Source organism: Mesorhizobium sp. M1403 (assembly GCF_040317695.1).
Classification (GTDB): domain Bacteria; phylum Pseudomonadota; class Alphaproteobacteria; order Rhizobiales; family Rhizobiaceae; genus Mesorhizobium.
In genome coordinates this window covers 1-54,763 of sequence record NZ_JAMYKY010000007.1, presented here as the reverse complement: position 1 = coordinate 54,763, position 54,763 = coordinate 1, and the positions used below count along the sequence as shown (strand labels likewise).

At 62.7% G+C, this 54,763-nt stretch carries 59 protein-coding genes (1 of these 59 cut by a window edge); 29 read left to right on the top strand and 30 right to left on the bottom strand.

Annotated features, from left to right (window positions below):
* From NKH01_RS14440 to NKH01_RS14430, 3 genes are all read right to left on the bottom strand, one after another.
* Positions 1-123, bottom strand: partial view of a hypothetical protein gene (locus tag NKH01_RS14440; RefSeq protein ID WP_023719785.1) — the 5' end (the start) only. It extends 147 nt beyond the left edge of the window; the window shows 123 of its 270 coding nt (coding positions 1-123); its start codon is at positions 121-123; its stop codon lies off the left edge, out of view.
* A gap of 164 nt (positions 124-287) precedes the next feature.
* The gene (locus NKH01_RS14435) at positions 288-542 is read right to left on the bottom strand and encodes an SDR family oxidoreductase (protein WP_353020913.1); all 255 of its coding nucleotides are present in this window, start codon (positions 540-542) and stop codon (positions 288-290) included.
* Positions 529-1,296, bottom strand: a complete 768-nt coding sequence (locus NKH01_RS14430) for a YbaY family lipoprotein (protein ID WP_352911426.1) — start codon at positions 1,294-1,296, stop codon at positions 529-531. The genes NKH01_RS14435 and NKH01_RS14430 overlap by 14 nt, the downstream gene beginning before the upstream one ends.
* Before the next feature lie 295 nt (positions 1,297-1,591).
* Here NKH01_RS14430 and NKH01_RS14425 point away from each other — a divergent pair, with 295 nt between their 5' ends.
* The 4 genes from NKH01_RS14425 to NKH01_RS14410 are packed head-to-tail and all read left to right on the top strand — an operon-like array spanning position 1,592 to position 4,156.
* Positions 1,592-1,915, top strand: coding sequence for a BufA1 family periplasmic bufferin-type metallophore (locus NKH01_RS14425; RefSeq protein ID WP_353020711.1), 324 nt, complete (start codon positions 1,592-1,594; stop codon positions 1,913-1,915).
* 33 nt (positions 1,916-1,948) lie between these two features.
* Positions 1,949-2,869, top strand: coding sequence for an MNIO family bufferin maturase (gene bufB / locus NKH01_RS14420; RefSeq protein WP_502912628.1), 921 nt, complete (start codon positions 1,949-1,951; stop codon positions 2,867-2,869).
* Positions 2,856-3,656 carry an HvfC/BufC family peptide modification chaperone gene (locus NKH01_RS14415; RefSeq protein ID WP_353020707.1) on the top strand — a complete coding sequence of 267 codons (801 nt, stop codon included), beginning with the start codon at positions 2,856-2,858 and terminating at the stop codon, positions 3,654-3,656. Before bufB ends, NKH01_RS14415 begins: the two co-directional genes overlap by 14 nt.
* Before the next feature lie 5 nt (positions 3,657-3,661).
* Positions 3,662-4,156 carry a DoxX family protein gene (locus NKH01_RS14410; protein WP_353020705.1) on the top strand — a complete coding sequence of 165 codons (495 nt, stop codon included), beginning with the start codon at positions 3,662-3,664 and terminating at the stop codon, positions 4,154-4,156.
* Positions 4,157-4,175: 19 nt separating this feature from the next.
* Here NKH01_RS14410 and NKH01_RS14405 read toward each other — a convergent pair whose 3' ends face one another.
* From NKH01_RS14405 to NKH01_RS14385, 5 genes are all read right to left on the bottom strand, one after another.
* A complete protein-coding gene (locus NKH01_RS14405; protein ID WP_353020703.1) occupies positions 4,176-4,646 on the bottom strand; it encodes a molybdenum cofactor biosynthesis protein MoaE in 471 nt (156 codons plus the stop codon).
* A 3-nt stretch (positions 4,647-4,649) separates the two neighbouring features.
* Positions 4,650-4,907 carry a molybdopterin converting factor subunit 1 gene (gene moaD / locus NKH01_RS14400; RefSeq protein WP_292662329.1) on the bottom strand — a complete coding sequence of 86 codons (258 nt, stop codon included), beginning with the start codon at positions 4,905-4,907 and terminating at the stop codon, positions 4,650-4,652.
* Between the two features lies 1 nt (position 4,908).
* Positions 4,909-5,505 (bottom strand): CDP-diacylglycerol--glycerol-3-phosphate 3-phosphatidyltransferase, encoded by a 597-nt coding sequence (gene pgsA / locus NKH01_RS14395; protein WP_352848443.1) that lies wholly within the window; start codon positions 5,503-5,505, stop codon positions 4,909-4,911.
* 100 nt (positions 5,506-5,605) lie between these two features.
* A complete protein-coding gene (gene uvrC, locus NKH01_RS14390) occupies positions 5,606-7,684 on the bottom strand; it encodes an excinuclease ABC subunit UvrC (protein WP_353020701.1) in 2,079 nt (692 codons plus the stop codon).
* Positions 7,681-8,457: an SDR family oxidoreductase gene (locus NKH01_RS14385; protein WP_353020698.1), complete on the bottom strand. Its 777-nt coding sequence runs from the start codon at positions 8,455-8,457 to the stop codon at positions 7,681-7,683. Before NKH01_RS14385 ends, uvrC begins: the two co-directional genes overlap by 4 nt.
* A 422-nt stretch (positions 8,458-8,879) precedes the next feature.
* On the opposite strand from NKH01_RS14385, the gene NKH01_RS14380 reads away from it, so the two are divergent.
* On the top strand, positions 8,880-9,530 hold the full coding sequence (locus tag NKH01_RS14380; protein WP_023719797.1) for an outer membrane protein: 651 nt from the start codon (positions 8,880-8,882) through the stop codon (positions 9,528-9,530).
* A 97-nt stretch (positions 9,531-9,627) separates the two neighbouring features.
* Here NKH01_RS14380 and NKH01_RS14375 read toward each other — a convergent pair whose 3' ends face one another.
* Together NKH01_RS14375 and NKH01_RS14370 are read right to left on the bottom strand one after the other, a co-directional pair.
* Complete coding sequence (locus NKH01_RS14375) at positions 9,628-10,296, bottom strand: Pr6Pr family membrane protein (RefSeq protein ID WP_353020696.1); 669 nt, start codon at positions 10,294-10,296, stop codon at positions 9,628-9,630.
* Between the two features lie 231 nt (positions 10,297-10,527).
* Positions 10,528-11,124 (bottom strand): glutathione S-transferase family protein, encoded by a 597-nt coding sequence (locus tag NKH01_RS14370; protein WP_023719799.1) that lies wholly within the window; start codon positions 11,122-11,124, stop codon positions 10,528-10,530.
* A gap of 346 nt (positions 11,125-11,470) precedes the next feature.
* Between NKH01_RS14370 and NKH01_RS14365 the strand changes: the two genes are divergently transcribed.
* Positions 11,471-12,079, top strand: a complete 609-nt coding sequence (locus tag NKH01_RS14365) for a hypothetical protein (RefSeq protein ID WP_198030507.1) — start codon at positions 11,471-11,473, stop codon at positions 12,077-12,079.
* Between the two features lie 457 nt (positions 12,080-12,536).
* On the opposite strand, the gene NKH01_RS14360 is transcribed toward NKH01_RS14365, so the two are convergent.
* The gene (locus NKH01_RS14360) at positions 12,537-13,067 is read right to left on the bottom strand and encodes a DinB family protein (protein WP_353020694.1); all 531 of its coding nucleotides are present in this window, start codon (positions 13,065-13,067) and stop codon (positions 12,537-12,539) included.
* A 62-nt stretch (positions 13,068-13,129) separates the two neighbouring features.
* On the opposite strand from NKH01_RS14360, the gene NKH01_RS14355 reads away from it, so the two are divergent.
* Entirely contained in the window at positions 13,130-13,765 is a 636-nt protein-coding gene (locus NKH01_RS14355; RefSeq protein ID WP_502895886.1) for a TetR/AcrR family transcriptional regulator, read from the top strand.
* 41 nt (positions 13,766-13,806) lie between these two features.
* On the opposite strand, the gene NKH01_RS14350 is transcribed toward NKH01_RS14355, so the two are convergent.
* Positions 13,807-14,559, bottom strand: coding sequence for a sulfite exporter TauE/SafE family protein (locus NKH01_RS14350; protein WP_353020692.1), 753 nt, complete (start codon positions 14,557-14,559; stop codon positions 13,807-13,809).
* Between the two features lie 126 nt (positions 14,560-14,685).
* On the opposite strand from NKH01_RS14350, the gene NKH01_RS14345 reads away from it, so the two are divergent.
* Complete coding sequence (locus NKH01_RS14345) at positions 14,686-15,048, top strand: VOC family protein (protein ID WP_352481792.1); 363 nt, start codon at positions 14,686-14,688, stop codon at positions 15,046-15,048.
* Positions 15,049-15,086: 38 nt separating this feature from the next.
* On the opposite strand, the gene NKH01_RS14340 is transcribed toward NKH01_RS14345, so the two are convergent.
* The 4 genes from NKH01_RS14340 to NKH01_RS14325 form a co-directional block, all read right to left on the bottom strand.
* A complete protein-coding gene (locus tag NKH01_RS14340) occupies positions 15,087-15,539 on the bottom strand; it encodes a hypothetical protein (RefSeq protein ID WP_352481793.1) in 453 nt (150 codons plus the stop codon).
* 125 nt (positions 15,540-15,664) lie between these two features.
* Positions 15,665-16,513, bottom strand: a complete 849-nt coding sequence (locus tag NKH01_RS14335) for a 23S rRNA (adenine(2030)-N(6))-methyltransferase RlmJ (RefSeq protein ID WP_353020689.1) — start codon at positions 16,511-16,513, stop codon at positions 15,665-15,667.
* Entirely contained in the window at positions 16,510-17,121 is a 612-nt protein-coding gene (locus tag NKH01_RS14330) for a hypothetical protein (RefSeq protein ID WP_353020687.1), read from the bottom strand. Before NKH01_RS14330 ends, NKH01_RS14335 begins: the two co-directional genes overlap by 4 nt.
* Before the next feature lie 24 nt (positions 17,122-17,145).
* The gene (locus NKH01_RS14325; RefSeq protein ID WP_353020685.1) at positions 17,146-17,805 is read right to left on the bottom strand and encodes a TetR/AcrR family transcriptional regulator; all 660 of its coding nucleotides are present in this window, start codon (positions 17,803-17,805) and stop codon (positions 17,146-17,148) included.
* A gap of 140 nt (positions 17,806-17,945) precedes the next feature.
* On the opposite strand from NKH01_RS14325, the gene NKH01_RS14320 reads away from it, so the two are divergent.
* The gene (locus tag NKH01_RS14320; protein WP_352849245.1) at positions 17,946-18,122 is read left to right on the top strand and encodes a hypothetical protein; all 177 of its coding nucleotides are present in this window, start codon (positions 17,946-17,948) and stop codon (positions 18,120-18,122) included.
* A gap of 51 nt (positions 18,123-18,173) precedes the next feature.
* Here NKH01_RS14320 and NKH01_RS14315 read toward each other — a convergent pair whose 3' ends face one another.
* The 5 genes from NKH01_RS14315 to NKH01_RS14295 form a co-directional block, all read right to left on the bottom strand.
* The gene (locus NKH01_RS14315; protein WP_352515674.1) at positions 18,174-19,076 is read right to left on the bottom strand and encodes an aminoglycoside phosphotransferase family protein; all 903 of its coding nucleotides are present in this window, start codon (positions 19,074-19,076) and stop codon (positions 18,174-18,176) included.
* Positions 19,077-19,094: 18 nt separating this feature from the next.
* Positions 19,095-19,544: a DNA polymerase III subunit chi gene (locus NKH01_RS14310; RefSeq protein WP_023719810.1), complete on the bottom strand. Its 450-nt coding sequence runs from the start codon at positions 19,542-19,544 to the stop codon at positions 19,095-19,097.
* 30 nt (positions 19,545-19,574) lie between these two features.
* Entirely contained in the window at positions 19,575-21,071 is a 1,497-nt protein-coding gene (locus NKH01_RS14305; RefSeq protein WP_023719811.1) for a leucyl aminopeptidase, read from the bottom strand.
* An 87-nt stretch (positions 21,072-21,158) separates the two neighbouring features.
* The gene (locus NKH01_RS14300) at positions 21,159-21,542 is read right to left on the bottom strand and encodes a VOC family protein (protein WP_352494878.1); all 384 of its coding nucleotides are present in this window, start codon (positions 21,540-21,542) and stop codon (positions 21,159-21,161) included.
* A gap of 73 nt (positions 21,543-21,615) precedes the next feature.
* Positions 21,616-22,782 (bottom strand): flavin-containing monooxygenase, encoded by a 1,167-nt coding sequence (locus tag NKH01_RS14295; RefSeq protein ID WP_352481799.1) that lies wholly within the window; start codon positions 22,780-22,782, stop codon positions 21,616-21,618.
* A 354-nt stretch (positions 22,783-23,136) separates the two neighbouring features.
* On the opposite strand from NKH01_RS14295, the gene lptF reads away from it, so the two are divergent.
* From lptF to NKH01_RS14260, 7 genes are all read left to right on the top strand, one after another.
* Positions 23,137-24,339, top strand: coding sequence for an LPS export ABC transporter permease LptF (lptF, locus tag NKH01_RS14290; RefSeq protein ID WP_352494877.1), 1,203 nt, complete (start codon positions 23,137-23,139; stop codon positions 24,337-24,339).
* Positions 24,336-25,421: an LPS export ABC transporter permease LptG gene (gene lptG / locus NKH01_RS14285; protein ID WP_023719815.1), complete on the top strand. Its 1,086-nt coding sequence runs from the start codon at positions 24,336-24,338 to the stop codon at positions 25,419-25,421. The genes lptF and lptG overlap by 4 nt, the downstream gene beginning before the upstream one ends.
* Complete coding sequence (locus tag NKH01_RS14280; RefSeq protein ID WP_352494876.1) at positions 25,421-27,838, top strand: LPS-assembly protein LptD; 2,418 nt, start codon at positions 25,421-25,423, stop codon at positions 27,836-27,838. Before lptG ends, NKH01_RS14280 begins: the two co-directional genes overlap by 1 nt.
* Before the next feature lie 119 nt (positions 27,839-27,957).
* Positions 27,958-28,884, top strand: a complete 927-nt coding sequence (locus NKH01_RS14275; protein WP_023719817.1) for a peptidylprolyl isomerase — start codon at positions 27,958-27,960, stop codon at positions 28,882-28,884.
* Between the two features lie 13 nt (positions 28,885-28,897).
* Complete coding sequence (gene pdxA, locus NKH01_RS14270) at positions 28,898-29,926, top strand: 4-hydroxythreonine-4-phosphate dehydrogenase PdxA (protein WP_353020681.1); 1,029 nt, start codon at positions 28,898-28,900, stop codon at positions 29,924-29,926.
* 52 nt (positions 29,927-29,978) lie between these two features.
* Positions 29,979-30,818, top strand: a complete 840-nt coding sequence (gene rsmA, locus NKH01_RS14265; protein ID WP_353020679.1) for a 16S rRNA (adenine(1518)-N(6)/adenine(1519)-N(6))-dimethyltransferase RsmA — start codon at positions 29,979-29,981, stop codon at positions 30,816-30,818.
* 397 nt (positions 30,819-31,215) lie between these two features.
* A complete protein-coding gene (locus tag NKH01_RS14260) occupies positions 31,216-31,713 on the top strand; it encodes a GFA family protein (RefSeq protein ID WP_353020677.1) in 498 nt (165 codons plus the stop codon).
* Here NKH01_RS14260 and NKH01_RS14255 read toward each other — a convergent pair.
* The 8 genes from NKH01_RS14255 to fabD form a co-directional block, all read right to left on the bottom strand.
* Positions 31,683-32,309 (bottom strand): glutathione S-transferase family protein, encoded by a 627-nt coding sequence (locus tag NKH01_RS14255; protein ID WP_353020675.1) that lies wholly within the window; start codon positions 32,307-32,309, stop codon positions 31,683-31,685. The two genes, NKH01_RS14260 and NKH01_RS14255, sit on opposite strands and share 31 nt — an antisense overlap.
* Positions 32,310-32,475: 166 nt before the next feature.
* On the bottom strand, positions 32,476-33,132 hold the full coding sequence (gene gmk / locus NKH01_RS14250) for a guanylate kinase (RefSeq protein WP_353020674.1): 657 nt from the start codon (positions 33,130-33,132) through the stop codon (positions 32,476-32,478).
* 33 nt (positions 33,133-33,165) lie between these two features.
* Positions 33,166-34,056: a YicC/YloC family endoribonuclease gene (locus NKH01_RS14245; RefSeq protein WP_353020671.1), complete on the bottom strand. Its 891-nt coding sequence runs from the start codon at positions 34,054-34,056 to the stop codon at positions 33,166-33,168.
* A 137-nt stretch (positions 34,057-34,193) separates the two neighbouring features.
* A complete protein-coding gene (mltG, locus tag NKH01_RS14240; protein WP_353020668.1) occupies positions 34,194-35,414 on the bottom strand; it encodes an endolytic transglycosylase MltG in 1,221 nt (406 codons plus the stop codon).
* A gap of 93 nt (positions 35,415-35,507) precedes the next feature.
* Complete coding sequence (gene fabF, locus NKH01_RS14235; RefSeq protein ID WP_352494871.1) at positions 35,508-36,770, bottom strand: beta-ketoacyl-ACP synthase II; 1,263 nt, start codon at positions 36,768-36,770, stop codon at positions 35,508-35,510.
* 34 nt (positions 36,771-36,804) lie between these two features.
* On the bottom strand, positions 36,805-37,041 hold the full coding sequence (locus NKH01_RS14230; protein WP_006203723.1) for an acyl carrier protein: 237 nt from the start codon (positions 37,039-37,041) through the stop codon (positions 36,805-36,807).
* Positions 37,042-37,228: 187 nt separating this feature from the next.
* On the bottom strand, positions 37,229-37,966 hold the full coding sequence (fabG, locus tag NKH01_RS14225) for a 3-oxoacyl-[acyl-carrier-protein] reductase (protein WP_023719826.1): 738 nt from the start codon (positions 37,964-37,966) through the stop codon (positions 37,229-37,231).
* A 60-nt stretch (positions 37,967-38,026) separates the two neighbouring features.
* Entirely contained in the window at positions 38,027-38,992 is a 966-nt protein-coding gene (gene fabD / locus NKH01_RS14220) for an ACP S-malonyltransferase (protein ID WP_353020667.1), read from the bottom strand.
* 246 nt (positions 38,993-39,238) lie between these two features.
* Between fabD and NKH01_RS14215 the strand changes: the two genes are divergently transcribed.
* Positions 39,239-41,164: an LTA synthase family protein gene (locus NKH01_RS14215; protein ID WP_353000627.1), complete on the top strand. Its 1,926-nt coding sequence runs from the start codon at positions 39,239-39,241 to the stop codon at positions 41,162-41,164.
* A 39-nt stretch (positions 41,165-41,203) separates the two neighbouring features.
* Here the strand turns inward: NKH01_RS14215 and NKH01_RS14210 are convergent, their stop codons facing one another.
* Positions 41,204-42,748 (bottom strand): pilus assembly protein TadG-related protein, encoded by a 1,545-nt coding sequence (locus NKH01_RS14210; protein WP_353020666.1) that lies wholly within the window; start codon positions 42,746-42,748, stop codon positions 41,204-41,206.
* Positions 42,749-43,211: 463 nt separating this feature from the next.
* On the opposite strand from NKH01_RS14210, the gene rpsF reads away from it, so the two are divergent.
* The 12 genes from rpsF (at position 43,212) to NKH01_RS14150 (ending at position 54,610) form a co-directional block, all read left to right on the top strand.
* Complete coding sequence (gene rpsF, locus NKH01_RS14205) at positions 43,212-43,712, top strand: 30S ribosomal protein S6 (RefSeq protein WP_023719830.1); 501 nt, start codon at positions 43,212-43,214, stop codon at positions 43,710-43,712.
* Positions 43,712-43,960, top strand: coding sequence for a 30S ribosomal protein S18 (rpsR, locus tag NKH01_RS14200; protein ID WP_006203718.1), 249 nt, complete (start codon positions 43,712-43,714; stop codon positions 43,958-43,960). The genes rpsF and rpsR overlap by 1 nt, the downstream gene beginning before the upstream one ends.
* A 275-nt stretch (positions 43,961-44,235) precedes the next feature.
* Positions 44,236-44,820 (top strand): 50S ribosomal protein L9, encoded by a 585-nt coding sequence (gene rplI, locus NKH01_RS14195; protein WP_023719831.1) that lies wholly within the window; start codon positions 44,236-44,238, stop codon positions 44,818-44,820.
* Positions 44,821-44,972: 152 nt separating this feature from the next.
* Positions 44,973-46,262: a cyclopropane fatty acid synthase gene (locus NKH01_RS14190; RefSeq protein ID WP_353020663.1), complete on the top strand. Its 1,290-nt coding sequence runs from the start codon at positions 44,973-44,975 to the stop codon at positions 46,260-46,262.
* 82 nt (positions 46,263-46,344) lie between these two features.
* On the top strand, positions 46,345-46,668 hold the full coding sequence (locus tag NKH01_RS14185) for a YnfA family protein (protein ID WP_352856663.1): 324 nt from the start codon (positions 46,345-46,347) through the stop codon (positions 46,666-46,668).
* A 3-nt stretch (positions 46,669-46,671) separates the two neighbouring features.
* On the top strand, positions 46,672-47,640 hold the full coding sequence (locus NKH01_RS14180) for a small ribosomal subunit Rsm22 family protein (RefSeq protein ID WP_353020660.1): 969 nt from the start codon (positions 46,672-46,674) through the stop codon (positions 47,638-47,640).
* Positions 47,641-47,846: 206 nt separating this feature from the next.
* Complete coding sequence (locus NKH01_RS14175) at positions 47,847-49,337, top strand: replicative DNA helicase (RefSeq protein WP_023677714.1); 1,491 nt, start codon at positions 47,847-47,849, stop codon at positions 49,335-49,337.
* A gap of 231 nt (positions 49,338-49,568) precedes the next feature.
* Positions 49,569-50,987 (top strand): DNA repair protein RadA, encoded by a 1,419-nt coding sequence (radA, locus tag NKH01_RS14170; RefSeq protein ID WP_352895346.1) that lies wholly within the window; start codon positions 49,569-49,571, stop codon positions 50,985-50,987.
* A gap of 47 nt (positions 50,988-51,034) precedes the next feature.
* The gene (locus NKH01_RS14165) at positions 51,035-51,706 is read left to right on the top strand and encodes a CvpA family protein (protein WP_254820238.1); all 672 of its coding nucleotides are present in this window, start codon (positions 51,035-51,037) and stop codon (positions 51,704-51,706) included.
* Between the two features lie 114 nt (positions 51,707-51,820).
* On the top strand, positions 51,821-53,302 hold the full coding sequence (gene purF / locus NKH01_RS14160; protein ID WP_036244955.1) for an amidophosphoribosyltransferase: 1,482 nt from the start codon (positions 51,821-51,823) through the stop codon (positions 53,300-53,302).
* A gap of 220 nt (positions 53,303-53,522) precedes the next feature.
* Positions 53,523-54,263, top strand: coding sequence for an SDR family NAD(P)-dependent oxidoreductase (locus NKH01_RS14155; protein WP_353020658.1), 741 nt, complete (start codon positions 53,523-53,525; stop codon positions 54,261-54,263).
* 125 nt (positions 54,264-54,388) lie between these two features.
* On the top strand, positions 54,389-54,610 hold the full coding sequence (locus NKH01_RS14150; RefSeq protein WP_023719840.1) for a hypothetical protein: 222 nt from the start codon (positions 54,389-54,391) through the stop codon (positions 54,608-54,610).
* The last annotated feature ends 153 nt before the right edge of the window (positions 54,611-54,763 follow it).

The following is a 54,763-nucleotide window of genomic DNA, read 5'->3' as shown; positions in this document are numbered from 1 at the left end:
CTGGCTGTCAGGACTGAGACCATGCTGGAGGGCGTCGAACAGATGGTCGTCTGCCTTGGCAAGGCCGGTGAAGGCAAGGAGCGATGCACCGGTGGCGGCAAGGATAAGCGCGTGCGTTTTCATGTCTGGACTCCTTTGAGTTAGGCCAGAACGAGCCGCAGCCATTCTGGCGGCTTCAACGAAGGGACAAACATCCCTTTTGCCTTACCCGCCATCGTATGAGGACGTAACGCGCGCTCTGCCCAGTTTATTCCCCCTGAAACACAACGTGATCGGCATGCGGCCGATCAGGCGACCGAATAGCCGCCATCGGCGAGCGGGCCGTGGCCTGAGACAAACGAGGCGTCATCGGAAGCAAGGAAGGCCACGACCTTCGCTATCTCTTCCGGCGAGCCAGCCTTTGATGCGCCGCTTCGGCCTGACGCCTGCGCCGCCACCACAGGTGTGATCGTTTCGGAACGGTCCAAGGCCTGTTGAGAATCAGGGCAGGCCGAGCCGGTGCAGGCCTCACCTGAATATCGACAAGTCTCAACTCGCAGCATTGAACCGCAGGATGACGCGGTCATCCTTGTCGGCGATGATGAGCTTGCCGGCGTCGATATGGTACGACGCTGCCTTGGCCAGCGCCTCGAACAGCGCCTTTTCCTCGGCCATGGTCTCGGACGCGCAGGCCTTGAAGGTCGAACCGATGTCACTGATGGTAATCGTCGAACCATCGACTTTGGCGGTGGCGAAGTAGACGTTGCAAGGGCCGCTGCCGCCGGCCTTGCCGGCTTCGCTGATCCGGAACGTCGCCCGCGGCTCGGCAATCACGCCGATGCCGTCGATATATTCGATCAGCCAGCTTTGGCCGAACACGGAGGCTGCCGCCGGCTCATCGCTCGGCGCCGCCATTTTCAGCATGATGGTCAGCGGTGCATCGCTCAGCGGGTCGACCTGATGACGCTCGTCGGAGATGAACAGCAGCCTGTCGTCGGCGGTGATGCGTGCCTGCAGCACGTAAGTCATGTTCGGCCTGATCGCCTGCGGATCGAAGCTGATCTCGAACTTGATCGGCACCTGGCCGGTGGGCACGATCTTGCGTTCGCCGATAATTGCGGCCGGCGCGTCGGCCAGCGATACGTCGGCAAGCTGCACGGAAAGCACGGCGTTGGGCGGCAGCGTGATGCGCTCGCGATACATCACCTCGCCCTTGAGGGTCTTTTCGGCAGCCACGGAATGATCCGGAACGGCTAATATGCCGACGGCCAGCGGCACAAGCCCGAAGATGAAGAATTCGGCGATCCTGTCCAGCATGATCCTGCTCCCCTTCCGGCCAAAGGTCTCGCAGGATTGCGGTCAATGAATGGCTGGCGGGGTATGGGCATGGCTGTCGCAGGGATTTATTTGGACGGCGGGCGCTTCCAGCGGCCCGCCGCCTTGTCGTCGGCCTCCTTGGCCGCTCCGCAAACTCTGTTCAGGCCACCCTCGGCCAAGCCTCAGGCGATCACGAATTCGTGTTCCAAACAGACGTAACACGGCGGGCGTCCGGACCGAACTGACCAATGCGCGCTGAGGAGAGTGCGCTTAAAACCCTATCGGAGGTGAAATCATGTCAACGAGATCAACCGTGAGCGCGGCCTTACTGGCCAGCGCCGTTGCCACGGCTCTTGCTTCTTTTGCGACGGCCGCGCCGCTGACCGAGGCACAGGTCAAGGCAGCGATGGACGCCGGCAAGGAGAAGTGCTTTGGCGTCGCCTTGAAGGGACAGAACGACTGCAAGGCAGGCCCGGGAACCACCTGCCAAGGTACGTCGACCATCGACTACCAAGGCAACGCCTGGAAGTTCGTCGACGGCGGCACCTGCACGACGATGGACCTACCCGGCGGCCGCAAGGGCTCACCCACCGAGCTGACCCGCGACGTCCCATCGTAAGCGATGCAACCTGCCCGGAAAGCGGCGATGACGATGAACGGACCGACTCGTCCAGCATCTCGCATGTCGAAGACCTCGCGCTTTCCGGCGCACCCGGTCGCCGGCCTTGCCGGCACCAGTTTCAAGCATGAGCATCTGCCTGCAATCCTCGCCGACGGCCCCCAAAGCGGCTTCTTCGAGGTTCATGCGGAAAACTACATGGGCGCCGGCGGCCCGCCGCACGACGCGCTCGCCTGCATCCGCCGCAATTATGCCGTCTCGCTGCATGGCGTCTGCATGTCGATCGCCGGCCCGCAGCCGCTCGACAAGGCGCATCTCGGTCGTTTCAAGGCGCTGGTCGATCGCTACGAGCCGGCGCTCGTTTCTGAGCATCTCGCCTGGTCGACCCACGACACCACCTATTACAACGACCTGCTTCCCCTGCCCTACACGCCGGCAACGGTTTCGCGCGTGGCGGATCACATCGACGAGGTGCAGGGCACGATCGGCCGCCCGATCCTGCTCGAGAATCCTTCGACCTATGTGCTTTTTGCGGAATCGACGATGAGCGAGACGGATTTCATCCGCGAGCTGGTTCGGCGTAGCGGCTGCGGCCTGCTGCTCGACGTCAACAACGTCTTCGTCTCGGCCACCAATCACGGCTATTCGGCACGTTCTTATCTCGCGGATTTCCCGCTCGAACATGTCGGCGAAATCCATCTGGCCGGGCACGCCAAGCAGGAGGACGACGAGGGCGGCCTGCTGCTCATCGACAGCCATGACGGCCCGGTTGCCGACGCGGTCTGGAAGCTCTTCGACACCGTCATCGGCCGATGCGGGCCACTGCCGGCGCTGATCGAATGGGACAGCGACATTCCCGAGTGGCCGGTGCTCAAGGCGGAGGCCGCCGCCGCCCAAGCCATCCTCGACCGTCATGCCGACAGCTATTTCGGAAAAGCCCATGCCGCAGGATGAGCTCCAGTCGGGCGATCTCGGCCGCCGGTTTGACTATGCCGCGGCATTCACCGCCGGTTTGCTCGATCCTGACCATGCCCCGCCTGACTCTGTCTCGGGGCCGAATGGGAAGGCTGCGGTCAAGCGATATGCCGTCTACCGCAACAACGTCACGGTCAGCCTGATCGATGCGCTGGCCGCCAGCTTTCCAGCGACGCTGCGCATCACCGGCCCGGATTTCTTTCGCGCGATGGCGCGATTTCACATCCGCGAAACGCCACCCACCTCGCCGCTTCTATTCGAATATGGTCGCGACTTTCCCGATTTCATCGAGCGCTACGAATACGCGCAGTCGATGCCGTGGCTGGCCGACGTGGCGCGCATCGAGCGGGCCTGGCTCGACGCCTATCATGCCGCCGACGCGGAGGCGCTGTCGGCTGAGGCACTGGCGTCGATCCCTTGCGAGAGGCTTGCCGATACCGTGCTGCGGCCGCATCCGGCGACGCGGGTCGCGCGCTCCCGGTTCCCGGCAGTCACGGTCTTCGCGACAAACCGGAACAAGGCTCCTGTTGGGCCGATCCGGGCAACGGGCGCTGAAGATGCGCTGGTCACGCGGCCCGGCCTCGAGGTCTTCGTCCGCCACCTGCCGCCCGGCGGCGCAGTGTTTATCTCGCATCTGATCGCGGGCGAAGCGCTCGGCGCGGCGGCCGCGGCAGCATTTGCGGAGAGTGCCGAATTCGAGCTTTCCGCGAACATTGCCGGCGTGCTGGAAGCGGGAGCCTTCACGACGGCACATCAGGAAAGGTGAGCACGATGAGCGATGGGCAGAGCGCGAGCACCAAACCGCGAGGGGTCGCCGCCTTCGTCGAAAGGCTGAATGCCGCCCTGCGCACGATCGTGACGCCATCGCTGACGCAGCTTGTCCTGCGCTGCGCCCTCGCCGTCCCGTTCTGGCGGTCCGGCGTCAACAAATGGGACGGTTTTCTACAGTTGAACGATGTCGCCGTGCTGCTTTTCAGCTCGGAACTCAAATTGCATCTGCCGGGCGGCCCTTACGATTTTCCGGCACCTGGGCTGGTGGCGTTCGCCTCAGGATCAGCGGAGATCGTGTTGCCAGTTCTCCTTGTTTTCGGCCTGGCGACGCGACTGGCGGCATTCGGGCTGCTGCTGATGACGCTGATCATCGAGCTCACCGTGCCGGACGGCTGGCCGCTGCACATTACGTGGGCGGCGATGGCGCTTGGCATCATGGCCTGGGGACCCGGCCGGATTTCACTCGATCGTCTGATCGGCACTGACAAAGGCTGAGGCCTCGCGGAAAGCCTGGTCAGTCTCGTTTCCAGCGGCTCGCCGCCTTGGCGTCGGCCTCCTTGGCGTCGACCCAGCCGCCCTCCGAACCGTCGCTATGGTGTTCCTTTTTCCAGAACGGCGCCCGTGACTTCAAATAGTCCATCAGGAAATTCGCGGCCTCGAACGCCGCCTGCCGGTGGGCGGAAGCGGCCACCACCAGCACGATGTTTTCGCCGGGCGAGATCTTGCCGTGGCGATGGATGGCGGTGAGCCCCTGCAGCGGCCAGCGCTCGATTGCCTCGCCGGCGATGCGGGAAATCTCGGCTTCGGCCATGCCGGGATAATGTTCGAGCTCGAGTGCGGAGAGCCTGCCTTGCTCGTCGCGGCAAAGGCCCGAGAAGGTCACCACAGCGCCGATATCGTTGCGACCCTGGGTCAGCCTGGCGATCTCGGCGGCGACGTCGAAGTCCTCCGCCTGGATGCGCACGACAGGCACCACCGCGGACATGGTTCAGCCACCGGTCATCGGCGGGAACAGCGCGATCTCGCGCGCGCCGGCGATCTTCTCGCGATGCTCGACATGTTCCTGGTTGATGGCGACGCGGATCACATCAGGATATTGCAGCGCGTTCTCGTATTCCTCGCCGCGCGATTTCAGCCAGCGCAACAGGTCGGCGACCGTTTCGATGCCGGCCGGCAGTTCGACGTCTTCCTCCGGTCTGCCGATCCGCTCGCGCACCCAGGCGAAATAGATGAGCTTCGTTGACATTTTATTCATCCATGATGTGCTTGAGGCCGGCGCGGAAATAGTCGTAGCCGGTGTAGAGCGTGACCAGAGCGGCGATCCACAGCAGCACCAGCCCGGTCTGGGTGGTCAGCGGGAAGACCTTGTCGCCGGCGGGGCCTGCAAGCAGGAAGGCGATGGCGATCATCTGGATGGTGGTCTTCCACTTTGCCAGCTGCGTCACCGGCACCGAGACCTTCAGGGCCGCCAGATATTCGCGCAGGCCCGAGACCAGGATCTCGCGGCACAGGATGATGATCGCCGCCCACAGCGACCAGCCGGCGATGCCGGCATGGCGGTCGGTGTCGGCGGCGAGCAGCAGCAGGCAAGTGGCGACCAGCAGCTTGTCGGCGATCGGGTCGAGCATCTTGCCGATATTGGAGGTCTGCTGCCAGGCGCGCGCCAGATAGCCGTCGAAGTAATCGGTGATCGAGGCGAGCAGGAAAATGATGAGCGCCGACCAGCGGGCGAAGTCGCTCGACTTCAGATGCCCTTCCAGGAAGAAGCACAGCACGACTAACGGCACCGCCAGAATGCGGGCATAAGTGAGCATGTTAGGCAGGTTGAACGCGCGCTGGGCCATGTTTTGGGAACTCTTTTTGCCTGCTTAGTCAAATCAGAAGCGAATGTGGGGGGTCAACAGGCCAGAATCGATTAGCCAGCCGAAATATCGGCAATAGGTCTTAGCTTTCGTGAAAATGATTGTAGACCAATTTCGCCACCTGCTCGGAAATGCCGTCAACCTTGACCAGATCCTCGACGGCGGCGCGGCTGACCGCCTTGGCCGTGCCGAAATGCATCAGCAGCGCGCGCTTGCGGCCGGGGCCGATGCCGCTGATCTCGTCGAGCGGGCTCTTGACCATCTCCTTCTTGCGGCGGGCGCGGTGCGAACCGATGGCGAAGCGATGGACCTCGTCGCGCAGCCGCTGGACGAAATAGAGCACCGGATCGCGTACGGGCAGCGAGAATGAGTCCCTGCCCTTGACGAAGAAGCGTTCGCGGCCGGCGTCACGGTCCTGACCCTTGGCGATGCCGATGGCCACGACGCGGTTCTCGATGCCGAGATCGGACAGGATCTTGCGCACCGCCGTCATCTGGCCTTGGCCGCCGTCGATGAGGATGACGTCGGGCCAGGCCGGAAAGCCGCCGGCGTCCTCGACATCGTCGCCCGGTCCGGTAGGGCTTGCCTCGTCCGCGCTCTCGGTTTGCGGGGCATCGCCATGTTCCTTCAACAGCCGCGAGAAGCGCCGCTGCATCACCTCGCGCATCATGCCAAAATCGTCGCCCGGCGTGATCTCTGTCGAGCGGATGTTGAACTTTCGATACTGGTTCTTCACAAACCCTTCCGGCCCGGCGACGACCATGGCGCCGACCGCGTTCGTGCCCATGATGTGCGAGTTATCATAGACCTCGATGCGCACCGGCGGCTTATCCAGGCCGAAGGTCTCGGCAAAGCCGGTGAGCAGCCGCGCCTGGGTCGAGGTCTCGGCGAGCCGCCGGCCGAGCGCTTCGCGCGCGTTCTGCAGCGCGTTGTCGGTCAGGTCCTTCTTCTCGCCGCGCTGCGGCACCGAGATCGACACCTTGCGGCCGGCGCGGGTGGAGAGGGCCTCCGCCAGCAATTCCTGGTCCTCGACGCCATACGACAACAGGATGGTGCGTGGCGTCGGCTTGTCGTCGTAGAACTGCGCCAGGAACGAACCCAGCACCTCGCCAGCTTCCAGCGCCGGATCGGCCTTGGGAAAATAGGCGCGGTTGCCCCAGTTCTGGCCGGTGCGGAAGAAGAACACCTGGATGCAGACCTGGCCGCCCTCCTGATGGATGGCGAAGACATCGGCCTCGTCGACGGTCTGCGGATTGATGCCTTGATGGCTCTGCACATGCGACAGCGCCGCCAGCCGGTCGCGATAGATGGCGGCGCGTTCGAAATCGAGGTTCTCCGAAGCCTGCTGCATGGCGGCGGAGATCTCCGTCTTAACCTTCTGGCTGCGGCCGGAGAGAAAATCCTTCGCCTCGGCGACAAGCCTTGCATAGTCGCCATGCGAGATCTCGCCGGTGCACGGGCCGGCACAGCGCTTGATCTGGAACAAAAGGCAAGGCCGGGTGCGGTTCTCGTAGAAGGAGTTGGTGCAGCTCCTGAGCAGGAAGGCGCGCTGCAGCGAATTGATGGTGCGGCCGACGGCGCCGGCTGAGGCAAAGGGGCCGAAATAGTCGCCCTTGCGCGAGCGCGCGCCGCGATGCTTGTAGATGCCGGGCGAGACATGGTCGCCGGTCAACAGGATATAGGGAAACGACTTGTCGTCGCGCATCAGCACGTTGAAGCGCGGCCGCAAGCGCTTGATGAGGTTGGCTTCAAGCAGCAGCGCTTCGATCTCGGTGCGGGTGACGACGAACTCCATCGTCGACGTCTCGCGCACCATGCGGCCGATGCGGCTGGTGTGGAACCGACCTTGCGCGTAGTTGGTGACCCGCTTCTTCAGGCTGCGGGCCTTGCCGACATAGAGCACGTCGCCGGCGGCATTCATCATACGGTAGACGCCGGGCGCGTTGGGCAGCCGCTTGACCAGCATCTGGATCACCTCGGCGCCGACCATGCCGTCGGCATCGCCGGCATGCGGCGTCCAGTCGATCGCGGTGAAGGTGACGTCCGGACCAGCGGCTGCAGGCTCGACGACCTCCTCGGCCGCCTCGTCCTCGAGGTCGATTTCGGGCGGCAGGTCGTCCGCGCCGCCGCGCGTTTTTTGTTTCTGGTCCATGGGGCTCATTCCGTCATGCCTGTCACATCGGGCGTCTGCCATGCAAGATGCTGGCCGCCGTCAAGCGCGATCATCTGGCCGGTGACCGAGCGTGCCGCCCAGAGATAACGAATGGTGTCACCGAATTCCGGCAATTCCGGGCCGCGCTTCAGGATCAGGCCGGCAATCTGCGCGTCGAAATCGCTGTCGTGCTGGCGCGTGTTCTTCAAGGTCGGGCCCGGACCGATGGCGTTGACGCGGATGCGGGGACCCAGCGCCTGCGCCATCATCTCGGTCGCTGCCCACAAGGTCGACTTCGACAGCGCATAGGAGAAATAACGCGGCGTCGGCCGCCAGACGCGCTGGTCGATCATGTTGACGATCAACCCCTCACTACTCTGCGGCAAGGCCCGGGCGAAAGTCTGCGCCAACAGAGCCGGCGCCTTGACATGCACGGCGAAATGGCGATCCCAGGCCGGCCAGTCGAAATCGTCAACACTGTCGTGCTCGAACTGCGAGGCGTTGTTGACCAGCAGCGACACCGGCCCGAGCGCCGCCGCCGCGCGGCCGACAAGGTTGCCGACGGCGTCCATGTCGGTCAGGTCGGCAGCAACCACAGCGGCCCGGCCGTCTCGACCAAAATGACCACTGTTGATCTGGGCCGCCAGTGCCTCCGCCTCGGCCAGCGAGCGATTACAGTGAATGGCGACGGCAAAACCGTGCGCAGCAAGATCCTCGACGATCGCCCTGCCGATCCGCTTCGCCCCGCCTGTCACCAGTGCCGTCGCGGCGACCTTGCTCATCTGTCAATCCTCAATCTGATGCCGATTCCGACGTGCCGGGACCGGGCCGGCAAAATATGGCGTGCCAAGTGTTAAATCCCATTTCCACCTGGGGCAGGATTGTGGCAAAGTGGCCCGGTCGGTATTCTGGCTCGACCGGAATCCGGGCCAGCCCGACCGCAATATAGGGCGCGGGAGCCCTTGCACCAAGCCGTGTGCAGTGCAGCACGGCGAACCTGCTGACAGCTCGCTGTTGCGAAGATGCAACGTCAAGGTTCTGCCTCATTCGTGCCAGGGAATGACCCAAGTTCAGGTTCGCTTCAGCCGCATTTCGACACGACATTTGGAACCGTTGAACGCCGGATCCGTTTCACCCCCCGGACGGGTTGAGGGCGCTCATGAAAAAACAAGCCTGTGTCCTGTGGCTTAAGGAGTAAAGAACAATGCAAGCCAATCTTAAATTTGCGCGACCGCTCGCGGTGGCGTTTGGGCTGTTCGCCCTCGGCGGAACCGCCTATGCCGCGGACGTGGTTCAGGAAGAGCCGCCGGCACCTGCCCCCATCGCCGAACTTCCGGTCGCATCCTGGGCCGGCCCCTATGCCGGTGTGAGCGTCGGCTACGGCTTCGCCGGCCATGCCGATGCCAAAACCGTCGGTGTCGACATCGATACCAAGGGCTTCGTCGGCGGCGTCTTCGGCGGCTACAACTGGCAGCAGGAGAACTTCGTCTACGGTGCCGAAGCCGATATCGGCTATAACGGCGTCAAGGGCGACGATGCCGGCATCGAGGCCAAGGGCGGCGTCGAAGGCTCGCTGCGCGCTCGCCTCGGCTACGCTGTTACCCCGGAAATCCTGCTCTACGGCACCGCCGGTGGCGCGCTGAAGAACCAGAAGGTGGAAGCCGCCGGCTTCAGCGACACTAACACTATGCTTGGCTGGACGGCCGGCGTCGGCACCGACATCAAGATCACCGACAATGTGTTCGGCCGTGTCGAGTACCGCTACACCGATTTCGGCGACAAGAACTTCGACGGTATCGGCAAGGTCAAGTCGACCGACAATCGCGTCACTTTCGGCGTCGGTATGAAGTTCTAAGTCGTCCAAGCCACGACACGAAAAAGCCGGGCCTCGCGCCCGGCTTTTTTTGCGCCCGGTGCCCACCCTGTCGGCAAAGGCACGCGTGATCTCGAGGTCAGCGTTGAGCCAGCATCCGGTCGACCAGGACCAGAACTTCAGCTGCTGCGATGAAACCGAGGGCGATAGTGGCGGCATTCGACATGACTCCGACCCAGCCATTGGCGGACACATCTATGAACGGGTAAGCGTATTTCCCTTCAGCGACACCACGAGCCAGGGCATAGGCGAGATAGGCCAGGGGATAGAGCGCCCATAGAAGCGGATCGCGCCACGAGAGCCTCCCCTTTCGCGTGAACAGAAGCCAGAACAATAAGACAAGGACAGGATTGAGTTGGTGGAGCAGAAAGTTTGCTTCGGCGGTCGCGCCAGCCAAAGTGCGCAGCCCTTGGAGCAACACCGCGAAAATCACCGCGACCAGGGCCATCACGGCAGCCGTCCACGCCACCAGCGTTGGATGGTCGAAACGCTCCCCGAGGAGCGCTATGGCTGCGAATACAATGGCGACAAGACCGTTGGTCAGGATCGTGAAATATCCCACCAACACCCACAGCGAGCCAAGCATCGATGCACCGCCCTTGATCAAGGTGCTGAGTTCAAGGCCAATGCCAGTGCACGCGGATAGACAAATGATCAGGGCAAACAAGCGCTGTATCAAATCGCCCTCCCCCACCGGCTTACGTTTGAGAAAGCGACGATAAGACTGGGCGGAACGTCTGTCGACCAAAATGCCCCCAGGACCAACGCTTCCAGCCTCGCCGGCCCGGCTCACTCCCAGCATGTCGAAATTGGCCGTTGCGCCTCCCCCGCCAGGAATCCGCTAAAGCGCGTCGCGTTCGACCGGCGGCATGCGACGCGCTCTAGGTTCCTGTTTTATGCATGTCGTTATCACAAAACCGCTGCACACTTTTGCGCGACATGCATTAGGGGAAAATCGGTAGCTTCGCCATCCCCGCCCTCAAGCCGGAATGCCGGGCTTCAGCTCCGGGAATTTCTCGTCGAAGCGTGCCGCCCAGCGCGTCAGCCGGCCGCGGCCCTTTTCCCATTTTCCGGCGAAGCGCAGCGAGAGATAGCCGAGGCAAGCGCGCAGCGCGATCTGGCCGACAGTGATTTTCTTCGGCAGCTTCGGCGGGTTGGCGTTGAGCAGATCGAGCGCGGCCGAAATCTTGCTCCACTGGCGCTCGAGCCAAGGCTGGTAGACCATCTCTTCGGGCCGCGTGCGCCGTTCATAGACCATCGACAGCGCGCAGTCGCAGATGCCGTCGGCCAACGCCTCCAGCACCTCTGCCTCGAGGCGCTTGTCGGGATTGCGCGGAAACAATGCGTTCTTCGACATCCGGTTGAGATGCTGGGTGATGGCGCGGCTGTCGTGGACCGAGCGGCCGTCGTCGAGCACCAGCACCGGGATCTTGCCGAGCGGATTGGCGCCGATCAGCGCGGCCGGCTTTTCCTCGGTCTTTATCGGCACGAGATCGACCGCAATGCCGGCATGAAGTGCTGCCATGCGCACCTTGGAACTGTAGGGAGAAGTAGACGCGTAGAGCAGTCTGGGCATTGTCGATTCCTGTTTACCGGCTACAGCTCTATATGTCCTGTTGGACGCGCAAGAGGACGCGGTAGCATTGTGACTTCGCGCATGACCCTCACCGAAAATCGATTCCGATTGGGGCTCGTGCGTGGGCACTGTTGACCGATCATGCTGGCTTCATCAACGGCCAGAGGCGGAAAACCGCGCCGCCAGCGCGCAGCCATTGTCTCGACTTCAATCTGGATGCGATGAGCCGGAGGTGCGGCGGCAGAAGCGAGCAGGTCGGACAATCCAAATCCGATCAGCTACCAACTCGGCCTTGCACCGAAGGTTGGTCTTTGGCAGCCACGAAAATCCCACCGGACTTCGCCGCGTGGCGAAGTCCTGGGAGCTGCGAAAAGACATCTTCCTCCCGCCTCTTTCTCGTCCTGCCCGACCGTCAGCTAGCAAGCGAGGCGCCTGTCCGGCATCCCGCCCTGGCTGTCTTGAGTACTGTCCCCGGCGATCGGAGAGCGGCGACTACTTCTTGGCCTTCGCCTTTGCGGGCGCTGCCTTCGGCTTGGCCGCGGGCGCTGCTTTCTTCACTGCTGCGGAAGATTTTGCAGCGGCGGCCTTTGCCGGTGCTGCCTTCTTCGCAGCGGGTTTCGCAGCGGCCTTTGCAGCCGGCTTCTTGGCCGGTGCCGCCTTCTTTGCCGGTGCAGCCTTGGCCTTGGCCGGTGCTGCTTTTGCCTTGGCAGGTGCTGCTTTCTTCACGGCTGGTTTTGCCGCCGCCTTGGCGGCCGGCTTTTTCGCCGGCGCTGCTTTTGCCTTAGGCGCGGCGGCCTTCGCTTTGGCAGCGGGTGCTGCTTTCTTCACAGCAGTTGCGGCCTTTGCCGCCGCTGCTTTTACTGGTGCTTTCTTTGCCGGTGCCTTGGATGCCGGCGCTTTGGATGACTGCTTAGCCATATCATGCCCCTTCCGTTGTGCCGACGGCCGTTATTGACCCGGCGCGCAATGCATATCTGACTCGCGGCTTGCTAGCCAGCGAAGCATTAGAATGATTTCTGCAGCTTAAGTTTCGGTTACGGCGAGCGCGCGACCATTTTACCGGTGCAAAAATCGGCTGCGAATCTTTGTGTCGCGCAGCGAAGTTCTGCGACAGAAATTCTGCTCGCTCTATCTCGACCGGTCTTCGCGTCAAGCTCAGGACCTTTTCGACCAGCTCTGCGCTTCAACGTCCGACGCTCAGCGCGAACATTGTCAAGAGCGAAGGCGGTCGCCCGCCTCGTCTTGTCCGAAACGATAAACTACAGGTAAGTACGAAGCAACGCGACGAGCACGCCGCTGCACTATCTTGCACGACGCGATGAAAGTAAGCAGATAGCTCGCATTTCTGAAAGACAGGATATCGCTCGATAGATCCGGTCGAGCCGATCTCGTAATCGAAAACGCTCGGCCGTTCAGGCGCCGAGCGGCTCGCGCTGCTTCTGCAGCCGGCGGGAAGGCTCGGCCCTGTGGAGATGGACGGCGAAGGTATCCCATGGCGGCGTGACGGAAATCTGCGCCAGGATGCGCCCCGCTTCACCGCGATGATAGACGCCGTGCAGTACGACGTGGGTCAGCATTTCCTGTCGCGACATCAATGCCTTATCCCCGTCGGTGAACACGAATGCGACGGGCTCGGAGAGCTGTTGCGACGAAACGGTTTCGAGATAATCGAGATACCGCCGATCGGTCGCCGCGACTGCGGCACGAAGTTCGTCGAGGGCCGGCGTGTCCTCGCTGGCGTCGGCGGAGTAGCCACGGCTTGCACCAACCAGGTGGGCTGAGAATATCCGCGACACCACATGGCTGTGATCGATGAGCCGTATCACGGCCTGCCGTTCCTTGCCGTGAACGGGCGGGTCGAGACTGACGAGCCTTTCCAGCAGTTCGTCATTTGCCCAGGCCTGATAGGCAAACAGGCTGCGAAGCAGGGCGTGCGCACTCATGGTCGGTGTCCTTTTCTGGAAATGCGAGTATGTTGTTCATATTTTCAGGAGAATGGGCGGGCGTGTCTACTCGCATTGCAAAACCGTATCCGCGCATGCGCAAGCAGCCGCGCCAGGCGCGTTCCAGGGCGACCGTAGAGGCGATCGTCGAGGCAGGGGCTCATGTTCTGAGCGGGCTGGGCTGGGCCGGCTTCACCACCAACAAGGTGGCCGAGACTGCGGGCGTGAGCATCGGCACGCTCTACCAGTATTTTCCCGACAAGCTTTCCCTGCTCGAAGCCGTCCGGCGCCGTCATTTCGATCATGTGCTGTCGGTCATTCGCGATTCGGCGGAAGGCCAAAAGCCGCTCAGGAAATTCGCGCAGGAGCTGGTGCGCGGCATGATCGCGGCGCACAGCATTCACCCGACACTGCATCAGGTGCTGCTCGACGAGGCGCCGGGCGATCGCGGCTCCAGGGCCGCCCACGCTTCGTTCCAGACACAATATCTCAACCACTACGCGACCGCCGTCGCCGCCTATCGCAAGCCAAGGAAAGGCGCCGACATGGAGACCGTCGCGCGCGTGCTGTCGTCGGCGATCGAAGGTGTGATCCATAACGCGGCACGCCGGAACATGCTCGCCGCGCCGGAGCTGCAAAAGCAACTCGTCGAACTGATCTGCGCCTACCTATCGGGCGCGGGCCGCATCGGTCGATAGCGCAGGGCACGGCGGAAGTCGGGGATTTCTGTACGTCGGATTCAAACCCGGCTCATGAGATGCGGCAAGGCCGATGCCAGCAATGCCGCACCTGATGCGGCCAAGAGCGTGAGGACGATCTTTCGAAACGTTGCTTCGCTGATGCCGATGTAGAGTCTCGCGCCAAGGAGTGTCGGTATCAACATCGCCGGCGCGACGATGGCAAACATCGGCAGCATTTCGAGCTTGATCTTTCCGGTCGCAAGATAGGCGGCCATCGTCATGGAGAGGGTCACAAGGTTGAAATTCTGGATGACAATGCGCTGCCTGTCCTTTTCCCATTGCCGCAGCACGCACCACAACGTTGGAACCGGGCCGGTGAAGCCGCCAAGCCCGCCCATGATGCCGCCAACCAGACCTATTGCACCGTCTGCAACAGGACCCCCGAGCGTGATGGGAGGGAGGCGACGGGCAAAAAGCATCAAGGGACACCAAACGACCAGCAGCGCGCCGAAGATCAACTTGAACAAGTGCACATCCAGCAGGGGCAGGATGGCGACACCGACCGGAATTCCTGTGGTCCCGCCGATCAGGAATGGCAGCAGAAGCTTGAGGTCGAAACCCCGGCGGACGGTGACGGCGGCGATGATTTGGCCGGTGAGCGCCCCAAAGACCGCCATGGCAGCAGCAAGCTGGGGCTCCACGGTCCAAACCCAAAAAGACATGGCAACCAGGCTGAAAGCGAACCCGGACAGCCCCTGGACGAAACCTGCAACGACCGCCCCAATTGCAACAATATAAACAAGCGAATCCATGTAGTGCTGTTTCCCCGCAAAGTGATCGATGTGGCCGGTTGGCGTTGACCTGCATGGAAATCTACGATTTTCGCAACCTCCGTCCGACCTTGAGCGCCGGACAGTCCACACACCAGAGAGGTATGAATGCCCCCCTTGCCGAGCTTGGCATTTGTCACATGGTTTTCGGCTGACCCCAGATCAGCCGCGGCTTTCTATGCGAATTTCGGAATTGTCTTCAGGCAAGAGCAGCACGGCTCCGGTCCGATACATTTCGCGTTCCAAGGTCAAGGGCTCGCGATCGAACTCTATCCGGCAAACGAAGGAACGACGGCGGAAGGAGCGGGAACGATGATCGGCTTCGAGGTCACCGACGCGGACGAAGCGGCTTCTGCCGCGAAGGCCAATGGTTTTGGAATCATTGCGGATGTCAAGGCGACGGCTATGGGCAGGCGTGTGATCGTCCGCGATCCTGACGGCCGTCAGGTGTTTCTTTTCTCGACCACCTAAGTGACGCAACAATCCAACGGGAATCGGAAGGCACTGGTTCAGCGCAGGACGCGGCAGCGGCCGTTGTAGACCATCCAGCGGTCGAAGCCCGACACGCAGAATTCGACATTGTCGCCTATCGAGGCAAAGCCTTGGCCTTCCTCGATCAGATACCAGATGGTGCGGGCGTGGCCGTCGGAGAGGCTGACGGTGGCGCCGCAATAATGGCGGCCGATTGGCCAGGTGTCGTCGGCCGGCAGATAGCGATGCTGGTGGATGCGCTGGAAGTCGACGATCTGCACATCCGGCAGATGCGGCACGTGATGCACCTGATACGAGAAGCGGTCGGTGATTTTGTTCAGCACCCAGGCCTCGCCGCAGACGCCGCTGTCCTCATCGGTATAGATTGCAAGGTCGGCGGCCTGCACCGCCTGAGTAACGCCGAGAGGCGCAGCCAGCGGCGTGCAAACGGCGAGCAGTGCGGCAAGGGCGGATTGGGCGAAGCGAGTCATGGCAGCCTCTCAAGGTCGACTGCGCGCACTGTGCGGATTCGCTGACGCGCGGTCAAGCGGTTGTAGTGACGATGGTTACGGTGACGATGGTTGCGCTGAGGGAACGGCAAGGACCGCACCTCAAACTACTCTCCCGCCAGCCAGTCCAGCGTCCAATGCGATGGCTGCTCGACAGCAAGCAGCCGGTGCAGCGCCGGCAGCAGCGTCCGCAACTCGCCCTCCAGGGTGAAGGGCGGATTGACCATCACCATGCCGCAGCCGTCGAGGCTCGGCTCGACCGAGGCCGGCCTGATCTCAAAGCCGACGTCGAGCAGCCTGGGAATGCCCGTTTGCTTCAGCGCCTTTCGGAAGGCGGCGACCGCCTTGCGGTCCTTGAGCGGATACCACAGCGCGTAAATGCCGCCTGGCCAGCGCCGATGGGCTCTTTGCAGCCCGTCGACCAAGCGACCGAACTCGCCCTCTTCCTCGAAAGGCGGATCGATGAGCACGAGGCCGCGCTTCTCCTTTGGCGGCAGATGCGCGCCGAGCGCCAGCCAGCCGTCGAGCTCGATCACCCGGGTCTGGAAGTCGCCGTCGAACAGCGCCTTCAGCCTGGCAGCATCCTTAGGGTGCAGTTCGACTGCCGAAAGCCGGTCCTGTTTGCGCATCAGGTGCCGAGCGATCAGCGGCGAACCCGGGTATTTTTTCACGCCGCCGTCCGGATTGAGCGAACCGACGGCTTCAAGATACGGCGCCAGCAATGCCGCCGCCGGGGCGTCGAGGGCGGCATCGGCCAGCCGGCCGATGCCGCCTTGCCATTCGCCCGTCTTTTGCGCTTCGGTTGAGGACAGATCGTAGCGGCCGATGCCGGCATGGGTGTCGATGACCCGAAAAGCCTTGTCCTTCTGCTTCAGATATTCGATCAGCCGGCTGAGCACGGCATGCTTGACGACGTCGGCGAAGTTCCCGGCATGGTAGGCGTGGCGATAGTTCAATTGGAGCCCCTGCCCCAGCGCGGCGGTGGCGGCTGCGAGTTCGGATTTTCCGGCCGGCGGCCGCCGAAACGGAATGCCAGCACCAGCCCGGCCAGGCCGGCCGCCATCAGGGAAAAACCGACCGGCCGCGCCCGGCGGTCGACCTCGCCGGCAGCCGAGCGCAGGACGAGGTCGACGGCCCGCATCGGAATGCCCTCGGCGTCGCCCGGACCGACGGTGAAGATGTAGGAACCGGGGGTAACGCTCGGGATCAGGCCGGCCTCGTCGCGAAAGATCCTGTCCGGCAGCTGTGGGCTGACCTGGCGCGGATTGTCGGAGTGATTGAACTGCAGCGTCGAGGCGAGCACCGTCCTGCCGCCGGTGGCGGCGGACAGGGTCAGCACGGTGCGCTGCTGCGAGACGATGCGCTCGGCTCTTGCAGTAAGATCGACCAGCACGCGTAGCGGCCCGTCGCGTGCGCTCAGGGCCACCGTCACCGGCTTGAACCGGCCCTGGTCGTAAACCCGCCAGGTGCCGATCTCACGGCCGGAGAAATTGGTCATCGCCCAGGGATAGACGACGCCGATGCCGGTACCGATGAGCAGGATCAGAAGAAACAAAAAGCGCATGCGGACAATGCCCCGTTGATGCAACTACCTCGCATTGGCACCGTCGCGGATACGCTCCATCTCGTCCAGCAACATGTCGAGGCCTATATCGAAGGTCTTGTCAAAACCGGCTGTGCCGAAATATGCCCCGGCAGCCATGACGCTGGGGAAATCCCGCGCTAGCGCTTCATCGCTCACCGTGGTGACCGCCGAAGGCCCCTTGGCGTAGCCGGCCGTCTCGTCAAGGATCGCGCCCATCAGATAGTAGCTCGTGGCTCGGAACAACCGGGCGCTGAGTTCCAAACCGAAACCGCCGGCTTCGAACAGGCCGATCACGTCGTTCAGCTTGGCGAGACATGCCGGCGAATTCATGCGGTAGACCACAATGAACGGCGCAAAGGCCGGATGTTCGGTGGCGACCCGGCGGTATTCGTTCACGGCGACGTGGATCCGCTGGCGCCAAGGCATGCCGTCGTCAGGAATCTTGATCGAGCTGATCTGTCGATCGACCAGTGCCTCGTAAAGATGCGCCTGGGAGGGGAAATGATGGTAGATGCTCATCGCTTCGCAGCCGAGTTCTGCCGCCAGCTTGCGCATCGAAAAGCCGGAAAGCCCCTCCCTCTCGATTACCTCGAAAGCCGCATCCTCGATCATCTCGCGAGACAGCCGGCCGCGCGTTCGCTTTTTTTTGACTGATATGTCCATGGTGCCGCTTGACAACTTACGCTGTAAGGTTAATTTTCGACATTACCTTACATCGTAAGGCCAACAAAAACCAGAGGAGAACGCCATGAACAGCTTCCATATCGTTTTCATCCACGCCCTCTTCGCTTCATCATGCATCCTTGCTCGCCTCCACGGTCCACGCGCTGACCCTGACGCTGGCCTCCGCACCGGCCCGTGCCGACGACTATGACGCAACCATCAACGACATCCAGTCGACCATGGGCGCTTGGAGCTCTATCTTCAACGGCATGCAGGTCGATTTCGATACGTTCAGGAGGGAGACGGGCGGGCAGTAATGCTTTCGTTTTTGGAGCGGGATGCGTTCAAACTGAATTCTCCATCCCGCTCTAACTGTTTGTGTGATCCGCCAGCACCTCATTGATAACCCGCCACGATTTTTCCGCCTCGCGCTGGTTGCCGTCATGTCCCGAAGCGACGATCAGCGCCTTCCAGAGCGCCCAGCCCCGAGCGCGCGCCCAGCTGTGCTCGTCAAGGGAAATGGCGTCGCGGAACGCCTGGCGGCTCTCGCCGTAAAATTCCGTCCATGCGATCACCAGGTCACAGGCAGGATCGCCGATAGCCGAACTGCCGAAATCGACGACCGCGCAGAGCTTGCCATCTTCGACGAGCAGATTGCCTGAGGCAACGTCGCCATGGACCCAGACCGGCGGCCCTTGCCATCGCGAGCCGAGCGCGGTCGCCCACACCGCCTCGGCGGTTGCCTTGTCGATGCGGCCGCCGAGCGCCGAAAGCGCGGCTCGGGTCTGGGCGTCGTAGACTGAAAGCTGGCCACCGCGGTGGAAATTATGCTGACCTGCCGGTGGTCCGCCAGCGGCGTCGATCCGGTAGAGCGCAACCAGAAAGCCGGCCAGCGAACGAGCGAATTCATTGAGATCGGCAATCAGCCCACCAGCCGCCGGCCGGCCGCGAAGCCAGCGATAGACGGACCAAGGCCATGGATAGCCTTCACCGGGCGCGCCTCTGGCCAGTGGCACCGGTATCGGCAGAGGCAAGTGAGGCGCGAGGCGAGGCAGCCAGCGATGCTCCTTCTCGACCTGGGCAACATAGGCGGCAGCGCTGGGCAGCCGCACCGACATTCGATCGCCCAGCCGGAAGGTGCGGTTGTCCCAGCCGCCAGGCTCGACCGGCTCTACCGGCAGGTCCGCCCATTCAGGGAACTGCGCGGCAATCAAGCGGCGAACAAGTGCGGCATCTATCGATATGCTTGGTGTTTGATCATCAGGCGGCATCGGGCTTGCTCAGGTCTTCTAAGCCTTGCGTTCCCAGCGCCGGTCCGGTGTTTGCTGCCAGTAGGTCACGGTGTGGCCGGCCTCCTTCATTGTCTTCCAGTGCGTGCGTGCCGCCTCTAGCTGGGCTGCATCGTGGCCGTCGAACAGGAACACGGCGCGCTGGTAGCCGCCAAGCTCCGGCGGCACCGCGCCATCGACCAGGAAGCGTATCTGCGCCTGGTTCGGATTGTCAGGTCCGACGGTCAGAAGCACCGGCTGCTCGGCCGGATGGGCTTCGCGGTCCGTTGCATGGGCCAGGAACGAATCGTCCCGGAAAGTCCACAGATGCTGGTCCAGCGCGTCGCGCCGTTCCTCGGTGCCGGTCTGCACCACGGCGCGCCAGCCGCGATCGATGCTGCGCTCCAGGAGGCCGGGCAGCGCGTCCTCCAGGGTCGATTCGGTCAGGTGATAGAACAGGATTTCGGCCATGACTTCAGTCTAAATCATTTGGCGCGCCGCTCATTGCTCGTAATGATCGCGCACCAATCGGTCGAGCAATCTGACGCCGAATCCGGAAGCCCATGACTGGTTGATCTCGTTGGAGGGCGAGCCCATCGCGGTGCCGGCAATGTCGAGATGCGCCCAGGGCGTGTCCTTGACGAAGCGCTGCAGGAACTGCGCGGCGATGATGGCGCCGCCATAACGGCCGCCAATATTCTTCATGTCGGCATTCTTGGACTCGATCAGCTTGTCGTATTCGGCGCCGAGCGGCATGCGCCACAACCGCTCCTGCGTCGCCTGACCGGCCGCCGTCAGCCGGTCCGCTAGCTCGTCATTATTAGAGAACAGGCCGGCATAATGCTGGCCGAGCGCGACCATGATGGCGCCGGTCAGCGTCGCCAGATTGATCATGAATTTCGGCTGGAAGCGGTCGTTGCAGTACCACAGCGCATCGGCCAGCACGAGGCGGCCCTCGGCGTCGGTGTTGAGCACTTCGATGGTCTGGCCAGACATCGAGGTGACGATGTCGCCCGGTCGTTGAGCGTGGCCGTCGACGGCGTTTTCGACCAGCCCGACAATGCCCACGACATTGACCTTCGCCTTGCGCGCGGCCAGCGCGTGCATCAGCCCGGTGACGGCAGCAGCGCCGCCCATGTCGCCCTTCATGTCCTCCATACCGGAGGCCGGCTTGATCGAATTGCCGCCGGTGTCGAAGGTGACTCCCTTGCCGACGAAGGCGACCGGGCTTTCCTTGGCCTTGCCGCCGTCCCACCGCATGACGGCGATGCGGGCGCCACGCGGCGAGCCCTGCGCTACGCCCAGCAGCGAACCCATGCCGAGCTTCTTCATCTCCTTCTCGGCCAGGATCTCGACCGTGACGCCGAGCGCCTCCAGTTGGGCGATGCGGGCGGCGAATTCCACCGGTCCCAACACATTGGCCGGTTCATTGACCAAATCGCGCGCCAGCAAGACGCCGTCGATCACCGCCGCTTCATCGGCAAAGGCCTTCTTTGCGGCCGCCGGATCGGCCGTGTGAATGGTCACCTTTACCGGCTTTTTTGGCTCACGCTTGCCGTCACCATTGTCCTTTTTGGTCTTGTACTTGTCGAAGGAATAGCTGCGCAGCAGGATGCCCGCGGCAAGCTGAACGGCTTGCCTGCCGCTGACGGCGGCGCCGGGAAGATCGAGCACGACGGCCACTTCGGTTGCCTTGCGAAAGGATGCGGCAATCGTGCCGCCGAGCTTCAGCCAGGCGTAGTCATCGAGATTGGAGCCCTTGCCGGCGCCGACCGCCACCAGCCGCTCGAGCGACGTCCCTTCCGGTGCCAGCACTTCGACCTGGCTGGCGAATTTGCCGGTGAAGTCGGCGACGGGAAAGGCCCGCTCGAGGGTCTTTGCCGGATCGCAGGCCCTGACCGCATCACCGAGGCCGCCCTCGTCGGCCGCCAGAACGAAAACGCTGCCCTTTTTGGGCGCGGCGAATTTGGCGAAGGCGATCGAGGGTCTCGAATTCATCATGTCCTGCTTTCGGGGAAATGCGTTGGATTGTCGGGGAGAGGCGTTCGATTGGGCAGATCGGATCTAAGATGCCGTGTTATTGCGTCAGTGAGCGGCGGGTTGAAACAGCTCGATGACATTGCCGGATGGGTCTTCGAGCAGGGTCTGGGAACCGCCGACGCCCGTTATGATATCGTTGCGAAAGACAAGTCCAGCACTCTTGAGACGCGCAACCTCTTCTTTCAGGTCCGGCACCACCAGCAGGATGCGGTTCCAGCCTCCCGGCACCGGCTGCCGGCCGTCGGGCATCGCCCGAGCACCCGAACTGCCGGGTCCGCTTAGAAGGAGCCGTAACGCGCCGCGCGTGACGGAGGCAAAAGCCGGTCGCGCGTCCTGTTGGACGGCGAAGCCCAGATGTCCGCAATAGAAGTCGATCGAGGCGGCGACATCATCGACAATGTAGCGAATGCTGACTGGCGTCATGATCATTGACCTTTCGGTTCGAGCACGTTCCAACAAGGCGTGTCTATTGCGGGCGGAACAGTCGGCATAGTCCTGCTCATTATCGCCGCTTGACAATCCGCGCCGCTATCGCCCTAGCCTGAATGCGGGCATTGGCGAAACAACCGCGAATGCTCGGCCGCATGCCGGTAAACCACAGACCGGGCAATCGCGGGTCGGCTTCGCCGCCGTTGAAAAGCGGAACGCCCTTGCCGTCGAGAACGCCGAGCTTGCCGACCATCTGCTCCAGCCCGGTCCGGTAGCCGGTCGCTGAGATGACGATATCGGGCGTGATAAACCTGCCGTCGTTCAATATGATGCCGTCGCGAGTAAATTCTCGCAATGGCGGCACCACCACGATCATGCCTGCCTTGATGGCGCGAACCGCGCCGTCATCGGCTGCGATCGCGGTGTAGTCGGCGCTCAGACGGCTCGCACCTCCTATGGAGGCCGGCGGAAGCCCGAATTTCGTCAGGTCGCCGAAAACCAGGCGCTGGGTTGTCGCCATCACCGCATCGGCGATCCGTACCGGCAAGCGCGCCATGAAAGGCGAAAGCCTGTGGACGGCGATCTTGCAGATGCGTTTCGGCAGCAATGACGGACCATTGCGGGCCGACAGCCAGATGCTTTCGGCGTCTGCATCCGCAAGATGATTGAGGACGTCGAAACCCGAATTGCCGGCACCGACCACCAGCACCTTTTTGCCGGCATAGTCTTTCGCCTCGCCAAAATCTGCCGAATGGACGATCCGGCCGGCAAAATCCTTCATGCCTTTCCATGCGGGAATAAACGGCTGCCGGTCGCGCCCGGTGGCGACGACGACATGGCGCGCCGGACGGGATCCGGAATTGGTCTGTACGGTCCAGTGATCGCCATCGAACGTGATCTCTTCGACGGCAACGCCGAATGTGACAGGCAGCCGGTGCACTTGGCTGAAATCGTTCAGATGGCGAATGACGGCGGTTCTGTGCGGGAAGGCCGGGGTGCCTGCGGGATAGCCGATGCCGGGCAGCGTCGAGAGATCGCGATGCGTGTTGAGGTGCAGACGTTGGTGCCGCCGATGCCAGGGCTCGGCAAGCCGGCTCTCCTTTTCCAGGACGAGCGTCGGTACGCCGGCCTTCATCAGGGCGTGGGCGGCGGCAAGGCCGGCCGCGCCGGCGCCGATCACAATCGCGCCATCAAAGACCGCTTCCCAACCGGTTTGACTGCGCAATTTTTCCGCTTCCATGCTGGGGCTCAACAGATCCTGACCCGTCTTATCACGCCGCCGCGGCGGCGATCGGCGCGACATTTGGTCGTTTTGCCGCATTTGACAAGACTTTGGCCGAAATCGCTCCCATATGCGACATTGAACCATCCACGATTCGTCGCGGCACGGCCCCGCTTCCCGCCGCAACCTGTTGTTAACCAACAATGTTCGCCCTTTCTTATCCATTGCCGCCGACACTCCGGCCCAGCGGAATTTGCGATACGGGACAGAACCCAGATCGAACCGCCAAACTGAGCCAGTTGTGCAGCCGGCGCCGGACGACTACCTTATTCCAAGGCATGATGCCGTTCGAAACCGCCGAGAAAAGCCTTCATGAAGGTCGTTGAACGTTACATCATGCGCCGTGCTTTCGCGGTATTCGCGCTGGCGCTCGTTTGGACGCTGGCGATCGTCTGGACGACTCAGGTGCTCGCCCGCATCGACCTCGTCACCGATAGCGGTCAGTCGGCCCTCACCTTCTTCGAAGTCGCAGCGCTGATCGTCCCGTCGATCGTTCCGATCGTCGTGCCGTTCGCCCTAGTCGTCGCGGTCGCGCAGATCCTCAGCGTGATGAATTCGGATTCGGAGCTGGCCGTCATCAATGCCGCCGGCGCTTCACGCTGGACCATCGTCAGGCCGATCATGCTTCTGGCACTCGCAGCCAGCGTTTTTTCGTTTGCTGTCGACAATGGCGTCGACCCTTACGCACGCCAGAAGAACCGCGAGTTGATTGCTTCGTCGCGTGCCGATCTGTTGTCGTTGATCATCCAGGAAGGCACCTTCCGCAAGATCGATGATGGCCTGTTCCTGCAGGTTGGCGAACGGCTTCCCGACAATCGCCTCGGCGGCATCTTCGTCGCCGACTCGCGCGAAGAAGGCGTCAATCTCATCTATTATGCCAAGACCGGCAGCATCATCGAACGCGGCGACGAGAAGGTGCTGATGATGAATGACGGCGTCATCCATCGCAAAACCATGACCGGCGACCTCTCGGTAATCCGGTTCACCTCCTACGCCTTCGACTTGTCCGCTTTCTTGTCGGCGTCATCTGACATTCTGCTTTTGCCGAAGGACCGGACGACCCAGTACCTGCTCAATCCCAGTCCGAACGACAAGATGTACCAGCAAAAGCCGAACAGGTACCTGGCCGAGCTCAACCAGCGTTTTTCCGAGTGGTCCTATTCGCTCGTCTTTGCGCTGATCGCGCTTGCGGTCGCCGGAGATGCGCGCTCGCATCGCGAGGCGCGCGTGCACCCGCTGATCACGGCAATCGCGATCGCGCTGTTCGTGCGCTGGCTCGGGTTCTTTGCCGCCGGCAAGGCCGACAAGGTGCCGCAATATGCCTATATGGTCTACGGCGTCCCGATCGTGGCATCGGCGATCGCTATCTGGTTCATCGTTTCCAACCGGACGATGGAACTGCCGGTTGCTTGGGCCGATTGGATAACCAATCTTGCCGGCCGCTTCAATGACGGCTGGAGCGCCGTCAAGCTCCGCTTTGCCCGGCGTGGCGCATCCGGACAGGGAGCCGGCTGATGGGCTGGACTCTGGGTCGGTACTTCTTCTTTCGCTATGTGACGATCACCATCTGGTTCTTCATCGGCCTTTTGGCGCTGGTGTTCCTGATCGATTTCACCGAGCTTTCCGGCCGCACGACCGGCGTGCCGGGCTTCACCTACGCAACTGCGTTCGCCATTTCGGGGCTCCGGATGCCGATGATCATGCTGCAGACGGTGCCGTTCGTCGGCCTGTTCTCGGCGATGGCGACCCTGGTGTCGCTCAACCGCAAATATGAATTGGTCATCGCCCGTTCCGCCGGGGTTTCCGCATGGCAGTTCCTGCTGCCGTGCTGCATCGGGGCGCTGCTGTTTGGGGCCTTGTCGGTTGGCGTCATCAATCCGATAGCCGCGCACGCCTATTCCTGGTCCGAGCAGATCGAGACCCAGCTCCGTTCGGGCAAGTCGAACACCGTCTCGGCCGACGCCGCGCCCTGGATCAGGCAGAAAACCAGCTCCGGCGATACCATCATCGGCGCGCGCGCCATTCTCAATCAAGGCCTGGAGATGGCCGACGCGGTCTTCTTCAGTTTCAGCCCGCAAGGCGACATCATCGAGCGCAAGGATGCCGCGCACGCCTTTTTGCGGGACGGCTACTGGGAATTGCGGGACGTCAAGGTGTTCCGGGACGGCACCATCCAGTCGTTACCCAGCGATCGGCTGCCGACCGATCTCAAGCCGGAATTCGTGCAAGAGCGGTTGGCGCGCCCTGAGACCATCCCCTTCTACGATCTGCCCGGCAAGATCGAGGTGGCCCGCTCCTTCGGCCTCAAGGCAAATGCCTTCGCCATGCAGTTCGATTCCCTGATTGCGCTGCCCTTCCTGCTCGTCGCGATGACGCTGATTGCGGCAACGGTATCAATGCGATTTGCGAGGATGGGGCAGTCGGCGACGATGATTCTGGGTGGCATCGTGGCCGGCTTTCTGCTTTATGTCGTTTCGGTGCTGGTCAAGGCATTCGGCGTAGCGGGATTCGTACCCACTGCCGTAGCGGCTTGGGTCCCGGTTGTCGTGGCTATGTTCTTCGGGGTGACATTCCTGCTATACAAGGAAGACGGCTAGTGAGGGAGGCGGTTTTGCGCAGCCATAGGCACGCCGGTTTGGCACGCCTCTCTGCGGCGAGCGCCTTGGCATGCCTGCTTGCCGGCGCTGCCCCGGTTGCTCCGGTTTTCGCCCAGGACGTCAGTGAGCTGGCAACGAAGGTTCCGAGCGGCACGCAGATGCTGCTGGCAGCCGATACGCTGGTCTACGACAACGACAAGCAGACTGTGACGGCCGTCGGCGGCGTCCAGATCGACTATGGCGGCAACCGTCTCGTCGCCCAGCGGGTCGAATACAACCGCAACACCAAACGCCTCGTCGCCAGCGGCAATGTCGAGCTCGTCAACAGCGACGGCACCAAAATCTATTCGCAGCATGCCGACATCACCGACGATTTCGCCGACGGCTTCGTCAACGCGCTGCGTGTCGAGACCGTCGACAAGGCGTATTTCGCCGCCGAAAGCGCGGAGCGCATGGGCGGCGTGCTGACGACGTTCCACAATGGCGTCTACACCGCCTGCGAGCCGTGCGAGGACAAGCCCGACAAAGCGCCGACCTGGCGTATCAAGGCCAGGAAGATCATCTGGAACGGCGAGAAGAAGACGGTTCGCTTCGAGAATTCGAATTTCGAGTTCTTCGGCTTTCCACTGGCCTATCTGCCGGCTTTCGAGATCGCCGACCCGACGGTCAAGCGCAAGAGCGGCTTCCTGATCCCCGGCGTCGCCTACAAGAGCGATCTCGGCGTCGGTGTTAGAGTTCCCTATTATTTCGCGCTCTCGCCGACCTACGATCTAACTGTCACCGGCAGCGGCTATACCAGACAGGGTTTCCTCGGTGAGGCCGAGTGGAGGCAGCGCTTCAACAACGGTCAGTACAGCCTGAAGATTGCGGGCATCCGTCAAGAGAATCCCGACGCCTTCATCGACGACAATGGCCACAACGTCAGTTCGGGTACCGAGGGCGATCCGAACAGGTTCCGCGGCATGATGGGTACCCAAGGCCAGTTCGCCATCAACCCGCGCTGGGACTTCGGCTGGGACATCCTGCTGCAGAGCGACAAGAGTTTCTCGCGCACCTACGATATCGACGGCTTCAACGATAGCGTACACCGCTCCGAGGTGTACCTGACGGGGCTCAACGATCGCAATTATTTCGATGTGCGCGCCATGCACTTCGACGTTCAAGAAGACACCCTCGCTAGCGATCCGACCGCCCGCGCCGCCAAGCAGCCCTGGGTGCTGCCCTCGCTCGACTACGCCTATATCCCCGACATGCCGGTGGCCGGCGGGCAGCTGTCGTTCGACGTCAACGCGCGGATCATAGACCGCGACAGGCTCGATACGGCTCTTGCAGATTCGGGCATCCCTTCGTCCGTCAACAACGTCCGCGGCATCGACGGTCAATCCGGCCGCGTTACCGCTGAGGCCGAATGGAAGCGCACCTTCACCACCGATGGCGGGCTGCTGCTGACGCCGCTGCTGGCGCTGCGCGGCGACGCCGGCTATGTCAACGCCTCCTCGGCCTCGCTCGACGCCGTCAACCAGATGGCGACCAATCTCGGCGTTGACGACGACATGCGTTCGTCGCTTGCCCGCTACATGGCGACCGCCGGCCTTGAGATGCGCTGGCCGGTACTGTTCTCGATGACCAGTTCCAGCCATGTCTTCGAACCGATGGCGCAAGTGTTCATGCGTCCGAACGAGCAATATGTCGGCGGGCTGGCGGTCCCCAACGAGGACGCCCAGAGCTTCGTCTTCGACGCCACGACGCTGTTCGAGCGCGACAAATTCTCCGGCTATGACCGCATGGAAGGCGGCACGCGCGCCAATGTCGGGCTGCGCTATTCCGGCGCGTACGACAATGGCTGGAGCACCAATGCGGTGTTCGGCCAATCCTACCAACTCGGCGGCCAGAACTCGTTCGGCACGCCGGATCTGGTCAATGTCGGCGCCTATTCGGGTCTTGAAACCGCAACCTCCGACTATGTCGGCCTTGTCGGCTTCAATAGCCCCAGCGGATTTTCCGGCTCGGTCAGCGGCCGTTTCGACGAGCAAAGCTTCGAGGTCCGCCGCGCTGAGGTAAAGGCCGCCTTTTCAGGCCTGCCCGTATCGCTGAGCGCCAAATACGCCTTCATCCAGGCGCAGCCGCTCTATGGCTTCTCCACGGATCGCCATGAGATCACGCTCGGCGCCTCGACGCATCTTGCTGAGAATTGGCGCGTCTTTGGCACCGGCACGTATGATCTGGAGCAGAGCATCCTGGTCAAGGACGGGGTCGGCTTTGCCTATAGCGATTCGTGCTTTACCTATTTGATGACGTTTTCGGAAAGACGTGACCTGAACACCAAGGAAGTATCGCAGAACGTCGGCTTCAACCTGTCGTTCCGCACGCTCGGCGATTTCGGCTCGTCGCAACGCTCCATCGACACCATCCAATAAGGGGAGCAGCAGTCGGCAACGGGGCGGCTGGCGGACGACATTGTTTCGCCGCATAGAGCAGGCACGAATTTCCGCGGCCTGAACTGGGACAGGTTGGGCCGAATCGAGATGGAATTGGGATGCTTTCGATGAGGAAATACCTCTTTTCGGCAGGCTTCGCGCTGCTGGTGGCGGTCTCGATCACCGCAGTGACGCGGCCGGTTTTCGCCAGCGAGATCAAATACGTCGTCAACAATATACCGATCACCACCGGCGACATCCAGCATCGCGCGGCTTTCCTGCGCCTGCAGCACAAAAAGGGCGATGCCGGCCAGGAAATGATCGACCAGACGCTGCGCATGGCCGAAGCCAGGCGGCTCGGCATCCGCATCAGCGACGCGCAGGTCGATGCCGCTTATCAGCGTTTCGCCACGAGCAACAAGATGCCGCTCAAGCAGCTTGACGGCGCCATGGCGCAATCCGGCGTCTCCAAGGAGCATTTCAAGGAGTTTATCCGGGCGCAGATGGCCTGGAACCAGGCGCTGACCGCGCGTCACCGTTCTAGCGACGGCGGCGGCGCCATAAGCGAGCAGGACCTCGTCAAGCGCATGCTCGAGAAAGGCGGTAGCAAACCGAGTGCCACCGAGTACATGCTGCAGCAGGTCATTTTCGTGGTGCCGGCCGCCGAGCGAAGCGCGACGCTGGCCAAGCGCAAACGCGAAGCCGACGCCATGCGCGCCCGCTTCAACGGCTGCAACACCACGCGCGAATTCGCCAAGGGCCTGATGGATGTCACCGTTCGCGATCTCGGCCGGGTGCTGGCGCCGCAATTGCCGCTGGACTGGGCCGAGCAGATAAAAGCTACAAAGGTTGGCGGCGCCACCACGACGCGCGAAACCGACCGCGGCGTCGAATTCATCGGCATCTGCTCGTCGCGCGAGGTGTCAGACGACAAAGTCGCGCAGATGGTGTTCCAGAATGAAGGTTCGAGCGACAAGAACGCCGACGAGCTCTCGAAGAAATATGTCGAGGAGTTGCGGAAGAAAGCCCGCATCATCGAGCGCTGAAGTCGCGATAGCCGTGCCTCACGCAGAGCTTCCGCTGGCGCTGAGCGTCGGCGATCCGTCCGGTGTGGGGCCGGACATCGCCATCGCCGCTTGGCAGGCCCGCGATACCGCCGGCGTTCCGTCTTTCTATCTTCTTGCCGATCCGGCACTGATTGCCGCGCGGGCGCACAGGCTCGGCGCCGATATTGCGATGGCCGAGACAACGCCGGCGCTAGCGCCGGAGATGTTTTCGCGCGCGCTGCCGGTGGTGGCGCTTGCCGCCCGTTTCATCGACAGTCCCGGCCGCCCTGATCCAGCCAACGCCGCCGGCATCGTCGAGGCGATCGACCGCGCCGTCGCCGACTGCCTGGCCGGCCGCGCTGCCGCGGTCGTCACCTGCCCCATTGCCAAGAAGCCGCTCTACGATGCCGGCTTTCGCTTTCCCGGCCACACCGAATATCTGGCGCATCTGGCATCGCTTCATACCGGTACCGAGGTGACGCCGGTGATGCTGCTTGCCGGACCGGACCTGCGCACCGTGCCGGTCACCATCCACATCGCGCTGGCCGAGGTGCCGAAGGCGCTGACGACCGACCTGATCGTCACCACCGGCCGCATCACCGCCGCCGACCTTGCAAACCGCTTCGGAATTGCCAAGCCGCGGCTCGCCATTACCGGCCTCAACCCGCACGCCGGCGAAGGCGGCGCGATGGGCACCGAAGATGAGCGCATCGTACGCCCGGCGGTCGACAGGCTGAGGCAGGAAGGGATCGACGCCTTCGGGCCATTGCCCGCCGACACGCTGTTTCATGCTCGCGCCCGCGCCGGCTACGACGTGGCGCTCTGCATGTATCACGACCAGGCGCTGATCCCGGCCAAGGCGCTGGCGTTTGACGAGGCTGTCAACGTCACGCTCGGCCTGCCCTTCATCCGCACCTCGCCCGACCATGGCACCGCCTTCGACATCGCCGGCAAGGGCATCGCCCGTGCCGGCAGCCTGATTGCGGCGCTGAAACTCGCTCGCCTGCTTGCCGATACCGGGACAAAAACTGCAGGCCAATGAGCCCAATCCGATGATCCTAACCCAATGAGCCCAGCCCGATGAGCCCAGCCCGATGAGCATAGACGGGCTGCCGCCGCTGCGTGAGGTGATCGAGCGCCATGGGCTGCAGGCGAAAAAGGCGCTCGGCCAGAATTTTCTGCTCGACCTTAACCTGACAAGCAAGATTGCGCGGACCGCCGGCGACCTGAGCGACGTTACGGTTATCGAGGTCGGTCCCGGTCCGGGCGGGCTGACTAGGGCCCTGCTCCTCAACGGCGCCCGGCGGGTCGTCGCGATCGAGCGCGACGAGCGCTGCCTGGCGGCCTTGGCCGAGATCGCGAACCACTATCCGGGTCGGCTTGAGATCGTGGCCGGCGATGCGCTGAAAACTGATTTTGCAGCGCTTGCCAAAGGAGCGCCGGGAAGTGACGGGCCGGCGAAAATCGTCGCCAACCTGCCTTACAATATCGGCACCGAATTGCTGATCCGTTGGCTGACCGTGACCGAGTGGCCGCCTTTCTACACATCGATGACGCTGATGTTCCAGCGCGAGGTCGCCGAACGCATTGCAGCCAGCCCCGGCAGCGAGGCCTATGGCCGGCTCGGCGTGCTGGCAGGCTGGCGGACGGAGGCGAGGATTGCCTTCGACGTGCCGCCGCAGGCGTTCACGCCGCCACCCAAGGTGACGTCCTCGGTTGTGCATCTGGTGCCACGCGCCAGCCCCTTGCCGGCAGAGGTGAAACGGCTCAGCCGCGTCACCGAAGCGGCGTTCGGCCAGCGCCGGAAAATGCTGCGGCAGAGCGTGAAAAGCCTTGGCGGCGAGGCGCTGCTCACCCGCGCCGGCATCGATCCGACCAGGCGTGCGGAGACGCTCAGCGTCGAGGAATTCGTGCGGCTGACGAATGCGGTGTGAGGCTGTGATGCAGGAACTTGGAGTGGTCGCTCGGCTTTTCCCACTTATCGAGGCAGGCGAGAAAATATCCACCATACGCTGGCGCGAAATATCGATTTTGCCGGGCTATATGCGCTATGTTTGTGACGGCGATGCCAGCAGGATCGCGATTGTGTGGGTCACGCGCTGCACCGATCTGCGCCTGTCCGAGGCGGCAGCGTTCCTTGGAGAGAATCGGAATGGCCCCAAGAGGTCACGGGGATGCGAGAGCACTATCCGCAGATCGGACGGACCGACATTGTACAGATCATTGAACACTTGACACCCGCCCAGACAAAGCGTCGCCCCGACTACCCGCCTGAAGTCCGATAAAAGTGTGCTATCTGGTAAACTTCGATCGCACAGAGGAATGCCAGTCGTGACGCTGCAGGAGCCGACCAACACCCGCACGCTAGGTGGATCATGCCAGTGCGGTGCAGTCACCTATAAGGTGACGGACGAGTTCATATTTGCCGTGAATTGCCATTGCTCGATCTGCCGTCGCGCAACCGGCGCAGCGTTCAAGCCACTCGCAGGCATAGAGCGTGTCAAATTGCGCATCACGAGTGGGGAGGACAAAATCCAGATCGTCGACGGCAATAGCTGGCATGACGAGCGATGCAAGCTATGCGGGTCGTTCCTTTTTGCGGTTGTTCGTGACGGCGCGTTCGCCCACATCGCTATGGGGACCCTCGTCGACGACCCAAACATTCGCCCAAGCGCGCACATTTTCGTCGGCTCCAAGGCACCTTGGTTCACCATTACAGACGACCTGCCGCAATATGACGAAAATATTGTCGAAGACGGGAGCGAATTCACGGAAGCGTCGAGCTTCGTGTCGTTCCATCAGGAGAGCGATACCGCAAAGCCGCGTTGAACCCCCGGCCGTGCCATCATAGTCCCATACCAGCGCTCAACATTCGGAAATTCGGCAAGATCGACTTGATGCCGCTCGTGCCGCCATGCCCAGCCGAGAATAGCAAAATCGGCGATCGACAGCTCGCCCGAGAAATACTCGACCTCCGCCAGCCTCCGATCGGCGACTCCGTACAGGCGTCGGGTCTCTGCGCTATAGCGTGCCAGTCCGTAGCGGCGGTCCTGGTCGTCGGTCACGCCAAGAAAGTGGTGCACCTGGCCCGGCATCGGACCGAAACCACCCACCTGCCACATTAGCCATTCCAACACAGGGACTTGCGCGCTGAGTCTGGACGGCCAAAAGTGGCCGGTCTTCTGGCCTAGGTAAATTAGGATGGCACCCGACTCGAACACGCTGATCGGTCTACCGTCCGGTCCGGCGGGATCGACGATGGCGGGGATGCGATTGTTGGGGCTAATGCGCAGAAACCCAGAGGCATGCTGTTCGCCCTTCGTGATGTCGACCACCTTCACCGTGTAGGGCAGCCCCATCTCCTCGAGCGCGACGCTGATCTTTCGGCCATTCGGTGTGTCAAAAGCCCATAATTCAATCGGCATGCCAACTCTCTATCGCGTTTCATGCCGACGTTGATCGCTGGTACGAGGGCGTCTCTCTCGTCAACCAACATCGGCAAATGTCCGTTATCCCGACAAGTGGACACTATCTTCGTGTGCTCCCACATCCCGAAAGACGCCTCAGGCCGGACGCTTACGATAAAGGTGCTCAATTCGTCTTCTCATCGAGCAGCCCCGAGACGAAATCGAACAGGCCCGGCCGGCGATCGCGTCTGAGCCGTTCGGCCGTGACGATGCCGCGCACCTCGGCGAAAGCGCGGTCAAGATCGTCGTTGACGATGACGAAATCATATTCCTTCCAGTGCTCGATCTCATTACGGGCGTTCTTGAGCCGCGTCTCGATTACCGCTTCCTGGTCCTCCGCGCGACGCTTCAGCCGCGCCTTCAATTCCTTCATCGACGGCGGCAGGATGAAGATCGAGACGATGTCGGCGCGCATCTTCTCCTTGAGCTGCTGAGCGCCTTGCCAATCGATGTCAAACAGCATGTCGCGGCCTTCTGCCAGCGCCTGTTCGGCCGGCTCGCGCGGCGTCGCGTAGCAATTGCCGTGCACCTCCGCCCATTCGAGCAGCGCATCGGAATCGCGCAGCCGCTCGAACTCGCGCATCGTGCGGAAGTGGTAATGGACACCCTCGATCTCGCTGCCGCGGCGTGGCCGCGTGGTGACCGAGACCGACAATTCCAGGCTGGAATCGCTCTCCAGCAGGTTGCGCGCGATCGTCGACTTGCCGGCGCCTGAGGGCGACGACAACACCAGCATCAGCCCGCGGCGCCGAATGCGGGAACCCACATCCCTAGTGGTCATGGGGCTTGGCAGTCATGTGGCTTGGCATCGGGATCATTCCAGATTCTGGACCTGTTCGCGAAACTGGTCGACGACCGCCTTCAGTTCCAGTCCGATGGCGGTGACCGCGGCAGCATTCGACTTGGAACACAGCGTATTCGATTCGCGGTTGAATTCCTGCGCCAGGAAATCGAGCTTGCGGCCGACGGCGCCACCGCCGGCGAGCAGCGCCCGGCCCGACGTCACGTGCGTCTTCAGCCGGTCGATCTCCTCGCGTATGTCGGCCTTGGTGGCCAGGAACGCCGCTTCCATATGCAGCCGGCTGGCGTCCAGATTGGCGGATGCGTCCATCAACAGCCGGATCTGCTCGGCAAGCCTTTCGCGGATCGTGGCCGGCTCGCGTGATGGATCGGCCTCGGCCCGCAGCGTCAGCGCCTCGATGGCATCGATATGGCCGGACAGCAGGGAACGAAGTGCGGCACCTTCGCCTTGGCGCGCTTGCTGCAGCCCGTCCAGTGCTGCTTCCAGCGCCGACAGTATCGCGGTATCGAGCGCACTGCGCGCCTCTTCGGTTTCGATGGCTTCGGGAATGTCGAGCACGCCGCGCAGCGCAAGCAGTCCGTCGGCCGCCGCAGGCGCTACTCCGAACTGCTCCTGCAGCCGCTTGGCTAACCCCGCCAGATCCTTCAGGAAAGCCTCGTTGACCACGGGTTGCGCTTGCGCGCCGGCGGCGCGGCCAATGGTCAGCGTCATCTGGAAATTACCGCGCCCAAAACGCTTTTGCACCGTCTGCCTGACGGCAGGCTCCAGCCGGTCGAAACCTTGCGGCAGTCGCAGCCTGACCTCGACGCTCTTGCCGTTGACGGACTTGGCTTCCCAGGCAATCGAAGTGCCTTCGTGTTCGGCGACACTGCGCGCAAAACCGGTCATACTCTGCAAGTTCATGTTGCCGTGCGTCCCCTTGCCGAATGCCCCTCAAGCCGGAACGATTGCTCCGGACAGGACCATGTGAATTTCAATGCCATAGCAGCCCTTGCACATCCACCCGGACATGCACAGGGCCGACCTGATGGCGTCTGGCCCTACTGGGCGGCGGTAGCCCCCGCATCGTCAACGATGGCTCCCGCCGGCGTGTCGGCTCCGGTATTGGTTGCCCCGGCCTTGGCGGCGTCCTGCGCCTGCTTTTTCAGCAGTGCCCGGTAGCGAGCGACATTCTCGTTATGCTCATCGAGCGTCGCGGCAAAGACGTGGCCGCCGCTGCCGTCGGCGACGAAGTAAAGATCGCTGGTCTTCGACGGATTGGCGACTGCCTCCAGTGCCGCACGGCCGGGATTGGCGATCGGCGTCGGCGGCAAGCCGTTGATCAGATAGGTGTTGTAGGGCGTCGGCTTCTGGATGTCCGACTGATAGATTGGGCGGTCGATTGGTTTGCCCTTGCCGCCGAACAGGCCGTAGATGATGGTCGGGTCCGACTGCAGCCGCATACCCTTGGCCAGCCGGTTGAGGAAAACGGCGGCTACCCGCGAGCGTTCATCGCCCTTGCCTGTTTCCTTCTCGACGATCGAGGCCAGGGTGACAAAATCCTCAATATTGGCGATCGGCAGATCCGGCGCTCGGCGCTGCCAGACTTCGTCGACCAGCCTTTTCTGGTCGGCCAGAAGCTTGTCGACCATCTGTTGGCGTGTTGCGCCGCGGGTGAAGCGCAGCGTGTCGGTGGCGAGGCTGCCCTCGGGTGGAGTGGTCGACGGCATATCGCCGGTCAGTGCGTCCTGCTCGGCGATCCGTTGCAGTGCCTGCTCGACCGTCAGCCCCTCGGGGATGGTCAGCGAATACATCACCGACTTGCCGCTCTTCAGCAGTTCCATGATATCGTGCATCGAGGCCTGCGGCTTGATCTCGTATTCGCCAGCCTTCAGGGCGGAATCATTGCCGAAGGCGCGTACGCCAAGGCGGAAGATGCGGGCGTCGCTGATCAGCCCTCGCCGCTCAAGCTGGTCGGCGATCTCCTGGACGCCGCTATTCGGCTTGACCAGGAAAGTGTCGCCATTGGCCGACGGGCCAGGCTCGTTGAATTCCTGCTTGCCGAAATACAGCGCAACGCCTGCCGCCAGGACCATCAGCATCACCGAAGAGATGACGAAGTTCATGAACACGACGAACTGGCTGCGCGAGGCACGCGAGCGCTTCGGCGGCGGCGTGCCGGCCTCGGGCCGCAACGCCTCGCTGGCCGTCTTCGGCACGATCGGGCCGGGGGTCGCTGGCCGTTGCCCGAATTCCCCGTTATCGGCCGGATTTGTGTTCATAGCGCCCTACCAATTGATCTTGCGACGAATCCCCTCGGGCAGAGTAGGGGCGAATATGGCAAAATTGACGGCAGACGCAAACCGGCGGAGCGGTCAGCCATTGTAGCGCTGGAAGACGAGCGAGGCGTTGGTGCCACCGAAGCCGAAGGAGTTGGACAGCGCCACGTCGATCTGCCGGGCTCGCGGCTTGTGCGGCACAAGGTCAATCGCCGTTTCGCGCTCCGGATTGTCGAGATTGATGGTCGGCGGCGCGATGTTGTCGCGAATGGCGAGGATCGAAAAGATCGCCTCGGCAGCACCCGCCGCGCCCAGCAGGTGGCCAATCGACGATTTGGTCGACGACATCGATATCTTCGAGGCGGCGTTGCCGACCAGCCGCTCGACGGCGCCGAGTTCGATCGTATCGGCCATGGTCGAGGTGCCGTGGGCGTTAATGTAGTCGACATCGGCGGGCGTCAGCTTCGCCCGGTTCAGCGCCGCCGTCATGCAACGGAAAGCGCCGTCGCCGTCCTCGGCAGGCGCGGTGATGTGATAGGCGTCACCGGTCAGGCCGTAGCCGGTGACCTCGGCATAGATCTTGGCGCCGCGGGCCTTGGCGTGTTCGAGCTCCTCGAGCACGACAACACCGGCGCCCTCGCCCATGACGAAACCGTCGCGATCGCGATCATAGGGGCGCGAGGCCGTTTGCGGCGCGTCGTTGCGGTCGGTGGAGAGCGCGCGGCAAGCCGCGAACCCAGCGATCGAAAGCCTCGTCACCGGCGCTTCGGCGCCGCCCGCGACCATAACGTCGGCATCGCCCCAGATGATCAGCCGGGCGGCATCGCCGATGGCGTGCGCACCGGTCGAGCAAGCGGTGACGACGGCATGGTTGGGGCCTTTCAGCCCATGCCGGATCGAGACCTGACCGGACACGAGGTTGATGATTTGGCCGGGGATGAAGAACGGGCTGATGCGGCGCGGACCGCGTTCCTTGAGGATCATCGCATTCTCGGCGATGCCTTCGATGCCGCCGATGCCAGAACCGATCAGCACGCCGGTGGCGCACTGTTCCTCATGCGTCTTCGGCTGCCAGCCGGAATCCTTGAGTGCCTCGTCGGCGGCCGCGATCCCGTACAGGATGAAGTCGCCGATCTTGCGCAGCTCCTTCGGCTCGAGAACGGCTTCAGGATTGAAAGTGGCATTGGAGCCGTCACCGCGCGGAATGACGTGGGCGACCTTGCAGGCAAGGTCTTCCACCTCGAATTCGGTGATGCGCTTGGCTGCACTGCGGCCGGTCAGAAGCTCCTTCCAGCTGTGCTCGAAGCCCATGCCGAACGGCGAAAGCAGCCCAAGGCCCGTGACGACGACACGCCTCATCGCAGGTCCTCCCCGGTGATGACTGCAAATAGCGTCAGGCGGAGGCCTTGTCGATGTATTTCACCGCATCGCCAACAGTCAGGATGGTCTCGGCCGCATCGTCGGGGATTTCGACGCCGAACTCTTCTTCGAACGCCATGACAAGTTCGACCGTGTCGAGGCTGTCCGCGCCCAGATCATCGATGAAGCTCGCCTGCTCCGTCACCTTGTCGGCATCGACGCCAAGGTGCTCGATGACAATCTTCTTGACGCGCTCTGCGGTGTCACTCATTTGGGCATCCTCGTCTTTTGGTTGTCTGTCTTCGTTAGCGGGCAGAATGCCGCTAATCAAGCTGAAAGATGGTCCTGCCGGAAACGCAGCGGAACAGGACCGGTTTTTGCCCGAACCGCCGGGTTGCGGGCGGCATTACACGAAAAATCCCGTGCATCCAAGACGGAATGAAGCGTTTTCCCAAGTGTTAGATCATTGCCATGCCGCCATTGACATGAACGGTCTGGCCGGTGACGTAGGCTGCCTCATTGGAAGCGAGGTAGGCGACGGCAGAGGCGACTTCGGCGCCCGTGCCCATGCGCCGCGTCGGGATCGCCGCCATGATCGCCTCTTTCTGCTTGTCGTTGAGCTTGTCGGTCATCGCCGATTCGATGAAGCCCGGGGCGACGCAGTTGACGGTGATATTGCGGGTGGCGATCTCCTGCGCCAGCGATTTGGAAAAGCCGATCATACCGGCTTTGGAGGCGCAATAATTGGCCTGGCCGGGATTGCCGGTGACGCCGACCACTGAAGTGATATTGATGATGCGGCCATGCCGGCGCCGCATCATCGGATGGGTAAGCTCGCGGGTCAGCCGGAACACGGCGGTCAAGTTGACCTCGATCACGCTATCCCAGTCGGCATCAGCCATGCGCACGAACAACCCGTCCTTCGTGATGCCGGCATTGTTGACGAGGATGTCGACGCCTTCGAGATCGGCCTCCGCCTTCTGGCCAAGCGCCTTGACCTCGTCGCGATTGGAAAGATTGGCCGGAAACAGCTTGACCCGGTCGCCCAGTTCGGCGGCCAGCGCCTCCAGTTTCTCGATACGCGTGCCGTGCAGGCCGACGATGGCGCCCTGGCCATGCAGCACGCGGGCGATCGCCTCGCCGATGCCCCCCGATGCGCCGGTGACGAGCGCCTTGCGGCCGGTCAATTCGAACATTTTTGTCTCCTGATCTGAGCGAACAGCCTTCGCACGGAGCGGGGTCAAATCGCCAGTTGATTATGCAAGCGCCGCCAGCGCCGCCTCGACATCCGCCGCGGATCCGATTGCACTGGTGGCAATATCGCGGTTAATGCGCCGCGCCAGCCCCGACAGAACCTTGCCGGCGCCTACTTCATATAGCGTCGCAACGCCATTCGCGCCGAACCACTCCACCGTTTCGCGCCAGCGCACGCGCCCGATCACCTGTTCGACGAGGCGGCGGGCGATCTCGTCGGGATCGCTCGTCGGGGTCACCGTAACATTGGAGACCAGCGGCACGGCCGGTGCACTCTTCGTCACGGCGGCCAGTGCCTCCAGCATGATCTCGGCCGCCGGCTTCATCAATGCCGAATGGAAGGGCGCCGAAACCTGCAGCATGAGCGCCCGCTTGGCGCCCTTCTCCGTGCATAGCTTCGCCGCCAGTTCGACCGCCGACCTGGCGCCGGAGATTACCAGCTGGCCGCCGCCATTATCATTGGCGATCTGGCAAACCAAGGCTTGCGCGGGATCTTTGGCCGCGCCTTGGGCAGCCTCTGCGCAGGCGGCTTCGACGTCGGCTTGTTCCAGCCCGATGATCGCCGCCATGGCGCCCTCGCCGGCCGGTACCGCCGCCTGCATGGCGTTACCCCGGATGCGCAACAGTCGGGCGGCGTCGGCGACCGAAACGAAACCGGCGGCCGCAAGTGCCGAATATTCGCCAAGCGAGTGGCCGGCGACATAGGTGACCTTGCCTTTCAGGGAGAAGCCGCGCGCCTCCAACGCCCGGATTGCGGCAAGCGACACCGCCATCAGCGCCGGCTGGGCATTGGCGGTCAGCGTCAGCGTCTCTTCCGGGCCTTCCCAGATAAGCTTCGATAGATTTTCGCCGAGCGCATCATCGACTTCCTCGAAGATCCGCCGCGATTCAACAAAGGTATCGGCAAGGTCCTTGCCCATGCCGACAGCCTGGCTGCCCTGCCCCGGAAAGGTGAATGCGATGGCCATCGGCGGCTCCCAGCTGCTGGTTCTCGTTGCCTGTGACGCAAGGCGTGCGGCCAAGTCAAGTCCAACCTTGACCGCGCAACGTCGGCCGAGTGCCTGTTTCGGCAGGCTTTTTGGCGATCACTCATGATGAAAACCGCTCACGATTTGTTTGCTGGCTCTTCTTATTTCCGCCACAGGCGCTAGCTTTGCGTGACAGTTCGATGACAGTCGAGTGACGCTTTTGTTGCGGGCCGGGGAACTATCGCAGTGGCAAAGACCAAGAAGAGCGCAGCCGAGGCCGCGCCACAGTTTCTCGAAGGCGATCCGGCCACCGGCTATCTGCCAGGGCGCAAATGGCCTGTCATCCGCTATGGCTTCATCAGCCTGTTGGCCGCGGCCATCCTGGTGTTCGCTATCGAATTGATCGTGCGCGGCAACTTTGCCGGCACCATCGACTTCTTTCTGCAGCCCTTCAAACCCGGCTGGACCACAATCATCATTTTTGCGTTGATCCTCATAGGGCTCGACGCCGTGCTCGGCCGCAGCCATCAGAGCCTGATGATCCTCGCGCCGCTGACGTTGTCGCTGGCGTTCGTCGGCCACCAGAAGTCGCTCTATCTCGGCGATCCGCTCTATCCGACTGATTTCCTCTATTCTCGGCAGATCGTGGCGCTGATGCCGCTCCTGGTACGCGATCGCCCGGGAACCGCCATTGCCCTGGCGATCGGCGTCGTCGGCGGGCTGTCGCTTCTCGTCTATGGCTGGCGGCTATGGCGCCGCCGCGTTCCGGCGCTCAGCCACAAGGGCCGCCTTGCCCGACTGACGCTGACAGTGCCGCTGATCGCCTTCTTCGTCTCCATCATGGACTATGCCACTTTCTCATGGACGCGCGACCGGCTGCAGATCATCCCGATCATGTGGGACCAGAAGGAAAACTATGCCTCGAACGGTTTTGCGCTCGCATTCGCGCTGAACGTCCCGATGGCCCATGTCTCGGCGCCGCCCGGCTATTCCGGCAAGGCGATCGAAGCGATCGGCAAACCGCAGGTGACGGCCTCGGTACCCGCCGAGAAGCCCGACATCATCGTCGTCATGAGCGAATCCTTCTGGGATCCGACCAAGCTGCCCGGCGTCACCATCACGCCCGACCCTATCCCCAATGTGCGGGCACTGCGCACGGGCTACATGTTCTCGCCCGAATTCGGCGGCATGACGGCCAACATCGAGTTCGAGGCCCTGACCGGCTTTTCCAACGCCTTCCTGCCGGCGGGCAGTATTCCCTACCAGCAATATGTGCGGACACCGACCCCGTCGTTGGCGACCTTCCTGAAAAGTCAGGGCTACCGGGCGCGCGCCATCCATCCCGGCACCAACTGGTTCTGGAACCGGGGAGCCGTCTATGCCGATTTCGGCTTCAACGACTTCAAATCCGAGGAGACGTTGCCGCCCATGCAAAAACGCGGACCGCTCGCGTCGGACGCAGCGATGACCGACGAGATCATCCACGAGGCCGATACCAGCGCCGAGCCGGTCTTCTTTTTCGCCGTCAGCCTGCAGAACCACGGGCCGTATGAGCCCTATCGCTATAACAATCCGACCCATAAGGTGCAGGCGCCGATCAGCCAATGGGCACGTGAATCGCTGTTGAGCTACGCCGAAGGCTCTTCCGACGCGGACCGTGGCCTCGAGCGGCTGATCGAATGGGCGAAGAAACGCCAGCGGCCGACGGTCATCGCCTTCTTCGGCGACCATCTGCCGCCGCTTGGGCCGGTCTACGTCGAGACCGGTTTCCTGAAGGACAATGTCGCGCCGCGCAAGGAGGCGGCCGACCTGATGCTGCTGCACCACCAGACGCCGCTGATCGTCTGGTCAAACCGCAGCGGCCCGGCCGAGGATCTCGGCGCCGTCAGCCCAGCCTTCCTGCCCTATCATATCCTGAAGACTGCCGGCATCAGTCATCCCTATTACACCGGCTTCCTCGGCCAGTTGCGGGAGCACTACCGCGTCATCGACCGCAATTTGCTGTTGGCACCGGCGGGCGACGCCACCCCCGATTGGTCGCGTCAGAAAGAGATCGACCCGGCAATCCGCGACTTCCGTCTGCTGCAGTACGACATGATGTTCGGCAAGCGCCATGCGGCGCCCGATTTCTTCCCCGAAACCACACGCAAAGTGGCTGCGCACACGAGTTGAGCAGCGGCGGCGGAACGGCCGTTGGGCGACTGACGTCGTTCAGTTCGTCAAGTGCAGGTGCGAAATCGAGCTTCCGATTTTCAGGAACACGCTTTCGAGCTGGGTGACGTCGTTGGTCGGGTAATAATCCGACGGCGACGACGCGCAGGCCTCGTAGAGCTTGCGGTTGGCTGCGGTGTCGGCCTGCAGCAGTACTGTGAAGATCTGCACGTCCTGTTTCTTCAACGTGTTGCAGACATTGGTTGTCCAGTCGTCGACATTGCGCGCGGCCGCGGTCTGGTCGCTGGATCCGAACCGACCCGAAGCCAGGAACCCGTAAGAACCATAGTCCGACTTCTGTGGCGTATCCTTCGCGCCATAGACAACATTTTCGCCGTCGGTGAGCAGCAGCACCGTTTTGGTCGTGCCTGACGCCCTGAACGGCGCGCCGTCACTGTAGGGCGGTTCCGGCGAGAGTACCCGCATCCCCCATGACAACCCTTCCGAAACATTGGTCCCCGAGCCGTTCCATTCGATCATCTCACTGACGGCCTTACGCAATTTGTCGAAATCGTCGGTCAGCGGCACTATCGGCGTCGGACAGGCCCGGTTTGGGCCGATGGTCAGGGGGCCTTTCTTGTCGTTGATCAGCTTCATCGTCGAAACACTGTACTTCGCGATGTCGCCGGTGAGGCCGGGAAGCAGGGTGATAACCGTATCGTCGAGATAGGAATTGTTGTAGCCGGTCGCCGAATTGCCATAGGAGCTGTTCGGATTTTTGGCGTTACCTGGATCGTCCGGCGCGAAATAGGGTACGAACAGGGTGTCCGGTTTGTTTTGGTCGGGCGAAATGTCGGAAACATTGTTGGTTCCGGGCCGCGCCTCGACGCAGCCTCTCCATTCGACGCCCAATTGCTTGAACAGGTCCATATGGTTGACGCGCTTGCCGCCGACCAAGGGGAAATTGGCGCCATTGTTCGGCGATTTGCCGGCCATGTCGATCCAGGCCGGATCGTAGTCCTCGCCCTTGACATTGACCGCGGTGACGAACGGCACCACTGCGACACGTACGCTGCGCGTCGGCGACTTCGCGGCTTGGAGCATATCGATCAAGCCCGTCGCCGCCGTCCGCAATGCGCCGATGCGGTCGTTGCTGGCCATCGACCCGGTATTGTCGAGCACCAGCACGACTTCGAGCTGATTGGTCGATTCGACGGCGCCGGCATCGACGGTGATGCGCTTGTCGTTGCCGAACAGGAAGGCGAAGTTCAAGTTGACATCGGCCGCGGCGACAGCCTTTGTCTGGATGTAATTGAGGCCCCTTTCGACGGTAAGCGTCGCTTCGGCGTTCCTCAACTCGCTGTGGCCGGCGACATTGGTCTGGAAGTAGCGGTCGAAGACGTCCTTGCGCGAAGCCTCGATGTCGCCGAGATGCGAAGATGCAAGGTTCGCGGCATCGAGCGCGTTCTGCAAGCTGACCTTGGCCCTCATCAAGGTGGACACGTCCACGGCAAAGGCGACGGCCGTCAGAACCGCAGGCAGCCCGAACGCCAGCATCAGGGCAAAGTTGCCGCTCTTCGAACGGCAGAATTTATCGAACAGCATTTTTATCCCCAAAACCGCCTTGCTGGCGGCCGCGCGCGAACTGTTCGTTTTGCATTCGCATGATGAACGGCGGGTTGCCGCCACGCCCGCCGGTGCTGGAACTTCGCATGATGGTTAAGGTCCGGTTTCAGGAAATCCGTAAAACCTTGCCATCGAGGTCCGTTGTGCTCTGGAAGATAGGGCGCTAGTCGAGCCGTTTGGCCTGTCGTTTGGCCTTGCTTTGCGGTCAAATTCCTGTATAGACGCCCGCAATCTGCCGGTCCTTGCTGGGGGCTGAACGGAGGGCCGGAGGTTTTCGAACCTTCGCGTGGAGCCAGAAGCGCTTCCGCCTCCCGTGTCTCCGCTCTCGACCGTCTCGTCATGCTCCTTTCTTCCCCGTCTTCGCAAGGATTGCGGGTCAGAGAAGTTGCAGAGGCTTTTGCCGCCGGGAACCGGGAGAGAAACGAAGAAAGGCACGAACACTATGGCTCTATACGAACATGTGTTTCTTGCCCGGCAGGACCTCTCGCAGCAGCAGGTCGATGCGCTTGTCGAACAGTACAAGGGCGTCCTCACCGCGAATGGCGGGTCCGTCGGCCGGGTCGAGAACTGGGGACTGAAGTCCCTCACCTACCGGGTCAACAAGAACCGGAAGGCATATTATACACTCATGGACATCACCTGCCCGCCGGCCGCGCTCAATGAGATGGAGCGCCAGATGGGCCTGTCCGAGGACGTGCTGCGTTTCCTGACCATCAAGGTCGATGCGCATGAGGAAGGCCCGTCGGCAATGATGCAGAAGCGCGAAGAGCGCTCGGAACGCGGCGGCTTCGGCGACCGCGACCGTGGCGATCGTGGCCCGCGCTCATTCGGCGACCGCGATCGCGGTGACCGTGCTGATCGTCCGCCGCGCAGCTTCGGCGATGGCGGTGCCGATCGTGGCCCGCGCCGTCCGCGCGAAGGCTTTGAAGGAGCCGCAGAATAATGGTCGACATCAACCAGATCCCAACCCGGCGCCCCTTCCACCGTCGCCGCAAGACTTGCCCGTTCTCCGGCGCCAACGCGCCGAAGATCGACTACAAGGACGTGCGGCTTCTGCAGCGCTACATTTCCGAGCGCGGCAAGATCGTGCCGTCGCGCATCACCGCCGTCAGCCAGAAGAAGCAGCGCGAACTCGCCAAGGCGATCAAGCGCGCCCGCTTCCTCGGCCTGCTGCCCTACGTGGTCCGCTAAGACTGATTAGTTGACCATGATCTTATCCGAAAACCGGTTTCCAGTTTTCGGGATCATGGTCTAGCCAGCGGGCGGTTCGCCGCCCGCTTTTTTCACCGGCCACGACGGGCGTAGCTGGATCGAACACCAAATCCCGGGTTGGATTTCGACAAGAGATCCTAACTGCCGCGACAGGCAGGACAGCGACACAGGCGGCGACGCCCCAGCTTCCTGACCTGTTCCAGACAATTCGGCGCCGATCCTGAGGATAGGTGCCCAAGCGAAGGAACAAAACCATGGAAGTCATTCTTCTCGAACGCGTTTCCCGGCTCGGCCAGATGGGCGACACCGTCAAGGTCAAGGACGGGTTCGCCCGCAATTTCCTGCTGCCGCAGGGCAAGGCGCTGCGCGCCAACGAAGGTAACAAGAAGAAGTTCGAAGGACAGCGCGCCCAACTCGAGGCCCGCAACCTGGAGCGCAAGTCCGAGGCCGCGCAGATTGCTGAAAAGCTCGACGGCAAGAGCTTCATCGCCGTGCGCTCGGCCGGCGAGACCGGCCAGCTCTATGGTTCGGTCTCGACGCGCGACATCGCCGAGCTGTTGACGGCGGAAGGTTTTTCGGTGAACCGCAACCAGATCCTTCTCAATCAGCCGATCAAAACCATCGGCGTCACCAACGTGGCGATCGCGCTGCACCCGGAAGTCGAGGTCACCATCACGCTCAACATTGCCCGCACGGCCGACGAAGCCGAACGCCAGGCCAAGGGCGAAACGCTGACCACCGCCGAAGCCATCTACGGCGAAGACATCAACGACAATGCGCGGCCGGAAAATTTCTTCGATCCGAACGCGGAGTTCGAGGGCGGCGAAGACAACGGCTGATCGTTGTTCGCCGGCATTCGTCGGCTAATACCTATCTGGACCAATGCCCGGGCCTCGCACCCGGGCATTTTTATGCCAAATGGAACTTTTCGAACCCCTATATCTTGATGCAGAATAGGACAGCATGTCTGGCCGAGAGGGGACAATTGGTCATGAATATTCTGCTTAAGCGCGTTCTCGACCGCCTGGTCCGCACAGGCAATCTCAAGGTGACAGGGCCGCAAGGCTCGATGGTGACTTTTGGTGACGGCAGCGGCGAGCCGGTGCACATGCACATCAAGACAAGGCATGCCGAGCGCGCCATCACTTTCGATCCGATGCTGGCGGTGCCGGAAGCCTACATGGACGGTGAACTCGACATTATCGAGGGCGGCGTGCTGGGGGTGATGCGCATTGCGTTCCAGAACATGGGCAGCGGCGGCATCGATGCCACCTGGTCGAAGGCGATCGAGGGTCTGCGCCACGCCTTCCGGCGCCTGCAGCAGATCAACACGGCGTCGCGGGCGCGCCGCAACGTGCAGCGCCACTACGATCTGTCGGGCGACCTCTATCACCTCTTCCTCGATGAGGACATGCAGTATTCCTGCGCCTATTTCGAGCAGCCGGACATGACGCTCGATGAGGCCCAGGCGGCCAAGAAGCGCCATATCGCCGCCAAGCTCAGGCTGAAAGCGGGCCAGACGGTACTCGACATCGGCTCCGGCTGGGGCGGGCTTGGGCTCTATCTAGCCAAGGCGTTCGACGTCGACGTGCAAGGCGTGACGCTGTCGACCGAGCAGCACGCCGTCGCCACCGACCGCGCGCACGCGCAAGGCCTGCAAAACCGGGTGCATTTCGACCTCAAGGACTATCGCGAGCTCAATGAGCGTTTCGACCGCATCGTCTCGGTCGGCATGTTCGAGCATGTCGGCGTCAATCATTTCCGTACCTTCTTCGACAAGTCGGCGACGCTGCTGAAGCCGGACGGTGTCATGCTGCTGCACACGATCGGCCGTTCCGGTGTGCCGTGGGCGACCAGCGCCTTCATTCGCAAATACATCTTCCCGGGCGGCTATATCCCGTCGCTCTCCGAAGTGATGCCGGCTATCGAAAAGTCGGGGCTCGTCGTCACCGACATCGAGGTTCTGCGGCTGCATTATGCCGAGACGCTGAAGCATTGGGGCGAGCGCTTTGCCGCCAACCGCGACAAGGCCAAGGCGATCTATGACGAGCGCTTCTGCCGCATGTGGGAGTTCTATCTTGCCGCCTCGGAAGCTGCCTTCCGATGGCAGGATCTGGTGATCTTCCAGATCCAGATCGCCAAGAAGAACGACACGCTGCCGGTGACGCGCGACTACATGGCCAGTTGCGAGAAGGCGCTGGAGATGCGCGATCTTGGACGTCGTGAAAAGGCTCCTGCCGCCAAGCCCACTCGCCGCCGCAAGGTGGCGGATCCGGAGTAGACTGCCGGCGATCGCGCCATTGCCGCTTGCCATTGCCGGCTGGCACGCTGAAAAAGGTCTCGTCAACGCGGGACCTTTTTTCATGACCTACCTCCTCTACGTCGCCGCCGCACTTGCCGAGATCGCCGGCTGCTTCTCGTTCTGGGCGTGGTGGCGGCTGGATAAGTCGCCGCTGTGGTTGGCGCCCGGTCTCGTCTCACTGGTGCTATTCGCGTGGCTGCTGGCGCTTGTCGACGCCAGTGCGGCGGGCCGGGCCTATGCCGCCTATGGCGGCATCTACATTGCCGCCTCGCTGGTCTGGCTATGGTTGGCGGAAGGCGTGCACCCCGACAGTTGGGATCTTGCCGGTGCCACGATGTGCATCATTGGCGCCTCGGTCATCGTGCTCGCACCTCGGGCTGCGTAGACCATGGAACTGCCCGCCCCGCTTAGACAAGGCGTCGACCGCCTTCTCGAACAGGTGCCGTTGCCGATGATCAAGCAAGCGGCCAAGACGCTGTCGGACCGCTACCGCGCCGAGTTGCGCGATGGCCGCCTGCACATGGCCGAAGAAATGGCGGTTAAGGCCTATCTGGCAACGCGGCTTCCGGCGACCTATGCGGCCGTCCGTGCCAGCCTCGATGCGGTGGGCGAGTCTCGGCCCGACTATGCTCCGAAGACCTTGCTCGATGTCGGCGCCGGCCCTGGCACGGTGCTTTGGGCCACAATCGATCTCTGGCCCGATCTCGAACAGGCAGTGCTGCTCGAGGCCGGTGCCGCGGTGCGGCGGGTCGGCGAGGCGCTTGCCGCCGAGGCAATCCATGCCAAGACCGCCTGGCTGACCGGCGACGTCACCATCGACCTGGTCGATCTGGAGCCGGCCGAACTGGTGACTTCGGCTTATGTGCTGGATGAGATCGCGCCGGCATCGCTGGCAAAACTAATCGACCGGCTCTGGCAGCTGACCGCCGACACGCTGCTGGTCGTCGAGCCAGGCACGCCGGCCGGCTGGCAGCGCATCCTTGCCGTGCGGCGGCAGCTGATCGAGGCGGGGGCGCACGTGCTCGCGCCCTGCCCGCATGAGGCGCCCTGCCCACTTGTCGCTCCCGACTGGTGCCATTTCGCCCGCCGCGTCGCCCGCTCGCGCCTGCACCGTCTGGCCAAGGATGCCGAGGTGCCGTGGGAGGACGAAAAGTTCATCTTTGTCGCCGCTTCCCGTCATCCGGCCGCTCCGCCCCGCGCGCGGGTGATCGCACCGCCGAAATCGGGCTCCGGCAAGGTCTTGCTGAAGCTTTGCCAACAGGATGGTCATGCTGCCGAGCGACTGTTCACCAAGCGCGACGGCGAGACGTTCAAGGCCGCGCGGCGACTGGACTGGGGTGACCCCTTGCCGGAATGATCGGCAGCTATTTTCCTGTTTTGTTCTCGCCCAAGAACGGTTAGGCTCGCCATCTTGATTCGAGTCAATCGAGATTCTTTCCACCGAAGTATCTTGGCTGTGAATCGCGGGCATCAAAGTTGGTTGGTTGGGGACTGATGCAGATAAGTCATCACCGACTTGTCTCGTTCTGATATCGAGAGACCGGGATCAGGACCGGGGACATCATGGCAGAGGCAGCACGAAAATTCGGCGTGGCGGAAACACCGCTCTATCGCGAGGCGCCGAACAACATCGAGGCCGAGCAGGCGCTGCTCGGCGCCATACTGGTCAACAACGATGCGTTCTACCGCGTCTCCGACTTTCTGAAGCCTGGCCATTTCTACGAGCCGCTGCACAGGAAGATCTTCGAGGTCGCGGCCGAGCTCATCCGCATGGGCAAGATCGCGACGCCGATCACGCTGAAGACCTTCCTGCCGGCCGACGAGAAGGTCGGCGACATGACGGTGGCGCAATATGTCGTGCGGCTGGCGGTCGAGGCCGTCACCGTCGTCAACGCCACCGACTATGGCCGCGCCATCTACGATCTGGCCACGCGCCGCGCGCTGATCACCGTCGGCGAGGACATGGTCAACATCGCCTATGACGCGCCGGTCGACATGTCGCCCTCCGACCAGATCGAGGACGCCGAGCGGCGGCTGTTCGAACTGGCCGAGACCGGCCGCTACGACGGCGGCTTCGAGAGCTTCACCGACGCTGTCAAGACGGCGGTCGACATGGCCAATGCCGCCTATATGCGCGACGGGCATTTGTCGGGCGTCGCCACCGGCTTGCGCGACCTCGACCGTCGCATGGGCGGCCTGCAGTCGTCCGACTTGATCATCATTGCCGGCCGCCCCGGCATGGGTAAAACCTCGCTCGCCACCAACATCGCCTTCAATATCGCGGAGGCGTATGTCCCGGCGCAGCAGGCCGACGGCTCGTTCAAGGCGGCCAATGGCGGCGTCGTCGGCTTCTTTTCGCTCGAAATGTCATCCGAACAGCTCGCCACCCGCATTATTTCCGAACAGACCGAAATCCCGTCGTCGAAAATCCGCCGCGGCGAGATCAGCGAGATGGATTTCGAAAAGCTCGTCGCCTGTTCGCAGACCATGCAGAAAATCCCGCTGTTCATCGACCAGACCGGCGGTATTTCCATCGCTCAGCTGTCCGCCCGCGCGCGTCGCTTGAAGCGCCAGCGCGGCCTCGACGTCATCGTCATCGACTATATCCAGCTGATGCAGGGATCGAGCGCGAAATCATCGCAAAACCGCGTCCAGGAAATCACCGAGATCACCACCGGGCTCAAGGCACTGGCCAAGGAGCTGGCGGTGCCGATCATCGCGCTGTCGCAGCTGTCGCGCCAGGTCGAGAGCCGCGACGACAAGCGCCCGCAGCTTTCGGATCTGCGCGAATCGGGCTCCATCGAGCAAGACGCCGACGTGGTGCTGTTCGTCTACCGCGAGGAATATTATCTGAAGAACCGCGAGCCGAAGCCAGGTACCGACGAATACATCAAGTGGGAACACGAGATGAACGAGATGCGCGGCAAGGCCGAGGTAATCGTCGCCAAGCAGCGCCACGGCCCAACGGGATCGGTCAGCCTCGCCTTCCAGGGCGAGTTCACCCGCTTCTCGGACCTCGCGGAAGAGCATCATTTGCCGGATCGGTTCGAGTAGCTTGTTGGCCAACCGTCGCGTTCCGTCACACCCCCCTCTGGCCTGCCGGCCATCTCCCCCGCAAGGGGGGAGATCGGCAGTTTTGTCGCCGGCTCTCTTCTTGCGGCATCGGCGATTGGCGAAAGCATCAATGACAGCCAATCTCCCCCCTTGCGGGGGAGATGTCCGGCAGGACAGAGGGGGGTGGGCAGGATCGACGAGCCTCGGCAATTGGCAAGCGACGCGACGCTGATGGCCAAATCCCGTATCCAGTTCATCTGTCAGAATTGCGGTTCGGTGCATCAGCGTTGGGCCGGCAAATGTGATGCCTGCGGCGAGTGGAACACGCTGGTCGAGGAAGGCACGTCGGGCGGCATCGGCTCCGGCCCGGCCAACACCCGCAACGCCCGCAAGGGCCGCGCGGTGGTGCTGACCAGCCTCTCCGGCGACATCGAGGACGCCCCGCGCATCGTCTCCGGCATCGGCGAACTCGACCGCGCCACCGGCGGCGGCTTCGTGCGCGGATCGGCGCTTTTGGTCGGCGGCGATCCCGGCATCGGCAAGTCGACGCTGCTCACCCAGGCTGCAGCCGCACTGGCGGCAAAGGGCCACCGCATCGTCTACGTCTCCGGTGAAGAAGCGGTCGCCCAGATCAGGCTGCGCGCCCAGCGGCTCGGCGTCGCCGACACCCCGGTCGAACTCGCCGCCGAGACCAACGTCGAGGACATCCTCGCCACCATTGCCGATGGCAAGCGGCCGGACCTGGTCATTCTCGATTCGATCCAGACGCTATGGACCGACATGGCCGATTCAGCGCCCGGCACGGTGACCCAGGTGCGTGCCGCCGCCCAAGCGATGATCCGCTATGCAAAATCCACAGGGGCGGCGATCGTTCTGGTCGGCCATGTCACCAAGGAGGGCCAGATCGCCGGCCCACGCGTCGTCGAGCACATGGTCGACGCGGTGCTCTATTTCGAGGGCGAAGGCGGCCACCACTACCGCATCCTGCGAACGGTCAAGAACCGCTTCGGGCCAACCGACGAGATCGGCGTCTTCGAAATGTCGGACAAGGGCTTGCGGGAAGTCGCCAACCCGTCCGAGCTTTTCCTCGGTGAACGTCACGCGAAGTCGCCGGGTGCCGCGGTTTTCGCCGGCATGGAAGGCACACGGCCGGTGCTGGTCGAGATCCAGGCGCTGGTAGCACCTTCGACGCTCGGCACGCCACGCCGCGCCGTCGTCGGCTGGGACGGCGCCCGGCTGTCGATGATCCTGGCGGTTCTGGAAGCCCATTGCGGCGTTCGCTTCGGCACGCACGACGTCTATCTCAACGTTGCCGGCGGCTACCGCATTTCGGAGCCGGCGGCCGACCTGGCGGTGGCGGCGGCACTGGTTTCCTCGCTCACCGGTCTTGCCCTTCCCGCCGATTGCGTCTATTTCGGCGAAATCAGCCTTTCGGGGGCGGTGAGGCCGGTTGCGCATGCGCAGCAGCGCCTCAAGGAAGCCGAAAAGCTGGGTTTCGGAAGCGCGGTTCTGCCCTTGGGCAGCGAGGAACTTGTTGGTGGTAATGGGGCCGGGGGGATCGGAGCCGGCGCTTTCCAGCCCACCGAGCTTGCCGATCTCGTGGCGCGCATAGCCGGCACTCGGCGCAGCCGCGCCGATGAGCAAGATTGATGCGGCTCGTCGAGTCGTGAAAAAGAGATCGGAGCGGGGCGAAAAACATGCCGATTACGCTGCTTGACGGAATTCTCGTCGGCTTCACCCTGGTCTCGGCGATGCTCGCCATGGTTCGCGGCTTTTCGCGCGAGATCCTGTCGATCATCTCCTGGGCAGCTGCCGCTGCGGCGGCCTTCTTCTTCTACAAGCCGGTGCTGCCTTACATTCAGCCCTATATCGACAACGAAAAGGCAGCCATGGCGGCGGCGGCCGGTATCGTCTTCATTGTCGCGCTGATCGTCGTTTCCGTCATCACCATGAAGCTCGCCGACTGGATCATCGATTCCAGAATCGGCGCGCTCGATCGCACACTTGGCTTCCTCTATGGCGCGGCGCGCGGCATCCTGGTGGTCGCGGTCGCGCTGCTGTTTTTCAATTGGCTGGCCGGGGCCAAGGCTCCAGGCTGGATTGCCAACGCCAAGTCAAAGCCGCTGCTCGAATCGATCGGTGCCAAGCTCGAAAGCCTGCTGCCCGAGGACCCGGAAAACGCCATCCTCAACAAGCTCAATCCGAATCAGCCGGCCACCGAGACGCCTCTGGCCCCCGACGCGCCTGCAGCGGAAGCACCTGCCGCCGGCGACGACGCCACTGCTCCGGCACCCGATGACAGCGACGCTCCGCCGGCCGACAATGCGCCGGCGACGCCGGCACCTGCAAACCCGGCGCCGGCAAACTGATTTCGGCAGACTTGCTCGCCTCGAGACTGTCGATCATGTGAACGTCGCACGACGTGCGTTGCTTTCGATGCGCTATGACCTTATATGGCGACTTTAGCGGAGCTTGAGCCCCCAATGGCAGCCTCAGTGGCAGACGCAGACGACGTGCTTTCCGCCGAAGCCGACGACCATTTCCACGACGAATGCGGCGTGTTCGGTATTTTCGGCCGGCAGGACGCCGCAGCCATCGTCACGCTCGGCCTGCATGCGTTGCAGCATCGAGGCCAGGAAGCGGCCGGCATCGTTTCCTATGACGGCACCCAATTCCATGTCGAACGCCATGTCGGCCTGATCGGCGACACCTTCACCAAGCAGCGTGTCATCGACAGCCTGCAAGGCAACCGTGCCATCGGCCACACACGCTATGCCACCACCGGTGGCGCTGGCTTGCGCAACATCCAGCCTTTCTTCGCCGAACTTGCCGATGGCGGCTTTGCCGTCGCCCATAACGGCAATCTCACCAACGCCATGACCGTTCAGCGCGCCCTGCAGAAGCAGGGCGCCATCTTCTCTTCCACCTCCGACACCGAGACACTGTTGCATCTGGTCGCCACCAGCAAGGAGCGCGACCTCAATTCGCGCTTCATCGATGCGGTGCGCCAGGTCGAAGGTGCCTTCTCGCTGGTGGCAATGACGTCCAAGAAGATGATCGGCTGCCGCGACCCGCTCGGTATCCGGCCGCTGGTGCTTGGCGATCTCGACGGCGCCTGGATTCTCGCCTCCGAAACCTGTGCGCTCGACATTATCGGGGCGCGTTTCGTGCGCGACCTGAAGCCCGGCGAAATGGTCGTCGTCACCAGCAAGGGAATCGAGAGCCTGTTCCCGTTCGAGCCGCAGAAGACCCGCTTCTGCATTTTCGAATATGTCTACTTCGCCCGGCCGGATTCTTCGGTCGAAGGCCGCAATGTCTACGAGGTACGCAAGCGCATCGGCGCCGAGCTGGCACTGGAGAGCCCGGTCGAGGCCGACATCGTCGTGCCGGTGCCGGATTCGGGCACACCGGCGGCGATCGGCTTTTCGCAGGCCGCGGGCATCCCGTTCGAGCTCGGCATCATCCGCAATCACTATGTCGGCCGCACCTTCATCCAGCCCGGCGATTCGATCCGCCACATGGGCGTCAAGCTTAAGCACAACGCCAATCGCCGCATGATCGAAGGCAAGCGTGTGGTGCTGGTCGACGATTCGATCGTACGCGGCACCACCAGCCAGAAGATCGTGCAGATGGTGCGCGATGCCGGCGCCAAGGAAGTGCATATGCGCATCGCCTCGCCGCCGACGCGCGCCTCCTGCTTTTACGGCGTCGACACACCGGAAAAGTCGAAGTTGCTGGCCTCGCGCATGTCGGTGGAGGAGATGGCCGAGTTCATCCGCGTCGATTCGCTCGGCTTCCTCTCGATCGACGGGCTCTACCGGGCCGTCGGCGAAGCCGGCCGCGACAATGAACAGCCGCAATTCTGCGACGCCTGTTTCACCGGCCAGTATCCGACCCGGCTTGCCGATTTCGAAGGCTCCGACAATGTCCGCACGCTGTCGCTATTGGCGGCAGGCGGGTCGTAAGGTTGCCGGATCGCCATTTGTCTTCGCCAGGTTACCCCCCTCTGCCCTGCCGGGCATCTCCCCCTCAAGGGGGGAGATCGGCTGAACTGTCGACTTTCGCCAATCGCGACGGTCGCAGAACAGGCGCTGAGTCTGATGAGGGCCAATCTCCCCCCTTGAGGGGGAGATGCCCGGCAGGGCAGAGGGGGGTGCCTCACGCCGACCTCATGGAAGTTCAAGCATGACCCTCGATCTCTCCGGCCGCGTTGCGGTCGTCACCGGCGCCTCGCGCGGTATCGGCTATTTCATCGCCACGGAGCTTGCCGCCGCCGGCGCACATGTGATTGCGGTTGCCCGCACCGTCGGAGGGCTGGAAGAACTCGACGACCAGATCAAAGCAGGCGGCGGACAGGCGACGCTGGTACCGCTCGAACTTGCCGACATGGCGGGGATCGACCGGCTGGGCGGCGCCATCCACGAGCGCTGGGGCAAGCTCGACATACTGGTCGCCAACGCCGCCGTGCTCGGCGTCATCGCTCCGATCGGCCATGTCGAGGCCAAGACCTTCGAGAAGGTGATGACCATCAACGTCACCGCAACATGGCGGCTGATCCGCTCGGTCGACCCGCTGCTGAGACTCTCCGATGCCGGCCGCGCTATCGTACTGAGTTCCAGCCTGGCCCACTCCGCACGCGCCTTCTGGGCGCCTTATGCGGCGTCGAAGGCGGCGGTCGAGGCCATGACGCGTTCGTGGGCGCATGAGACCGAAAACCTGCCGCTCAGGGTCAACGCCGCCGATCCCGGGGCAACGCGCACCGCCATGCGGGCGCAGGCGGTACCCGGCGAGGATCCGGAGACTCTGCCGCACCCTTCGGAGATCGCCAAGCGTATCGTGCCGTTGGCCAGCCCTGCGCTCAGGGAGACGGGGCTGATCTTCCAGGCCAAGCACAACCGCTTTGTCGCCTACCGGCAGCCGGAGTAAGCGGCCTGACATCACGCGGCTGTGATGCCGTGGCTTAACGCCGCGCTTCGGCCCAACTTTCGCCGCTTGGCCGGAGTTGCTAGGATCGCACCGACTCCCAAAACAAGCAGAGCGAGGAAATACTCATGGCGGCACCGAGCGTAGCGTTGGTCTGGTATCTGGTGATCGCCGGCCCGCAAGGCGGCATGGTCGTGCTGCCCAGCACCTTCGACACCCGCGAACAGTGCACCTCCGCCGTCACCGAATACCAGAAGCAGCCGACGCCGGCCGGCTGGTCGGTGCAGTGCGTGCCGAGTGCCTCGCCGTTCGCGGACGAGGGCGACGCCGAGGAGCCGTCGGCGCAGTAGGAGCGTCATCTCCTCCCTTGAGGGGCCTGTTGCGTAATTCGCTGATTGTGATTCTCTGAGGTGGACGCTCTGAGGGAATCGCGATGGCAGTGAAGCAGACGGGCCAGTTGAGCTTGGCGGAGGCTTTTCTAGGCACCAAGCTTGTGGGCGGCA

What these genes read in the sequence shown, in the direction of transcription:
- NKH01_RS14190 (WP_353020663.1), top strand. Translation starts at nt 44,973, where the DNA reads ATGAATATTCTGCTTAAGCGCGTTCTCGACCGCCTGGTCCGCACAGGC.
- NKH01_RS14275 (WP_023719817.1), top strand. Translation starts at nt 27,958, where the DNA reads ATGCTTTCGATGAGGAAATACCTCTTTTCGGCAGGCTTCGCGCTGCTG.
- NKH01_RS14165 (WP_254820238.1), top strand. Translation starts at nt 51,035, where the DNA reads ATGCCGATTACGCTGCTTGACGGAATTCTCGTCGGCTTCACCCTGGTC.
- lptF (WP_352494877.1), top strand. Translation starts at nt 23,137, where the DNA reads ATGAAGGTCGTTGAACGTTACATCATGCGCCGTGCTTTCGCGGTATTC.
- NKH01_RS14315 (WP_352515674.1), bottom strand. Translation starts at nt 19,076, where the DNA reads ATGCCGCCTGATGATCAAACACCAAGCATATCGATAGATGCCGCACTT.
- NKH01_RS14230 (WP_006203723.1), bottom strand. Translation starts at nt 37,041, where the DNA reads ATGAGTGACACCGCAGAGCGCGTCAAGAAGATTGTCATCGAGCACCTT.
- NKH01_RS14380 (WP_023719797.1), top strand. Translation starts at nt 8,880, where the DNA reads ATGCAAGCCAATCTTAAATTTGCGCGACCGCTCGCGGTGGCGTTTGGG.
- fabF (WP_352494871.1), bottom strand. Translation starts at nt 36,770, where the DNA reads ATGAGGCGTGTCGTCGTCACGGGCCTTGGGCTGCTTTCGCCGTTCGGC.
- NKH01_RS14325 (WP_353020685.1), bottom strand. Translation starts at nt 17,805, where the DNA reads ATGGACATATCAGTCAAAAAAAAGCGAACGCGCGGCCGGCTGTCTCGC.
- purF (WP_036244955.1), top strand. Translation starts at nt 51,821, where the DNA reads ATGGCAGCCTCAGTGGCAGACGCAGACGACGTGCTTTCCGCCGAAGCC.
- NKH01_RS14360 (WP_353020694.1), bottom strand. Translation starts at nt 13,067, where the DNA reads ATGAGTGCGCACGCCCTGCTTCGCAGCCTGTTTGCCTATCAGGCCTGG.
- NKH01_RS14330 (WP_353020687.1), bottom strand. Translation starts at nt 17,121, where the DNA reads ATGCGCTTTTTGTTTCTTCTGATCCTGCTCATCGGTACCGGCATCGGC.
- NKH01_RS14245 (WP_353020671.1), bottom strand. Translation starts at nt 34,056, where the DNA reads ATGAACTTGCAGAGTATGACCGGTTTTGCGCGCAGTGTCGCCGAACAC.
- NKH01_RS14305 (WP_023719811.1), bottom strand. Translation starts at nt 21,071, where the DNA reads ATGAATTCGAGACCCTCGATCGCCTTCGCCAAATTCGCCGCGCCCAAA.
- NKH01_RS14415 (WP_353020707.1), top strand. Translation starts at nt 2,856, where the DNA reads ATGCCGCAGGATGAGCTCCAGTCGGGCGATCTCGGCCGCCGGTTTGAC.
- NKH01_RS14405 (WP_353020703.1), bottom strand. Translation starts at nt 4,646, where the DNA reads ATGTCCGCGGTGGTGCCTGTCGTGCGCATCCAGGCGGAGGACTTCGAC.
- NKH01_RS14180 (WP_353020660.1), top strand. Translation starts at nt 46,672, where the DNA reads ATGGAACTGCCCGCCCCGCTTAGACAAGGCGTCGACCGCCTTCTCGAA.
- NKH01_RS14295 (WP_352481799.1), bottom strand. Translation starts at nt 22,782, where the DNA reads ATGGAAGCGGAAAAATTGCGCAGTCAAACCGGTTGGGAAGCGGTCTTT.
- NKH01_RS14350 (WP_353020692.1), bottom strand. Translation starts at nt 14,559, where the DNA reads ATGGATTCGCTTGTTTATATTGTTGCAATTGGGGCGGTCGTTGCAGGT.
- fabD (WP_353020667.1), bottom strand. Translation starts at nt 38,992, where the DNA reads ATGGCCATCGCATTCACCTTTCCGGGGCAGGGCAGCCAGGCTGTCGGC.
- gmk (WP_353020674.1), bottom strand. Translation starts at nt 33,132, where the DNA reads ATGACCACTAGGGATGTGGGTTCCCGCATTCGGCGCCGCGGGCTGATG.
- moaD (WP_292662329.1), bottom strand. Translation starts at nt 4,907, where the DNA reads ATGTCAACGAAGCTCATCTATTTCGCCTGGGTGCGCGAGCGGATCGGC.
- NKH01_RS14345 (WP_352481792.1), top strand. Translation starts at nt 14,686, where the DNA reads ATGCCCCCCTTGCCGAGCTTGGCATTTGTCACATGGTTTTCGGCTGAC.
- NKH01_RS14430 (WP_352911426.1), bottom strand. Translation starts at nt 1,296, where the DNA reads ATGCTGGACAGGATCGCCGAATTCTTCATCTTCGGGCTTGTGCCGCTG.
- NKH01_RS14370 (WP_023719799.1), bottom strand. Translation starts at nt 11,124, where the DNA reads ATGCCCAGACTGCTCTACGCGTCTACTTCTCCCTACAGTTCCAAGGTG.
- NKH01_RS14410 (WP_353020705.1), top strand. Translation starts at nt 3,662, where the DNA reads ATGAGCGATGGGCAGAGCGCGAGCACCAAACCGCGAGGGGTCGCCGCC.
- NKH01_RS14150 (WP_023719840.1), top strand. Translation starts at nt 54,389, where the DNA reads ATGGCGGCACCGAGCGTAGCGTTGGTCTGGTATCTGGTGATCGCCGGC.
- NKH01_RS14255 (WP_353020675.1), bottom strand. Translation starts at nt 32,309, where the DNA reads ATGCCGATTGAATTATGGGCTTTTGACACACCGAATGGCCGAAAGATC.
- NKH01_RS14435 (WP_353020913.1), bottom strand. Translation starts at nt 542, where the DNA reads ATGCTGCGAGTTGAGACTTGTCGATATTCAGGTGAGGCCTGCACCGGC.
- rpsR (WP_006203718.1), top strand. Translation starts at nt 43,712, where the DNA reads ATGGTCGACATCAACCAGATCCCAACCCGGCGCCCCTTCCACCGTCGC.
- bufB (WP_502912628.1), top strand. Translation starts at nt 1,949, where the DNA reads ATGAACGGACCGACTCGTCCAGCATCTCGCATGTCGAAGACCTCGCGC.
- NKH01_RS14385 (WP_353020698.1), bottom strand. Translation starts at nt 8,457, where the DNA reads ATGAGCAAGGTCGCCGCGACGGCACTGGTGACAGGCGGGGCGAAGCGG.
- NKH01_RS14185 (WP_352856663.1), top strand. Translation starts at nt 46,345, where the DNA reads ATGACCTACCTCCTCTACGTCGCCGCCGCACTTGCCGAGATCGCCGGC.
- rpsF (WP_023719830.1), top strand. Translation starts at nt 43,212, where the DNA reads ATGGCTCTATACGAACATGTGTTTCTTGCCCGGCAGGACCTCTCGCAG.
- NKH01_RS14340 (WP_352481793.1), bottom strand. Translation starts at nt 15,539, where the DNA reads ATGACTCGCTTCGCCCAATCCGCCCTTGCCGCACTGCTCGCCGTTTGC.
- uvrC (WP_353020701.1), bottom strand. Translation starts at nt 7,684, where the DNA reads ATGAGCCCCATGGACCAGAAACAAAAAACGCGCGGCGGCGCGGACGAC.
- pgsA (WP_352848443.1), bottom strand. Translation starts at nt 5,505, where the DNA reads ATGGCCCAGCGCGCGTTCAACCTGCCTAACATGCTCACTTATGCCCGC.
- NKH01_RS14210 (WP_353020666.1), bottom strand. Translation starts at nt 42,748, where the DNA reads ATGCTGTTCGATAAATTCTGCCGTTCGAAGAGCGGCAACTTTGCCCTG.
- NKH01_RS14175 (WP_023677714.1), top strand. Translation starts at nt 47,847, where the DNA reads ATGGCAGAGGCAGCACGAAAATTCGGCGTGGCGGAAACACCGCTCTAT.
- NKH01_RS14155 (WP_353020658.1), top strand. Translation starts at nt 53,523, where the DNA reads ATGACCCTCGATCTCTCCGGCCGCGTTGCGGTCGTCACCGGCGCCTCG.
- mltG (WP_353020668.1), bottom strand. Translation starts at nt 35,414, where the DNA reads ATGAACACAAATCCGGCCGATAACGGGGAATTCGGGCAACGGCCAGCG.
- NKH01_RS14310 (WP_023719810.1), bottom strand. Translation starts at nt 19,544, where the DNA reads ATGGCCGAAATCCTGTTCTATCACCTGACCGAATCGACCCTGGAGGAC.
- rsmA (WP_353020679.1), top strand. Translation starts at nt 29,979, where the DNA reads ATGAGCATAGACGGGCTGCCGCCGCTGCGTGAGGTGATCGAGCGCCAT.
- NKH01_RS14425 (WP_353020711.1), top strand. Translation starts at nt 1,592, where the DNA reads ATGTCAACGAGATCAACCGTGAGCGCGGCCTTACTGGCCAGCGCCGTT.
- fabG (WP_023719826.1), bottom strand. Translation starts at nt 37,966, where the DNA reads ATGTTCGAATTGACCGGCCGCAAGGCGCTCGTCACCGGCGCATCGGGG.
- NKH01_RS14300 (WP_352494878.1), bottom strand. Translation starts at nt 21,542, where the DNA reads ATGATCATGACGCCAGTCAGCATTCGCTACATTGTCGATGATGTCGCC.
- radA (WP_352895346.1), top strand. Translation starts at nt 49,569, where the DNA reads ATGGCCAAATCCCGTATCCAGTTCATCTGTCAGAATTGCGGTTCGGTG.
- rplI (WP_023719831.1), top strand. Translation starts at nt 44,236, where the DNA reads ATGGAAGTCATTCTTCTCGAACGCGTTTCCCGGCTCGGCCAGATGGGC.